The 57,671-nt window shown below is 35.8% G+C and carries 46 protein-coding genes and 1 tRNA gene (1 of these 47 running past the window's edge); 6 read left to right on the top strand and 41 right to left on the bottom strand.

Annotated features, from left to right (window positions below; genetic code table 11):
- From WC614_11395 to WC614_11365, 7 genes are all read right to left on the bottom strand, one after another.
- Window positions 1-948, bottom strand: partial view of a T9SS type A sorting domain-containing protein gene (locus WC614_11395; GenBank protein MFA5033609.1) — the 5' end (the start) only. It extends 2,031 nt beyond the left edge of the window; 948 of the gene's 2,979 nt are visible here — the first part of the coding sequence; the start codon lies at window positions 946-948; its stop codon lies off the left edge, out of view.
- Window positions 949-1,084: 136 nt separating this feature from the next.
- Window positions 1,085-2,443, bottom strand: coding sequence for a hypothetical protein (locus tag WC614_11390; protein ID MFA5033608.1), 1,359 nt, complete (start codon window positions 2,441-2,443; stop codon window positions 1,085-1,087).
- Window positions 2,444-2,463: 20 nt separating this feature from the next.
- Complete coding sequence (locus WC614_11385; protein MFA5033607.1) at window positions 2,464-3,222, bottom strand: glycosyltransferase family 2 protein; 759 nt, start codon at window positions 3,220-3,222, stop codon at window positions 2,464-2,466.
- Window positions 3,223-3,321: 99 nt separating this feature from the next.
- Window positions 3,322-4,434: a glycosyltransferase family 4 protein gene (locus WC614_11380; protein ID MFA5033606.1), complete on the bottom strand. Its 1,113-nt coding sequence runs from the start codon at window positions 4,432-4,434 to the stop codon at window positions 3,322-3,324.
- A 5-nt stretch (window positions 4,435-4,439) separates the two neighbouring features.
- On the bottom strand, window positions 4,440-5,384 hold the full coding sequence (locus WC614_11375; protein ID MFA5033605.1) for a glycosyltransferase family 2 protein: 945 nt from the start codon (window positions 5,382-5,384) through the stop codon (window positions 4,440-4,442).
- Between the two features lie 5 nt (window positions 5,385-5,389).
- A complete protein-coding gene (locus tag WC614_11370) occupies window positions 5,390-6,163 on the bottom strand; it encodes a formyltransferase family protein (GenBank protein MFA5033604.1) in 774 nt (257 codons plus the stop codon).
- Entirely contained in the window at window positions 6,160-7,491 is a 1,332-nt protein-coding gene (locus WC614_11365; protein ID MFA5033603.1) for a hypothetical protein, read from the bottom strand. Before WC614_11365 ends, WC614_11370 begins: the two co-directional genes overlap by 4 nt.
- A gap of 308 nt (window positions 7,492-7,799) precedes the next feature.
- Here WC614_11365 and WC614_11360 point away from each other — a divergent pair, with 308 nt between their 5' ends.
- Window positions 7,800-9,302, top strand: a complete 1,503-nt coding sequence (locus tag WC614_11360; protein MFA5033602.1) for a glycosyltransferase family 39 protein — start codon at window positions 7,800-7,802, stop codon at window positions 9,300-9,302.
- Window positions 9,303-9,359: 57 nt separating this feature from the next.
- Here WC614_11360 and WC614_11355 read toward each other — a convergent pair whose 3' ends face one another.
- A complete protein-coding gene (locus WC614_11355; GenBank protein MFA5033601.1) occupies window positions 9,360-10,565 on the bottom strand; it encodes an ankyrin repeat domain-containing protein in 1,206 nt (401 codons plus the stop codon).
- A gap of 447 nt (window positions 10,566-11,012) precedes the next feature.
- On the opposite strand from WC614_11355, the gene WC614_11350 reads away from it, so the two are divergent.
- Window positions 11,013-11,261 carry a hypothetical protein gene (locus WC614_11350; GenBank protein ID MFA5033600.1) on the top strand — a complete coding sequence of 83 codons (249 nt, stop codon included), beginning with the start codon at window positions 11,013-11,015 and terminating at the stop codon, window positions 11,259-11,261.
- A gap of 160 nt (window positions 11,262-11,421) precedes the next feature.
- Window positions 11,422-11,670, top strand: a complete 249-nt coding sequence (locus tag WC614_11345; GenBank protein ID MFA5033599.1) for a hypothetical protein — start codon at window positions 11,422-11,424, stop codon at window positions 11,668-11,670.
- 358 nt (window positions 11,671-12,028) lie between these two features.
- Here WC614_11345 and WC614_11340 read toward each other — a convergent pair whose 3' ends face one another.
- Window positions 12,029-13,657, bottom strand: coding sequence for an SBBP repeat-containing protein (locus WC614_11340; protein MFA5033598.1), 1,629 nt, complete (start codon window positions 13,655-13,657; stop codon window positions 12,029-12,031).
- A 168-nt stretch (window positions 13,658-13,825) separates the two neighbouring features.
- On the opposite strand from WC614_11340, the gene WC614_11335 reads away from it, so the two are divergent.
- On the top strand, window positions 13,826-16,405 hold the full coding sequence (locus tag WC614_11335; GenBank protein MFA5033597.1) for a valine--tRNA ligase: 2,580 nt from the start codon (window positions 13,826-13,828) through the stop codon (window positions 16,403-16,405).
- A gap of 9 nt (window positions 16,406-16,414) precedes the next feature.
- Entirely contained in the window at window positions 16,415-16,999 is a 585-nt protein-coding gene (gene plsY / locus WC614_11330) for a glycerol-3-phosphate 1-O-acyltransferase PlsY (GenBank protein ID MFA5033596.1), read from the top strand.
- Between the two features lie 464 nt (window positions 17,000-17,463).
- On the opposite strand, the gene mrdA is transcribed toward plsY, so the two are convergent.
- The 4 genes from mrdA to WC614_11310 all read right to left on the bottom strand — a co-directional run bounded on the left by mrdA (window position 17,464) and on the right by WC614_11310 (window position 29,411).
- On the bottom strand, window positions 17,464-19,227 hold the full coding sequence (mrdA, locus tag WC614_11325; protein ID MFA5033595.1) for a penicillin-binding protein 2: 1,764 nt from the start codon (window positions 19,225-19,227) through the stop codon (window positions 17,464-17,466).
- Window positions 19,228-19,533: 306 nt separating this feature from the next.
- Entirely contained in the window at window positions 19,534-25,521 is a 5,988-nt protein-coding gene (locus tag WC614_11320; protein ID MFA5033594.1) for a hypothetical protein, read from the bottom strand.
- Between the two features lie 249 nt (window positions 25,522-25,770).
- Window positions 25,771-26,697 (bottom strand): hypothetical protein, encoded by a 927-nt coding sequence (locus tag WC614_11315; GenBank protein MFA5033593.1) that lies wholly within the window; start codon window positions 26,695-26,697, stop codon window positions 25,771-25,773.
- Window positions 26,698-26,819: 122 nt separating this feature from the next.
- Entirely contained in the window at window positions 26,820-29,411 is a 2,592-nt protein-coding gene (locus WC614_11310; GenBank protein MFA5033592.1) for a DNA translocase FtsK 4TM domain-containing protein, read from the bottom strand.
- 661 nt (window positions 29,412-30,072) lie between these two features.
- On the opposite strand from WC614_11310, the gene WC614_11305 reads away from it, so the two are divergent.
- Window positions 30,073-30,861 carry a hypothetical protein gene (locus WC614_11305; protein ID MFA5033591.1) on the top strand — a complete coding sequence of 263 codons (789 nt, stop codon included), beginning with the start codon at window positions 30,073-30,075 and terminating at the stop codon, window positions 30,859-30,861.
- Window positions 30,862-31,116: 255 nt separating this feature from the next.
- Here WC614_11305 and WC614_11300 read toward each other — a convergent pair whose 3' ends face one another.
- From WC614_11300 to WC614_11165, 28 genes are all read right to left on the bottom strand, one after another.
- A complete protein-coding gene (locus WC614_11300) occupies window positions 31,117-31,854 on the bottom strand; it encodes a hypothetical protein (GenBank protein ID MFA5033590.1) in 738 nt (245 codons plus the stop codon).
- A 184-nt stretch (window positions 31,855-32,038) separates the two neighbouring features.
- Window positions 32,039-32,485: a cyclic nucleotide-binding domain-containing protein gene (locus WC614_11295; protein MFA5033589.1), complete on the bottom strand. Its 447-nt coding sequence runs from the start codon at window positions 32,483-32,485 to the stop codon at window positions 32,039-32,041.
- Between the two features lie 252 nt (window positions 32,486-32,737).
- Entirely contained in the window at window positions 32,738-33,985 is a 1,248-nt protein-coding gene (gene rho / locus WC614_11290) for a transcription termination factor Rho (protein MFA5033588.1), read from the bottom strand.
- Window position 33,986: 1 nt separating this feature from the next.
- A complete protein-coding gene (locus WC614_11285) occupies window positions 33,987-34,904 on the bottom strand; it encodes a thiamine pyrophosphate-dependent enzyme (protein MFA5033587.1) in 918 nt (305 codons plus the stop codon).
- 65 nt (window positions 34,905-34,969) lie between these two features.
- On the bottom strand, window positions 34,970-36,139 hold the full coding sequence (gene porA, locus WC614_11280) for a pyruvate ferredoxin oxidoreductase (protein MFA5033586.1): 1,170 nt from the start codon (window positions 36,137-36,139) through the stop codon (window positions 34,970-34,972).
- Window positions 36,140-36,142: 3 nt separating this feature from the next.
- Window positions 36,143-36,424 (bottom strand): 4Fe-4S binding protein, encoded by a 282-nt coding sequence (locus WC614_11275; protein MFA5033585.1) that lies wholly within the window; start codon window positions 36,422-36,424, stop codon window positions 36,143-36,145.
- Window positions 36,421-37,014 carry a 2-oxoacid:acceptor oxidoreductase family protein gene (locus WC614_11270; GenBank protein ID MFA5033584.1) on the bottom strand — a complete coding sequence of 198 codons (594 nt, stop codon included), beginning with the start codon at window positions 37,012-37,014 and terminating at the stop codon, window positions 36,421-36,423. Before WC614_11270 ends, WC614_11275 begins: the two co-directional genes overlap by 4 nt.
- Window positions 37,015-37,065: 51 nt before the next feature.
- A complete protein-coding gene (locus WC614_11265) occupies window positions 37,066-37,359 on the bottom strand; it encodes a YbaB/EbfC family nucleoid-associated protein (GenBank protein ID MFA5033583.1) in 294 nt (97 codons plus the stop codon).
- Between the two features lie 5 nt (window positions 37,360-37,364).
- Window positions 37,365-38,942 (bottom strand): DNA polymerase III subunit gamma/tau, encoded by a 1,578-nt coding sequence (gene dnaX, locus WC614_11260; protein MFA5033582.1) that lies wholly within the window; start codon window positions 38,940-38,942, stop codon window positions 37,365-37,367.
- 58 nt (window positions 38,943-39,000) lie between these two features.
- Window positions 39,001-39,073: transfer RNA gene (locus WC614_11255), tRNA-Ala, on the bottom strand.
- 110 nt (window positions 39,074-39,183) lie between these two features.
- Window positions 39,184-40,149, bottom strand: a complete 966-nt coding sequence (locus tag WC614_11250) for a hypothetical protein (GenBank protein MFA5033581.1) — start codon at window positions 40,147-40,149, stop codon at window positions 39,184-39,186.
- Window positions 40,150-40,264: 115 nt separating this feature from the next.
- On the bottom strand, window positions 40,265-41,275 hold the full coding sequence (locus WC614_11245) for a hypothetical protein (GenBank protein MFA5033580.1): 1,011 nt from the start codon (window positions 41,273-41,275) through the stop codon (window positions 40,265-40,267).
- A complete protein-coding gene (locus WC614_11240) occupies window positions 41,276-41,740 on the bottom strand; it encodes a biopolymer transporter ExbD (protein MFA5033579.1) in 465 nt (154 codons plus the stop codon).
- Entirely contained in the window at window positions 41,737-42,483 is a 747-nt protein-coding gene (locus WC614_11235) for a MotA/TolQ/ExbB proton channel family protein (GenBank protein MFA5033578.1), read from the bottom strand. The genes WC614_11240 and WC614_11235 overlap by 4 nt, the downstream gene beginning before the upstream one ends.
- A gap of 13 nt (window positions 42,484-42,496) precedes the next feature.
- A complete protein-coding gene (locus WC614_11230) occupies window positions 42,497-42,916 on the bottom strand; it encodes a biopolymer transporter ExbD (protein ID MFA5033577.1) in 420 nt (139 codons plus the stop codon).
- Between the two features lie 40 nt (window positions 42,917-42,956).
- Window positions 42,957-43,592 (bottom strand): MotA/TolQ/ExbB proton channel family protein, encoded by a 636-nt coding sequence (locus WC614_11225; GenBank protein ID MFA5033576.1) that lies wholly within the window; start codon window positions 43,590-43,592, stop codon window positions 42,957-42,959.
- Window positions 43,593-43,934: 342 nt separating this feature from the next.
- Entirely contained in the window at window positions 43,935-44,879 is a 945-nt protein-coding gene (locus WC614_11220) for a GDP-L-fucose synthase (protein MFA5033575.1), read from the bottom strand.
- A 59-nt stretch (window positions 44,880-44,938) separates the two neighbouring features.
- Window positions 44,939-45,982: a GDP-mannose 4,6-dehydratase gene (gmd, locus tag WC614_11215; protein MFA5033574.1), complete on the bottom strand. Its 1,044-nt coding sequence runs from the start codon at window positions 45,980-45,982 to the stop codon at window positions 44,939-44,941.
- A 98-nt stretch (window positions 45,983-46,080) separates the two neighbouring features.
- Entirely contained in the window at window positions 46,081-46,845 is a 765-nt protein-coding gene (locus WC614_11210; GenBank protein MFA5033573.1) for a glycosyltransferase family 2 protein, read from the bottom strand.
- Window positions 46,846-46,980: 135 nt separating this feature from the next.
- Complete coding sequence (locus WC614_11205) at window positions 46,981-48,126, bottom strand: glycosyltransferase family 1 protein (protein ID MFA5033572.1); 1,146 nt, start codon at window positions 48,124-48,126, stop codon at window positions 46,981-46,983.
- 51 nt (window positions 48,127-48,177) lie between these two features.
- Window positions 48,178-49,338: a glycosyltransferase family 4 protein gene (locus tag WC614_11200; protein MFA5033571.1), complete on the bottom strand. Its 1,161-nt coding sequence runs from the start codon at window positions 49,336-49,338 to the stop codon at window positions 48,178-48,180.
- Between the two features lie 22 nt (window positions 49,339-49,360).
- A complete protein-coding gene (locus WC614_11195) occupies window positions 49,361-50,599 on the bottom strand; it encodes a glycosyltransferase family 4 protein (GenBank protein ID MFA5033570.1) in 1,239 nt (412 codons plus the stop codon).
- Window positions 50,600-50,614: 15 nt separating this feature from the next.
- Window positions 50,615-51,961, bottom strand: coding sequence for a hypothetical protein (locus tag WC614_11190; GenBank protein MFA5033569.1), 1,347 nt, complete (start codon window positions 51,959-51,961; stop codon window positions 50,615-50,617).
- A 29-nt stretch (window positions 51,962-51,990) separates the two neighbouring features.
- Complete coding sequence (locus WC614_11185) at window positions 51,991-52,614, bottom strand: acyltransferase (protein MFA5033568.1); 624 nt, start codon at window positions 52,612-52,614, stop codon at window positions 51,991-51,993.
- Between the two features lie 23 nt (window positions 52,615-52,637).
- Window positions 52,638-54,212: a hypothetical protein gene (locus WC614_11180; protein ID MFA5033567.1), complete on the bottom strand. Its 1,575-nt coding sequence runs from the start codon at window positions 54,210-54,212 to the stop codon at window positions 52,638-52,640.
- A gap of 172 nt (window positions 54,213-54,384) precedes the next feature.
- Window positions 54,385-55,881: a CDP-glycerol glycerophosphotransferase family protein gene (locus tag WC614_11175; GenBank protein MFA5033566.1), complete on the bottom strand. Its 1,497-nt coding sequence runs from the start codon at window positions 55,879-55,881 to the stop codon at window positions 54,385-54,387.
- A 34-nt stretch (window positions 55,882-55,915) separates the two neighbouring features.
- Window positions 55,916-57,448 carry an oligosaccharide flippase family protein gene (locus WC614_11170; GenBank protein MFA5033565.1) on the bottom strand — a complete coding sequence of 511 codons (1,533 nt, stop codon included), beginning with the start codon at window positions 57,446-57,448 and terminating at the stop codon, window positions 55,916-55,918.
- Window positions 57,449-57,453: 5 nt separating this feature from the next.
- Window positions 57,454-57,671 (bottom strand): SAF domain-containing protein (locus tag WC614_11165; protein ID MFA5033564.1); only part of this gene is annotated, 218 nt, incomplete at its 5' end.

Below are 57,671 nucleotides of genomic sequence, written 5' to 3'. Positions count from 1 at the left end.
ACCTGCGTAAAGAATGCCAAGAGAATCGCAAATCAACCTGACTTCACGGGCATTTGGGATAGGCGCAGTAGCATCGTGAGTGCCCCAACCGTTTTTAGTTTTAAAGATTTTTCCGCTGTCGCCTGTGGAGGCATAAATCGTGCTGTCCGGTCCCTCGATTAACGAGAAAACGGATTTTTGAGTGGTAGCAAATACGGCAGTCCAGTTAGCTCCGTTATCTACGGATTTTAGAACCAAACCAAGGTTAGTGCCTGAACCGGCATATACATTTCCATCAAGAGATTTGAGTAAAGAAATTATCCTGGTGTCTGCCATAGAAATATTTGACCAGTTTGTACCATTATCCACGGAACGAAGTACATAAGAATTTTCTCCACAACCAACAATTATAGTGTCAGAAAAAGTTATCATAGAATAAGTATATTTAGGACTATTTCCTGATTTAAAACAAGCAGGCCAATTTGTTTTACCGAATTCCGTAATATTTTCTATATAATATTCGTCTCCCCATTTATTAACATAACATCCGCTTAATAGGGATGAAGTAGAGTTATTCCAACATAAGGGATTTATTTTAAGTACGATATCTTCTCCACCATATAAGGAGTACCACCCCAGTTGATATGTCTCTCCATTATCCGAACTCATCCATATATCTATTCCGGTGTTTTCCCCTCCCGCAAAAATTAAATTTGTATCACCTCGAACTCCTTTTGTCATACTCCATACTTTGCTAGTATTTGATAAAGGGGTAGTTTTTGAAGAAGTACCTATAGATAATGAAATACCGGTACTCGTTTCAATGTTATTTGCGGACAGGTATTTTGTGGAATCCGTCCAGATAAGCTGGGAATCGCCATTGTTCCAATCACTTTGAACCCACGAGTTTGCATTGGCATTCAAACAGAAGAAAAACAATATTCCCCCTGCAAATAATTTGTTCCCCATTTTAATTAAATATCCCCTCAATTCCTCTCAATATTATCTTTAACGATAAAGCGCAAATAGTCAAGAATATTTTTCATTACAGTCATTTTGCCTTTAAAACTCAGTATAATCTTTCTCAGGGGCATTGAAGAAGATTCTATTTTTTTATTGTATCGCAACTATAAGAAAGATTCGTTTTTTTGTTGTTTCCTTTTATTGCGGTGACGATGGCTTCTGCTATTATTTTATTTGCTTTATATGTCGGGTGTACATCTTCTATAACGGAATCCTTCCCATTAAAGTACCAGTGCATATATTCTTTATTGTATTCGTTGGGAGACTTCAGCCTGCGGAATAAAAGAGAATCCGCTTCTGCAAAAATAATATTACTATCAGGCAATATAAGGGTGTGAGAATTTTTTGTATATGTAATATCTCCGAGGTTAAGAATAATCATTTTACTGTTATTTTGCTTGCAAACATCATAAATATTGCTGTATGCAAATTGTTCTATATCTTTAATGTTTTTATCCGGTTTTGGGATTTCCCCCAGTATTTTTTTAAAGGCGGTTATAGTTCTGTAGTAAATATCGTGTAAGTATAAAGGTATCGCTATTTCAAACAAAAAGCAAGTATAGTCTCTTATGTTTTTGGGAGTTCCTCTAAACTTTTCTATATTTAAATCAAGCGTTTTTGAATTAAAAGCAATTGGACTTATTACATTTTTCCCGTCTTTAGTTTTAGAGATATAAGGTACCGGTGTTACTGCAATATATGTCGGGGCTCCCATCAATGTAGCTCTTTGGGCTAACCACGGCGAGTATTGTACTACTACAAAATCAGGCTTGTAACGAGGGACTAATTCCCGGGACAATAAAAGCATCTGGGAAAGTCCGCCTGCGCATATTCCGGCATTCATCGAAGAGCCTCTTGTATTCTGGGAAACTATGTATGGGAAACTTTCTTCTGCCGGGCAAGCCATTCCGAAAGTAAATGAGCATCCCAGAAATAGAAACAAAGGTCTTTTAATTGTTGTATCAGTATAGAAAATGGGAACCCTAAATCCATTCCTGTCAAATTTTATTGGCACGTCTTTACTTATAACAAAAGTTTCAAATCCTTTTGCATTCGGTATTGGCCTGGCGCCTAATGTTGTGTCTGACTGCCACAGTTTTCCTTTCCATCCGCAAGACGGCCCCTTTATATGTTTATATAATTTACTTGTTCTATCTAATAATAATAAAGAAGAGTTAAAGAGTATAAAAACAAAGATTAACGTTAAAACCCAGATAATTCGGGAAGTTTTGTTTTTTAAAGTGTTTTTATCCCAGAGTTTATTGTAGGTAATTCCTGATAACCAGAGTGTTATTAAAATCGCCTTAAAAAGAATTAGTATTCCAAATAACAGTTTATTTTCTACCCCTGTTTTTGTTAGTGATAGTTCAATAAAATTAATTAAAGAATATAGGATGATTATGCCAATCGTAAATGCGGAAAAACTAAGTAATTTTTTCATTCTTAATCCGGTTAATCTTGTTATCTATTGTTTATATCTACCTTGTAAATCCTATCAAGGGTGTCTTTAAGAATAAAACATAAGTAGTCAAAAATGTTTTTTACTACAATCATTTTACTTTTGCCTACTCTGTTGTCGCATTTCAATACTGTGGGAATTTCTGCTATCTTTGTATCTTTTAATCTGCTTAATTTTATTAGTATTTCTGTCATAACAATAAACCCTTTTTCTTTTATGAAGTTATTCCCGTAATTTTTATATGCTTTTTTTAAGAGCTTAACGGAATAAGCGCGATAGAAGGAACTGTAAGTTTTTACTTTTAGATGCGGGTACAGTATTCTTAAGAATATATTAGCGGCATAGCTTAAAGCTTTACGGATAAATGTAGTGCCAATTATTTCCCCATCCTTTGCATAACAGGAGGCTATGACTAAATTGTTTCCTTCCAATATTTTTTTTATCATAACCGGTAATATGGAATCATCCCCGGTATTATCAGCTTCTTTAGTTATGATAATGTCTTCTTCTTTTGCTTCTTTTAAAACATAAGAAAAACCTGTTTTAAAAGCTTCCCCGGGACCTTTATTCGTAGAATGAGTAAGAACTTCTACCGGAAGTTTATTTTTGAAAGATGTTGCTATTTCTTCCGTTTTGTCTGAGCTCCCGTCATTAACAATAATTGTCCGGCAACTATAATTTTTAGCAAAACATTCTATCTCTTTTAATAAAGTAGGAATGTTTTTTTCTTCATTGTATGCCGGAATAATAAATATTATCATATATAATAATTCTTAACCTCTAAGAGTTTTTAATGAATATAATTTCACCGGTTTTTTTGTCAACTTTAACTTAGTAATTCTTCTTGGTTTGTCACAAGGTTATTTTTCGTATATCTTGATTATTTTTTCTGCCATATTTTCCCATACAAAATTCTTGGCTTTTTCTCTTGCTCTTGTGCCAATTTCCGATAGTAGATTGTTATCATATGTGAGTTTTTCAACTGCAGAAACAATAGCTTTACTATCCCTTTCATGGACGATAATCCCGTCTATATTATTTTCTATTATATCTATTGCTCCTCCTGCGTTTGTTGTGATTACTGCGAGTCCTGATGCCATAGCTTCCAAAAATACCATACCGAACCCTTCGCAAAGAGTAGGGAAAACAAAAATAGTATAATTCCCGTATATATTAACCAACTCTTCTTCAGGAACTAACGGAATTACCTGAACTTTATTTCTTACGTTTTGTGAAAATTCGGATTTAATTGTTTCTTCCGTTTCTACTCCTCCCACTATAGTCAAACTCAGGTTATCAATTTTATTTGCAAGTATCGAATATGCATCTGCAAGGTATTTTACTCCTTTTCTTGGAATCCACGTCCCGACATACAATAACGAATTTTTGCCGGGATAGGATTTTTTTTGTTTTAGAAAAAACTTTATAGACACTCCGGCAGGTATTACTTTTATTTTTTCTGTTTTTATGGAACAATGCTGAACGATAAAATCTTTATCAACGCTGTTTAAACATATTACCATATCGCTTAATTTCATTGATAATTCTACGCTTCTAAGCCTTACGTTAAATCCTATTTTATGTATTAAAGATAATTTCAGCAATCCGAGTTTTTCATTTTCTTTCCTGACTTTTTCATCCAGGTGTTCAAGTCCTATGGATAAACAAATATATTTGTTATTCAGTTTTAGAACTCTTTTATAAAGCCCCCATATAAAACCGTCTCCCGAAGCAATCTGGACAATATCAAAACCCTTGTATAATTTATAATATTTTCTGACTGCAAAAAATACGGCAAGAGGAGAATTAAAGTATCGTAAATGTTTTGTCGGCAAGGCGGTTTTTAAGTCTTCGCTAAATATATACTTAACAAAGTGTCCCCTTTTTTCTAATTCTTTCCCGAGTTTAATGAGTATTTTGGGCGAACCAAGTTTTTCGTCGCAAGGGAAATTTCCGGCCAGTAAGATTTTCATAAGTCTTATTTTTGAGGGTATGTTATTTTTAAGTATAATTTATGTATGGACATCAGGGGAAACAGGACAATTCTTAACATTTTGAATAAAAGAAATCCACCGATACCATAATGTTTTTTGAAAAAATAAGCAAGGCTTTCCTCGTGTAGTTTTTTTCTGGTATTTTCAAAGTACCCTAATGATTTTGAGCCGTAATGGATTATATAAGCTTTCGGATAATAGTACATTTTCCAACCCTGTTTTTTTATTCGATAACACCAATCCGTTTCTTCAAGAAACATCATATAGTTTTCGTCCATTAAGCCTACTTGTGTTGCTACTTCTTTGCGTACCATCATACATGCCCCGCTTATATGTGCCACTTCGTTTTCCGTGTCAACTGCTTTCGGACCTGCGGTACTGCACCCGGGTTTGTAAATTAGAGGGGAATTGTGGAATATTTTTTGTATCCCGGAATGTCCTACTAAACTGTCCCAGAATTCTCTAAGAGGAGTAAAAGAGTATTTTGAGGATGGCGGAGATGCGGAATCCATTTTTTCTGTCAAATACATTTTACATCCAAGCGCTCCTATGGTTAAGTTTGTATCCATAAATTGTACCATTTTATCAAAGGCAGAATCTAAAATAATAGTATCGTTATTCAGGATAAGCAAATACCGTCCGTTTGCCAGTTTTAATGCTTTGTTATGATTGCTTGCAAATCCTTCTGTCTTATTGTTCCTGATTAAAGTAATTCCGGGGTATTTTTTTTTAATCAATTCCGGTATTTTATCATTTGAACAATTATCTATTACAAATATTTCAAGGGTTACGTTTTTAGTTTCCTTAAATATAGAGTCGAGACATTTTTCTAAAAATTCTTTATTCTTATGATGAACGATAGATATGCTTAAATCAATATGATTTTTTAATACTCCTTTGTCTTTAGGTGTAATAACGGACAGTTTCATAACAATTATATTTTTTTACGGTCAGTTTTTACTGCAATGTTTTTTAATTTATCTTTAACTGTTTTTTCTAATTTTTTAGACATTTTATAGTATTGTTTGCCGGTTTCTTTTTCTTGTTTAGTCCCTTCAATATAAGAAGTTTTTAATCTTTGTAACACATTGGAAAGCAATAAAATGCAGTTATCGTAAAGCATATTTTCAATACAAGCAAAATCTTGGCTGGCAATATCGTTTCTTTTTACGGCAATTATACTTCCCGTATCAACACCTGTATCTACCCAATGGACACTACATCCTATTTTATCAAACTCGTTGTTATAAACAGCCCATTTCCAGCAATCTATACCGCGATAAAACGGTAGAATTCCAGGATGTGCATTCAATGTCCCAAGTTTTGGTATTTCAAGGATTTCCTTTTTAACTATTCCGGTTTGCCCGAGGATTAAAATATCAGGGTTCAGCATCTTAAGGATATTTATTGTTTGTAGAGTATTTGTCCCGTGAGTAAAAAATACCTGTTGTGCTAATTTAGAATAGTCGGTTGTTATTGGTTTTTCATCTCTTGTGTATTTTTCTCCCTGAAACATTTTTTCTATGGAAAAGCATAAAGCATCCCAAATGCCGACTCGTTTTTTTACAGAGTTAAATAATTTCCAGTTATAGTTTGGCGGTTGTTTAATTACGACTACGGCATTAGCTTGGAGGTCGTCAAGGATAAATCTGTTCAATACTTTTTTACCAAAATTGCTATTTTTATTTGTCAAAACGACAATGTTCATCGTGACGCCTCTAACAATTTTTTTTCTCTTTCCAGCCAGTAATTGGCTATTCCCCCGGGGGTATCGCAAAAGAAATCATCATTTTTGCAGACTGCATTTAGCAAATACTTGTAACTATCTCCCCATTCAGGGAAAAGCGTATTATTCAGTGTCCTTGGATGAAAGTCAACAACAAAAACTCCGCTTGAAGACCTGGCATTATTTATAAGCGAATCTATCATATCTTCATATTTTGTAAATTTCGATTCTTTTCTAAAATCAAATAATTGAGCATCCATCAAACTCGGTGGCAATTGTAAAGTATCAACCCGGGAAGAGGTATTTGAATCGTACAAATGAAAAGGGCTGCTTATGCCGTAACGGAACCCGCTGTGTTTTTCGAAACAAATGCTGGAATCGTATACCAGTCCTATTTCATTGTGAATTGCCGATGTCTGTGCTGCATCATCCTGGTTCCAGTGCCAGTAGTGATGACGATTGCCTGTAATGTTTTTGCCCAGGACGGATTCTATTTTTTGTTTTTCGGCTTTGAAAGAATTCACAGATTTGTATGCAAGATAACTTGCATGCATTCCTATTTCAAAGCCATGATTTTTCAGGGTTTCAAACACTTGAGAAAACTTTTTCCCGGAGACATCATAAAACGGGTCCGGTGCGTATAATAAATAGCGTAATAAGTTCCCTTTATATCCGCAAAAGTAAAAAGCAGATTTTAAACAGTAGGTGGTTTCTAACTTCATACATTTTTCAAAGTTCCAGAAAGTTTCTTTTCCGAACAATATATCGAATATTTTAACAGGGTTAATATTCGGTTTATTTTTTGTGCAATATCTTATTGCTTCTATCCATTTTATCATCACCGGGTAATCAATATCGTGGGACAAAGCAACTGCGTATTTTTTACCGTAAGGCCAGGATGGAAGAGGCCGATGACTTTTACTGAAAACATTTAACAATATGTCTGCATATTTATTTACGATTGGCGTGTGCAGCAGGTTATTTTGATAGAGAAACGATTGTTGAATATTGTGCCTGTCTTTTTTATCTCTATTTATAAATTTTTCATTCCAGCCTGTCAGCAAATAGAAAGAAGAAAAAATTATATCGTTTGCCAAAAGCGTTTTATCATTATCCAAATGATAGACTTTATTTTTTAAGCTAATTTCGTCAAAAAAAAGGAATGGGATTTCTTTATCGTAAATTATCTTAATAGGCGTATCTATCATAATAGAGTTTAAGCATAACGGTATAATATGAAGCTTGCAATTTACATTTTTATCGTGTCCATAATAAACATCAACCTCATTGTTTGAATTCTCTTCTTTCACAAATTCCCATGGGAATCCGGCGATGGCAAGCAGTGTTTGAAAAGTATATTTTATTTCGGGCGCTTGTAGCGTAAATGCCGTATCGCTACCTATTAAAATTCTAATTTTTTTCAGTTTTTATCCTTGTTTTGTTTTACAACTTATTGTCAGTAGTCTGAGCATATCCTATGTTTTAATAAATTACTAAAGAATAGCAGTCTGTCAATATTTTCTTCCTGTTTTCTTATTAAGGTTGACAAAAATTTTTAATAAAATTATAGTTTACTGTTTGGTTATAGAAAAAAGTTAACAAGTGGGAGCAGAAGAAAATGACAACTCCGTGTAATAGTTTATTGAAATTTAAAACTTCTCTTTTCTTTCTAATAGCAACGATATATTTGCTGTTTGCGAAGGGGCTGCCGTGGGTTGAAGCGGATTTTCAGTTGGAAATATCCCGGAATTTAGTTCAACGACATTCTCCGTCTCTGGCTAAAGAGACAAATGATACTTTATTAGTCCAGGGGAAAAACGGAGATTGGTATGATTGGCATGGGATTACAAATGTTTTTCTGATGACGCCTATTGCTATGTGTGAACCGATTGTAAGTAAAGTAATACATAAGGATGGGGGCGTTAAACAGGTTACATCTTTTTGGGGAGCATTAACCGGCGTTGTCGTTAATGCATTAGCATGTGTGGTTTTCTTTTCACTGCTTTGTTCCCTTGGAATGTCGCTTAAAGTATCTTTTTACACTACATTATGTTCAGCTTTTTTTACAATTATTTTTCCCTATTCTTCTACGAATTACGAAGGGAATTTAAATATGCTGTTTATAGTGAGCTCATTATATTTTTTATTTGAATTTTTAAGAAAACAGAGATTATGGCATTTAGTTTTTTGTGGAATTTTTGCAGGGTTGACAATCAACACAAGAGACCTCTCGTATGTTTTTCTTTTCTTTGTGTCTGTTTTTATTTTTGGGACTGCTTTAAAAGAAAAAAATCCCAAGATAATATTTGTTTTTTTAATAGGAGTAGCTCCTTTCTTTTTTCTTTGGGGATGGTATAATTGGATAAGGACCGGTGGTTTTTTCATAAGTCCAAGTGCAAAAGCAGTATTAAATAAAGGGTATTACTATATCGACTCTATTGCGATAGGAGTGCAAAAAACAGTTTTTAATAAGAATAAGAACATATTTTTATATTCACCAATTTTAATATTATCGATATTGGGTTGGAATCAATTTTTTAGAGAAAAGAAAAAAGAGTGCATATTAATAGTATCTGTTGTGGCTTTTTATCTTTTCGGAAGCACTTTATTGTGGTCTGATTTTTTTAGTTGGGGACCAAGATATACGCTCGAAATTACTCCATTATTGATTCTGCCTTTAGGATATTGGTTAAAACCCAAATTTTCGCCAAGTAAAAGATTTTTTATTTATAGTTTAGCTGCTTACAGTTTGCTTATTCAATTTGCGGGGACATTGGTTAACTGGCACGGGAGAATCCGCTACTTCTGGGATAAGGATATGGAGTATGTATTTTATTACAGGTATCCGCAATTATGGGATACCGTAAAGATTTTATTTATAAATTTATGGAATTTATTTTTAGGAACATTGCATACTTTTGAAAGCGCCCAATATACGCCCCCGGAGATATCTAATGAGTCTCTTTATGCTTCGAATACGGTATTCACGTGGTGGAACAGGTTAATGTTTATGGGGGTTAATCCTATTTGGATAGGGATTTATTGGGTTGGCAGTTTGTTGGTGGTTTACTGTTCTGTAAGGTATATATTGAGTTTCGTGCGAGGAGAAGAGGGGAAGTAGGGGATTACGGGAACAGATTTTTTTGATACAGGTTTTCCGGATGATTTGTGTTTGGGGTTATAAGTTCCTATGTGCCCCTTTAGCGATAAGCAATCCTGCGATTTCTTTGTAGTCTTTTTCCAATGCCCAGATTAGCGGGGTATTGCCGTACCTGTCTTTTACATTAACATCCGCACCCTTAGCGACAAGCAATTCTACGATTTCTTTGTAACCCTTTTCCGATGCCCGGATTAGCGGAGTGACACCGTTATTATTTTTTACATTAACATCCGCACCCTTAGCGACAAGCAATTCTGCAATTTCTTTGTAACCGTTTCCCAGCGCCCAGACTAGTGCGGTATTGTAATATTTGGTTTCCGCATTAATATCCGCACCCTTAGCGATAAGTATTTCTACGATTTCTTTGTACCCCTTTTCTGATGCCTGGATTAGTGGGGTAACGCCGTTATTGTTTTTTGCATTAACATTCGCACCCTTAGCGATAAGTAATTCTACGATTTCTTTGTACCCCTTTTCTGATGCTCGGATTAGGACGGTATACCCGTATCTGTCTTTAGCGTTAACATCCGCGCCCTTAGTGACAAACAATTCTACGATTTTTTTGTAGCCTTTTTCCAATACCCAGATTAGCGGGTTATTGCCGTATTTGTCTTTCACATTAACATCCGCGTCCTTAGTGACAAGTATTTCTACGATTTCTTTGTAGTCTTTTTCCAATGCCTGGATTAGCGGAGTAACACCGTTATTATTTTTTGCATTAACATCCGCACCTTCAGCGATAAGCAATTCTGAGATTTCTTTGTAGCCGTTTTCTAATGCCTGGATTAGCGGGGTATCGCCGTATCTGTCTTTTACATTAACATCTGCACCTTCAGTGATAAGCAATTCTGCGATTTCTTTGTAGCCTTTTTCCAATGCTTGGGTTAGCGGGGTATTTCCCCATATACTTTCTTTTGCGTTAACATCTGCGCCTTTGGCGATAAGCAATTCTGCGATTTCTTCATAGCCGTACCGCAATGCAAAGTTTAGCGGGGTATCGCCTTGGATGTCTTTCACATTAACATCCGCGCCCTTAGCAATAAGTAATTCTGTAATTTCTTTGTAGCCTTTTTCCAATGCCCAAATTAGTGGGGTATATCCGTACCTGTCTTTTATATTAACATCTGCGTTGCTGGATAAAAGTGAAAATTTAATTGCTTCTTTTACTTTTTCTAAATCACCGGTTTTAATTGCTACAAATAAGGATTCTTCCCGTTTGTTCATATTGTTTTCTTTATTTTTAATTCATATTGCCTTTATAATCTATTGTCAACAGTTTTAAACTTATAGCGTGTTTCGTATGATATGTTTTCCCATATTAAATGGTATAATGTTTTTCGAGAGAAAATCGACTAAAATAGATAATGATAACTTCATCAAAGTATTACTTTTATCTGAATCTCCGGAACTTACTTAAAAGGAATCAGCTTAAAGGGTTTTACTAAGAGGTTTCTTAGGACGGGTAAAGGTTTGCCCTTGCGGGAGGTATTGCATATATAAAAGTTTGGGTAATTCGCCTGAGGCGTACAGACACTCCGTCTGATAAAAAAAGGAAAACTCCAGTAAAAAGTTGACATTTTTTGAAAATACAATATTTTTAGTTAAAATATGAGTTCTATTGCAATTCTTTTAATTAAAGGAAAGAATTAAACAAATAAAAAAGGGGGAAGAATGCTTTTTATGACCACGATGGATGTGATACCGGGGAAGATAGAAGATTTGCTTTATCTTACGAAAAAAGTAAAAGCGCCGGAAAACATAAAGATAAAACAGTTTCTTAAATTACTTGGAGCGCATGATTTTGTAGTTATATATGAAGCTCCGAATGAATCCGAAGCATTAGAATTTGTTTTGAAATTCACAACGGCAGCTTCTACCAGGACTTCTTTGTCGAGTCCGGTTGAAGGATACGAGAAATAGAAAACAGAATAGAGAAAGATCAACCACCCCGCCAAGGCGGGGTAAACTCCGTCCACGGAGAACAGAAAATTGAGGGTTGAAAAAATAACAGATAAGAAAATGGAGATAAGAAAAAGAGAGGGCACAGAGAAAGAAGAGAGTTGAACTAAAAGGGGGAAAAATGCTTTTTATGACTACCTTTGATGTAATACCGGGAAAGTCGGAAGATTTATTTTATCTGACTAAAAAAACCAAGGCACCGGATAATATAAAAATAAAAGAATTTCTAAAATTATTGGGAGCACACGATTTCGTAGTCGTATATGAAGCTCCAAACGAAGCTGAAGCATTGGAGTTTGTCCTGAAATTCACGCCGGCAGCTTCGACAAGAACTTCTTTATGCAGCCCGGTTGAAGGATACGAGAAGTAATTCGTTTTTTAATGTTCTTCTAAGATTTAAACAGTAATGGCAATTCGAAAGAATTGCCATTTGTTTTTGGCGAGGCAGGTTTGCCCTTAATTATTTTCTTCCTGCGGGAAGCATTTCCTGACGATGATTTCCCCCGTAGAATATAATTCAACCTCTCTTTATTGTTAAAATATTTTCAACTATAAGCTTGACAATATAGTGAATTTTAAGTATTAAAATAATCATACTGAACAAAATCTGTGGTTTTTGTTCAGTATGATGTGATTTTATGATAAAAGACATTATTCTTCAACACTTATCTGTCTATTCGTTATACAAACCATTGAAACAACTAAACTCACAAACATTAATACCTTCCTCATTTTACCCCTCCTATCTTTATTATTTTTAACAACTTTTTATTATCATTTATCTTCACAAAATAAACTCCTTTTTTTAAGTCCTCTCCTAGAATATTATTATTCGTTGTTCTTACCAATCGTCCACATATGTCATATATCTGTATTTTAGACTCTTTCAATTTTGAATTTTCTAATTTTATAATTGTAGTCTGTGTAAACGGATTCGGGAATATTTGAATATTTGATATTTGATTTTTCATATTTGATTCTTCCACTCCTACGCACGAGTATTTTATCGTCGTACAGTCATCTCCGGAAGAAGAAAAACCATAACTATCCCCCGTTACATATACATATCCCTTGTTATCTACTGCGATTGAGTATGCATTATCAAAATCATTCCCGGGTCCATTATATCTCTGAACCCACTCTTCGCCTCCTGAACTATTGTATTTTATCGTTACATAGTCAGGATAATAAGTCCCGGTGTCACAACTTCTTCCTGTTACATAAGTATTCCCGATGTTATCCACTGCAATTGAATTCGCCCAATCATAACTGTTACCGGGACCATTATATCTCCTAACCCACATAGTATCCCCTGAATTGTTGTATTTTATTGTTGCATAATCGGGATTATTTCCTGATGCATAACTCTTCCCTGTAACATAAACGTTTCCATTATTATCTATTGCAAGTGCAGTTGCTTCGTCTTTACGAGTACTGTCTGGACCATAATACCTTCGGGTCCAGATTGTATCTCCTACACTGTTATATTTTATCGTTGCATAATCAGTATAGGGGTACACTCCTGTCGTAATACATCCTGTTACATACACATTTCCGTTAATGTCCACTGCTATTCCTGTGCCACCCCCTCCCCATGTAAGTCCTTTTGTTTTAGTATGACCATATTCTTTTAAGTTTTTATAACCCTTTCCTGTTCCACTATAAGTTCTAACCCATACCGTATCCCCGAAACTGTTATATTTTATTGTTGCATAGTCAGTATAGCCACTTTCTCCCGTTACATATACATTTCCATTGTTATCTACTGTTATAGCATGTGCAAAAGGAGTATCACCAGTCCCTGTTCCAGTATAGTGACTAACCCACACACTATCTCCAAAACTGTTATACTTTATCGTTACATAACCATTCGCACGTCCTGTTACGTATACATTTCCGCTGTCATCCACTGCTATTGCACTTGCTTCATCGTCTTTATCCCCCGTTCCGCCTCCCCAATCATATCTTCTAACCCATACTACATCTCCTGCACTGTTGTATTTGATTGTCGCATAATCATAATAAGTCCCAATTCCAACACTCCTTCCCGTCACATATACGTTCCCATTTTTATCAACTGCAATTGCATATGCATTATCGCCATCATTGTCTGGTCCATCATATTTCCTAACCCATACAGTATCTCCCGCACTGTTATATTTTATTGTCAAGTAATCCGGGTAAGCAAAAGTATCCCCGCTCGCTCCGGCTACATACACATTTCCACTATCATCCACTGCAATTGCAAATGCACCATCTCCTTGATGCGCTGAACCATCATACCTCGCTACCCATACCTGTCCAAAAATCTGTAAAGGTACGATAAATCCTATAAATAGAATAAATAATCTTTTCATAATTCCCCCTGTTTTTTTATTATTTTTGTTATAATTTGTTATTAATGCTTTCATTCTTAGTATTTGTCAATAAGTCTTTAGTCATAATTTTATAGGAATATTAATTTTATTGACTATTAAATAAGATAGGTTAAATTACCTAATAATTTAGATTATTAAAACAATATTATGGAATTAGATAAAATATATAACGCGGAAAACGTAGAAAAAAAGTGGTACAAGTATTGGATAGACAATAAACTATTCAATGCCGTTCCTAACCTTGAACGTAAGCCGTTTACGGTTGTTATCCCGCCGCCGAACGTTACTAATATTTTACATCTCGGGCAGGCTTTAAATAACACAATCCAGGATATATTCGTACGTTTTAAAAGAATGCAGGGATACGAAGCGGAATGGATTCCCGGTGTTGACCATGCAGGTATCGCTACCGAAGTTATGGTAATCGCGGAAGTTCTGAAAGGTAAATCCAAAAGCGATATCGGGAAGGAAGAGTTTTTGAAACACGCCACAAATTGGGCGGAAGAAAAAAAATCAATCATACTTGAACAACTCAAATCATTAGGTTGCTCCTGCGATTGGGACCATACAAGATATACGATGGACCCCGGTTTTCAGCTTGCCGTGCAGGAAGCTTTTGTGAGATTATATAAAGACGGGCTGATTTACAAGGGCGATTATATCGTTAACTGGTGTCCTAAATGCGCAACCGCAATATCCGATGAAGAGGTTGACAATGAAGCGAATAAAGGTTCATTGTATTATATAAAATACCCAATAAAAAATGAAGACGAATACGTTGTCGTGGCTACGACAAGACCCGAAACAATGCTTGGAGATACTGCTTGCGCAGTAAATCCTTCGGACGAAAAAAACAAAAAGTTTATCGGCAAAACACTTGTCCTGCCGATTATGAACCGCGAAATACAGGTTGTTTCGGATGATGCAGTTGACCCGAACTTCGGAACGGGTGTTGTGAAAATCACTCCCGCGCACGATGCAATGGACTTTGAAATCGCGGAAAGGCACAACCTGCAGAAGATTCGCATAATGGATAATTACGGCATTCTTAACGAAAACGCCGGGAAGTATCGCGGATTAACCGTGAAAGAAGCGCGCAAAAAAGTTTTAGAACAACTGGAATCGGAAAACTTATTATTAAAAACGGAACCTTACGAAAATACTATCGGGCGTTGTTACCGATGTAAATCAATAATAGAACCGTTGCTTTCGAAGCAATGGTTTGTAAACCAGAGAGAACTTGCCGCGCCTGCCATTAAAGCAGTGGAAACCGGAGAAATAAAATTTTATCCCGACAGGTGGACGGGAGTATACTTAAACTGGATGAACAATGTCAGGGATTGGTGCATTTCAAGGCAAATAACGTGGGGACATCCCATACCCGTGTTTTATTGCAGTAACGGATGTCCGCCAATTGTAGAAGCTTTTACGCCGAAAGTATGTCCTAAATGCGGAGGCACCGACATCCATCAGGATGAAGACGTGCTGGATACGTGGTTTTCAAGCTGGCTCTGGCCGTTTGCCGTATTTGGATGGCCTAAAAGAACACAGGAATTGGGATATTTCTATCCTACTACGTTGCTTTCTACAGCTTCGGAAATAATATTTTTCTGGGTGGCGAGAATGGTGATGGCGGGGTATAAATTTATCGGGAAGCTCCCTTTTACCGATGTTTACGTTCACGGGACAGTGAGAGATTCTATCGGCAGGAAAATGTCCAAGTCCCTGGGAAACGGCATAGACCCGAGAGAAATTATAAAAAAATACGGCACGGATGCGTTACGGTTTTCCTTGATTACTGCCGCCGGAGAAGGGCAGGACCCGCATATACAGGAAAATACTTTCCTTACGGGAAGAGATTTTGCAAATAAAATATGGAACGCTTACAGACTGATAAGTTCTATCCCCGATAACCCGGAAGGATTTGAAGAAGAAGCCGTGGATAAGTGGATAATGACAAGACTTTCCACTCTTATACAGGACGTTACGCGTATGCTTTCAAAGTATAAATTGCAGGAACCCGGCATGCGGATTTACGATTTCTTCTGGCACGATTTTTGTGACTGGTATCTGGAAATAGCTAAGTTACGCAGAAAAAAAGGAGTAGCGGAAAAAGTAATGAGTAATTTTTTGCAGTTGTTGCATCCATTTATGCCTTTCATAACGGAAGAAATATGGAAAAATCTGGAACCTAAAGAAGTATCCATTATGACAAGCAGTTGGCCATGCGTGAAAGCGAAATGGTGTAATGCTTTGGCAGAAGAAGAATTTGAACTTATAAAAAACATTATAACGGTTACGAGAATGATTCGCGCCGAGCTGCATATTTCCCAGACTCAAGCGTTGGACATAAATATAAAATGTGAAAACAAAGATAAAGTAGCAATCGAAAATAATGCGGAATATATAAAGACACTTGCAAAAGTAAATAATATTATTTTTACGGATTCCCTGCCAAAGGGTGTTATAAGACAGTTGAAAGGAGTCGGGCTTTCCATCCCCATAGAAGGTTTGGTAGACGTGAAAGAAGAATTATCAAAAGCAAATGCGGAACTGGAAAAATTAAATCCGATTATCAAAGCAAATGAAAACAAATTGAACTCGCCTGCTTTTTGTTCAAAGGCAAATCCTGATGTGGTTAGCAAAACAAGAGAGACTACGGAAGTGTTGAAGAAAAAGGTAGAAAGTATAAAAGAGGCGATTGAATTATTGTCCGGCAAGGCATAGGGAGAAAATATGAATTTTATAATTTCGGTTGTCTTTGGGTTTTTATGCGGAAGCATTCCTTTTGGATATATTATTGCGAGGATGCGAGGTATAGAAGATATCCGCAAAGTGGGGAGCGGTAATATAGGCGCGACAAACGTGGGTCGGGTATGCGGGAAGAAATACGGTTTTATAGTTTCCATTCTGGATATATTAAAAGGCTTTTTGCCTACGTTTATAATAATGCACTCCCAAAAGTTTGGAGTTAATCTTGCTATTATATGTGGTTTTGCATCAATATTAGGACACGTGTTCTCTCCGTGGCTTAAAGGCAAGGGCGGAAAAGGCGCAGCTACAGGACTCGGAGTTTTTTTGGGACTTGTAACGGTTCAGGCGATTATCGCTTTTGGTGTGTGGGGGCTTTTGGTTTTGGCTTTTGGTTGGGTATCTCTGGCATCTATGAGTGCGGCGTTGGTTCTTGTTATTCTTGTTTTTTTGAAGAATGGGGTAGGGGCATTGTTTTTTATGGTTTCGTTGGGATTTTTGTTAATAGTATTTGCGCATCGGAAAAACATTCAGCGTCTTATTAAGCATCAGGAACCGAAGATAAGGTAATGGAGTAAGAACTGTCCAGCAAAGCTGGATAGAGATCTCTAATCGTCCGCCTAAGTTGGACTCAAGAGCTTTCTATAATAACTGTAACAGATGGTAACTTGTTGTGACAGATGACAGAAGTTTAGCCACTGATTAACACGGATACAGAAAAAAGTAGGAAGTAAGAAGGGACGGAAAGAAATGGAACCGCGAATAAACGCCAATTAACGCGGATAAGGAAATACAGAAAATTCAACCACCCCGCCAGAGCGGGGTAAACTCCAGACACAGAGAAAAAAAGATTCAGGCCAACAGATAACGAAAAACAGACAGAGAACACAGAGAAAAATAGAGTGCACAGAGAGAAAGAGGTTCACAAAACTAAAAAGAGCATAGGACGTAGAGAATGGAAAACAGTTGATAGAAAAGGGAGTTAATATGGGTAAGGTTAAAAGTATATAAAAGAGATGGCGACAAGGGGAAAATTAATTATATTCCGGAGGGGGAGCCGGTTGAGTTTGGGGGTGTTGTTTTGAGAGATATTTTTGGATTATTCTTTTTGCGATAGGGGCGGCTATACTGCCTCCATGTCCACCATTTTCGATAAGAACAACGACACAAATTTCAGGATTTTCATACGGCGCAAAAGCAGTAAACCATGCGTGAGGTGTGCCGTGGGGGTTTTGGGCTGTCCCGGTTTTTCCCGCAACCTGTATCTCCGGGATTATGGCAGCTCTGGCAGTGCCGTTGGGAGCGTTAACTGCGCCTAACATTCCTTCGCGCGCAACGTTAATTGCTTCCTGCGAAAAGGGTAAAGCCCTATAATGAGCGGGAGTCGAATAAATCAATTCCCCCGAAGAATTAACTATTTTAGATACGATTCTGGGAGTGTATATTAGACCTTTTGTTGCGATGCCGGAGATAACAGATAGTATTTGAATTGGAGTAACAAGAATTTCTCCCTGTCCGATAGATAAATTAGCTACAAGTCCTTTCCCCCAAATACCACCGTATTTTTTTTTGTACCATTGTTCGGAAGGGACGAACCCTTTGCTTTCTCTCGGGATGTCGACTCCCGTGACTTTGCCAAAACCAACGTCTCTTGCTTTAGAACAAAGAGGTTCTATACCGAGGTTCATTCCGACCTGATAAAAAAAGACATCACAAGAAACGGTAATAGCTTCTACTGTATTTGTAGAACCGTGAACATCCCAACAATTAAAAGTTCTATTACCTATTAACATAGAACCGTTACAGGATACAAATTGATATGTATCTGCGTGTAATTTTCCTAAATCGATGGCAGCGGCGGCGGTGACCATTTTAAAAACAGAACCGGGAGGATTAGTTCCGAGAACTCTATCGTATAGAGGAGCGGACGGGTCTTCTATGCATTGTCGCCATACGTTGTAAGTTAGACTTGTAGAGAATAAATTAGGGTCAAATGCCGGTCTGGATACCCAGACAAGGATTTCTCCCGTATAAGGATTCATAGCGACGCAACAACCGGAAAAGTTTGAAGCGGTAAATATGGAATCAGCCAGGATTTGCAAATCAAAATCAATATTGAGCCATGTGTCATAACCAGGTTCGGGAGGGTCATAAGAAAGGAGTCCGAGTTCACGTCCGCGCGCATCTACTTCTATGTAACGAGCTCCATTTTTGCCTTTTAAGAATTCTTCGTATTGTTTTTCGAGTCCGGATTTTCCGATGTTCCCGCCTAATCTGTAAGTCTTATCACTACTTTTATCTTTGATGTTTTTAAGTTCTTTTTTAGAAAGTTCTCCTGTGTACCCAATTAAATGAGCGAAAGTTTTGCTGTATAAATATCTGCGGGAGGGTTGAGCTTTTACCTTGAGGTTAGGGAATTGTTCTCTTTGTTCTTCTAATTTACATATAATATTAAGAGGAGCATTTTTAATGGTATCTTTTTTTGAAGAAGGAACGTATCCTTTGGAGTAAAGGGGAGATATTATATCAGTAAGATAAGTTCGTGTAGAAGCAGATAACTTTGAAAGGGAATCAATAATTATTGTATAAGTGGCTATATTGTCAGCAATTATTTTTCCGTCTTTAGTATAAATAACTCCTCTTGGAGCGGATATAATGTCTTCCTTAAGGCAGTTATTGGACGCCTGCCTTTTATATTCTTTGCCGCTCCATAGTTGTAAGAATGCTAATCTTAAGAGGATCAATAAAAAAGCAATTGTTACCACAAAAACTACTATCTTCGTTCTGTCTTCCTGCATTTTATAAGTAAACAGTAAAAAATAAAGAAAACATTTTATTGCCGACTAAACCCCTTCTAACTAATCCTTTTCTAATCTTTATTCTGTTCCTTAAGTTTTGCCCATAAAAAGCCGGACAAAACTGGATAAGTTAGAGTCCAGCGGAGCTGGATAATTATCTCTAAGAACTAAAGTTCTAAGAGCTAACTATAATCCCGCCTTGGCGGGAAACTCCAACTAACCCTTTTCTAATCTTTATTCGATACCTTAAATTTTGCTGCGCAAAATTGGATAAGTTGGACTAAACTCCTTCGGAGTTAAGTCCAACTAAAATGTAAATGTAACAGAAAATTTAAGGCCCACATCTCTTAAGTTGCCTCCATATCCAATTTTTGACCATTGTTGGGTATAGAAAGCAGTGGCACCACCGGTTATACTTTCAGAAAAATTATAATTCAACGCAGGAGATACTTTTATTGATTTAGTATCTATTTTTTTCTCATTAGTAACGGCATTTTCTTTAGTCTCAAAATTAAGGTCGGTCGTAACGCTTGCATCCAGGCTACTTTTAAGTTTTACATTATATAATCCCGGAAATTTTATTCCTTCCGAAGCATTAATAGAACGGTTCACACTAATACTATAACTAATTTTTTGCGAAGCAGTAATGTTACCAGTTTCTGTTTTTAACTCCTCTCGTCCCTTGTTAAAATTAATAGAGGCTCTTGCCCCGGTTTTGTCTTTAAATTCTCCATTAACTTCGTAAGAAGTATTTATATTTTTAGATATGCTTGTAAGGATAGGAGCGCTTGTAAGCGTGGCTTTTGCTCCTGATTCGCTGGTGTTTAATGCGTAAGTGTAACTTGCGTTAAAAGAATTAAATAATTTTTTGAATAAGAAAAACTTTTCTATATTTCCTATATCAACCGAAAAATTAGGATACTGAGTTTGAGAGGAAGTAGTAATATTGCTGCCGGATTTACCGTTATCGCTGAGCGTTTTGCTTGCGCTTCCCCTTAAGGAAATATTTTTCATAGAAATTCCGACTCCGGTAATACCATAAGATTTTGTTTGATTGAAAAAGGAACTGTGGTCAATTGAATCTGAAGCAATTCTTGTATCAGGGTTTTCTTCAAATCCCCATCTATATTTATAGGATGGTCTGTCGATAAGAGAATAAAAGTTATTGCCTTTGCCTATGGAGTAAGAGAGGGAAGGGTTTTGTAATGTGCCTACTAGTTTTTCAATTTGAATTAAGCTCCAGTTAAAACTTAATGGTTTTGCCAGAGAATCCAATTTTTCATTTCGAATTTTTGTTCCTAAGGTAATAATCTTATAGAGATTAACAGGCAATGTATATGTGATGCTATTTGTCGTGCCTACATTTCTTACAGAATCCAACATTTTACTGTGGTCTTCGGCATAAGCTGCACTATAAGATATTCCCGGGGAAATTATGCCAAACAAACTGGGATTAAAGCCAACTCCTATATGTTCATTCATTCCTATTTCTTTGTCTTTTCGGTCAAAGTAAAGGTTTTTTGTATGATTGCTGGAGTAGTTAAGCAGGAGGGGATTAATCGGCTTATACGTAATTCCCCTATTCCATAAAAAAGTTTGAGCTCCCGGGACCGTATATTTATCATATATTGTATCCAATTTTGTGGTGTGAGTGAGAGTATCGATTTTTTCTAGAATAGTATATTTACGAGCTTCGGAATGTGTATAACTTCCTCCTATATTTACTGATTGAGGAAAGTAATTAAAGGCGAGGTTTTTGATTTTTAATGCCGGTAGATTAGGAGAATAGCCGTAACTTGCAGATGAAGTATGAGTAAAAGAAGAATCTATTTGTGTTGGTAGATTTGATGCGTTGTCGCTATAATTGAATGCTCCTTTTAGGTTATCAAGAGTTAATCGTAGGAAGGGATTTTTAGAGCCGGTTTTGCTAATATTGCTTAAGCCAAAATTTCGTTGTTTATTTAAGGAAGTTTGTTTTTTCTGTTCAAGAGAATTAAGCAATATGTCATCTTTATGTACCGGAGTTGATGTTCCATTTGTGATGCCGAAGTTTATGGGAAGAGAGAATCCCCATGCAGCGGGTAAAAATCTATCTGCTTTTAAACTCCCATTAAACCCAATTGTTTTTTGAGAATTTGTTGCCATACGACCTGCTTCCGAAGAAAATGCGGCAAGGCTTTTAAAATAAGGGCTGGTAGAAGTATAGCTAAGATTTAAGGATGCAAAATCTGAAATACCGCAAGTAAGTCCTATTGTGCCGGCGACTCCGACATCTCGCTTTACATTGGAAAGTCTCAATTCGTCAAAATAAACTTCTCCCGAATCAGACTTATTTGAGTCTGCAATAACGCCAAGTTCAATGCGAGAAATATTTGTAATTGTTGGATTGCCGTGTATGATGTAACGATGTCCATCAATACAGGTGTCAACAGTAGAAGTATCTAAGCTGCGGGTTAATTTCAATTGAGCCATAGCTTCAAAATCTATTTGTTTTTCTTCCCAGCTTGTATTGGTGGAGTCGCGGTATTCGTAGAAATTGAAATTATCTCCTATCAGTCTAATAAAAAGTTGAGCATTTCCGGTGCCTCTTGTCCAGAAAGAGAAATTCTTATATTGAATAAAACTTCTTGGAACGGAATAAGTGGTATAACAACTTCCTTCTGTATTTAAAAGATTTTCGTATTTTAACACTAATGATTGTTCCTGTTCTAATCTACCGTAGGAGTCTTTTTCTCGTTTTACCGGAGCCGGGTTAGCGTTATAATCAGGGTCTTCGTTTGTATTTTTTGTAGATATCGTTACATTGTCGCTTCCTTTGTGTTTCCATTTATTGCCTACTACATCTAAAGCGGCTATAGCTACCTCATAGCCCGGGGATATTTGTTCGATCCATAATCGGGAATATCTGATATATTCCCATTGAGGAACTCCAACTTTATTTGTTTCAAAAGCAGTAAGTGGAATGCGGAAAAAATGCCATTCACTCCGTTCATCAATATGATACTGGGAAGATTGAGGGTTTGATAGATCAATGCTGTAAGTGAAAAAATCGGATTGGTCATCAAGGGTGCTGTCTTTGTCGAGGTCTTCTCCGTCAAGGTTCCCATTCCCTTCTGTTCCGTTGATGTGTGAATAATCATCAGGATACTTGGAATCATATGCCCAATCGTCATTCCATTCGTCTCCCGGTATATTTTCTCCGTCCGTTCCTGCAACTCCATCAAGTCCCACATCTTCATCGGATCCTCTTAACTGGTCACCATTTTTGTCTTCTGTATCCAATGTTCCCCTGCCCATTAATTGTCCGTTTGAATTTCGTCGCATAGCATCTTCAGGTATGTAACTTCCAATATCAAGGTGGAGTTTTCCTGAGTTGCCTTTTACCCATATTTCAACGTATTGTTCTTCTGCAAAGCTCATTCCTCGTTCTGACAAACAGGTTTGTAGAGTAGTCCAGCAAGAATCAGTCATATTTCCGTATCTCCAACTATCCGTTGGTGTTCGTAAAACCAAATAAGTTCGCGTATCTTTTCTTTTTTGGTCTGATAGATTAGGATAAAGAATTGTATCAGGCAGATTGTCATGAGGGTTATACCATTGTGGGTGTGCAAAATTATTATCCTCTGTTCCGGTTGGCTTACTTCCAAAAATCCAATCGCTTCTTGTTACGCCTAAAGATGTGGAAGACTTTGCTCCTTCCATATCGTCTATATATACATCTCCTTTAGTATTCGCATTGGGCAATGATGTCCCTACATTTCCTTGAATCGTAAAAGAAGATGGGGCAGATGCATTAACCAAGGGTAACCCATCGGCAAGTTTTGTTAAGAAGTCAGGTTTATAGGAGGCGCTGCCTACTAATTCACCCAATAGAATTTTTGTTGGCTCTGAGCCTAAACGAGGTCTTGTATCAAATGAGCTCGTTGAATAATATATAAAAGCCGAAGATAATTGTGCATTTTCTCCTATTTTTGTTTCACCTCTCATACCAAGTAAATTTTTACTAGCCGCCTGAAAAAATGGAACATACTGAAAATTAGCGCTTATTTTTGCATTGGGATTATCTACCAGAGGTGTTTTAAATGTTATATGTCCGATATCATAATCTATGTCATAATCTTCACCACTTTTCAATGTGATATCTCCTACTTTTATTACTTCACTGCCCGGCATTATATTCATCATTCCGAGAGAATAATCTCTGGTTGTTCCTTTATATTGCACCCATATATAATATTTAGGTTGGACTTTATCAGGCGATAAATCCGGTTTATTATAGATGGAATCTTTATCTGTTAATACGGTGTCAATAAATGGAAAATTTTGGGGGAACACTATCAAACCATACCTCGTATCCAGTCTTCCATTTACCAAGTTCCTAAGCGTATCTTTTATTCCTAATAGAGTTATATAGGGTTTATTGTTGTGTGTCGGGTCTATTTCTTCATCTACTCCTCCACCGTAACTGTGTTTATATATTTTTATATCAAAATTAGTTAAATCAAGGCTATCGGAACCTAATGAGTATATATTTTTGAGTTCATACCACCAGCTTGCATAGGCGGTATCGGCCGGTCCCAGATGCCTGTCTTTTTTGATTACCTGTGTGTTTTGAATTGAAATTGTTTGTGTAGAATCATATGTTCCTACGGTAACTGTTTCCCCTAATCTGTTTACATAAGCCCACCTTATCGCTAACAAATCTCCGGAATATAAAGAGTAGTTTAACTGCAGTATGGGAAGTCTTGGAGTACTTCCTCCTATTCCAGCCGTATCAAGCAAAAAGAAACTATTTTCTAATTCCTGAACGAATCGATATTGGAGAGATGTGTCCGGAATAGTGGGATTGATTGCAATATCAAATGCTGTCCCTGCTCTTGTCTGGTCTTGTGCAGTTGGCTCTTCTTTACTTCTGTAAACTTTAAAATCTAATATTTGTCGGGGCAATAAATTAACATTCCCGGAATATATATCATGTCTATCTGCCAGACTTTTAACGTACTCGGGAGGCAATAGCGCGAAAAACCGGGATTTCACAAAATCAATGTCTTCTATTTTTATTTCCTGACTTGTTTTCCCTCCTCCTGCCCATGTCGTGCTCTGGTTTTCTGTTGCTTCTCTGGAAGCAATAGTTGTTAAGTTTAGGGGGCCTATTTTTGCCTGACTTTTTATTCCGAACAATCCTTTATGTGGAGTTGACCCTCCTATTAACAGTACCCCGGGCAACGAAAGTTCCGTATTGCCGGCATTAATTGACTGTATTATCTCATCTTCGTCTCCTTTGTATTCAAGTTTTATTGTATTATCAAGTTCAAATTCACGCTCGGAGTCATGATTAATATATACATTTACTTTTTCTCCTATAGTTCCTTTTAAGTCTACAGTAAGATGTTGTTTCATTTGAAGATTGGGGAACCAACTTTCGTGTGTTTGTTCAGTTGGCTTATAATCAAAATTTTTTGGTTTACTCCCGCCAAGTTCTACTCTTTGACTGCCGGATACATCAAGTTTTCCTCCTTGTCCTATTATCCCCGCTATGGGTTTTGGAAAATTTATTGGCAATTCTATGTCTTTAATAAGTCCGGTTCCTCTACTTTTTTGTGCCCCTGCAATGAATATTTCCGAATATGTTGACTTAAAGCCTGACAACATCATATTGTTATATAACTCTGATAATGGAGTAGCTTTTAATCTAACTAATATGCTGTCTTTTGTCTCATAGTTAACAATAAAACTTTCACCGCCAGGGCGGGACGTTTTGTTTGAAAACGAAATCTCCGATTCTGTTTCAAAGCCGGAAACTTCTTTAAGTAGTATATCGGAAGCTTTTAATAGTGGAATAGTATCAGGAAAAACAGGAGTGGTCGTATCCTTATAAACAGTGTCTGAAAAAGCAAGAGAGTTTGTATCGTTAGAAAGAGAGTCCGGTAAAATAATCGTATCGTTAGAAAGGGTATCCGGTAAAACCTGCCTGTTCGGCAGGCGGGCAAGAGCACTCGTATCTTTTTTAAGACTCTTATCTGTTGTATCGCTTGTTATTGTAGGTATAACAAGGGTGTCTTGCGCTAACGGGGATTGTAAACTATCTGTTGAAATAACACTACCTGCCTGGTGCGAAGCCTCCGTGTTATCGGATTCGGTAGGCAAGCTATCTTTTTGAGAAACTGAATCCGTTCTGCCAAGTTCGGATGTCGCAGGCCCCGTGGTATCTGAAAGAGCCTTTAAGCTACTTGCCTGTATACCAAACAGGGAAGTAATATTAGACTGGATTAAAATAAAAAATAGAACAAACATTAACCTTTATGCTTCATATAATAGGATATAGAGTATCTTTTTTACTCGTAATTGTCAAGAGGTAAAATCCATTTTTTTAGGTAGAGTTTGCAATAGATAAACGTTACTTTAATTACGTTGGATTTGCCTACCTGAACCCCGGTTTATCCAACTCTCCCGTAAAAGATTCGGGACTATAGTAGTTGTTGTAACGGAAGAGGACGGAGGGGGCGGGGAAGAGGAATCAAAAACGAGAGTTGTTTTATTTGCCTAATGTTTGTATTTCTTTAATACCCTTAATACTCTTAATGTATTCCATCTGCTTTCTTTGCCTATTGCTTCCATCTCAAAATGTACTCTTCCCGCATATTTCTGTTGCACGGGCCAATGATTATTTATTAACTTCTTTCCCAGTATGATTTCTAATGCTTCTTCCATTCTCTCATCATATTTTTGACAAGAGGACCCAAAATAATCCATACATCTTAGAATATCATATTTCCACCGGACAGGATAGGATAACATTGTCATCTTTTTGTCAATTATTTCATCGGTTTTGTCGGATTTATATAGTTTATGCATTAAGATGAATTCATGAGCTTTTTTTATGGAGGGAATAATTTCTTTATTTTTATAGGAGTATTTATTGTCCAGGTATTCTTTTAATCCTTCCAATATATTGATTGTCGTATGAAGGGAGCTGTGATTTTTATCGAATTCCCATCTGCAGTTCCAACCTCCGTCAGGGAATTGTTTTTCCAGAATAAAATCAATAATTTCATTTATTTTTGGCGAAGAGATTTTCGCATAACAACATATATTTAATATCATTCCACATACACATAAATCCCCATGTCTTTCCTTCTTTTTTTGGGGTATTTTCCAAAGTGTATTAATTAGTATTTTACTGCTTTCTATATATTCTTTTGTTTCGGGAGGTATTGCAATATTTTTCAGGTCAAGCAGTGTATAAGTAGTTGAAATCCATTTAGGCGAATAAATTCCATTTCCCCATAATCCCGTCTCATTATTACGTCTATCAAGGAATTTTTTGCCCCAGCCACTTTTTGCAATAGCTTTTCTTAAGTGGTTTAATTTTTCTATATCGGTATTTAGTAAATCACGGTTTGTTTGATAAATAATTGAAGGGTCACCGGCAAGCAGCCATTTTATTACACTATTTGTATTATCTTCCATTAAGAAAAAAAGAGAAAGTTATTAGTTGGCGGATATCCTTCTTTAATCCTTAAGCGATACCTTAAATTTTGCTTCGCAAAATTGGATAAGTTAGACTAAGCTCCTGACGGAGCAAAGTCTAACTAAAGTATTACTTCTCTGGATTTACTTCCAACATAAGGTCCGACAACTCCTGCTTTTTCTAATTCATCTATTAATCTTCCTGCCCGCGCATAGCCTATTTTGAATTGCCTTTGTAATAGCGATACTGAAGCAACTCTATGACGGATTACAAGTTCTTTCGCTTCATTAAATAGTTCGTCTGTTTCGTTATTATTTGCTTTCCCGCCTTGAACCATAGACTCTTCCGACTTTGGTGAAGACGTGGATTCATATTCTCCCTGGCGGGTATCTAAAGGTCTTGTGTCTAATATGTGGTTTCTTTCGGGAAGTTCGGGATAGTAATCAAGAGACAATAACAAATCGGATACTCCGCTTAAACCATATTTCGATTCCGTAGCTTTCGCGAACATTTCTATACGTTCGGCGGAACCGGGGAGCGTATCTATACTGACCAGTGATTCTACCAAATCCTGCCGAACTATGTCATCTGCGATTTGCGAGGAGTTATCTATGTTATCTTTTAATAATTCTTTAAGCCATTTTAATGACCATAAATCCGTTATGTGTTTGGATTCTTGTGTTGAAATGTATGCACTGTGTACTCTTTTGGTTACTCCTTCGCCGGGCGGCAAAAATAACATATCTCCTTTGCCTAATAATTTTTCTGCGCCGTTCATATCAAGAATCGTTCTCGAGTCGGTTTTCGATGCTACCTGGAATGCTATTCTCGCAGGGAAATTTGCTTTTATTAAACCCGTGATTATGTCTACGCTCGGGCGTTGTGTGGCAATAACAAGATGAATTCCGACTGCGCGCGACATTTGCGCAAGACGGGTTAAAATTATTTCTATGTCTCGCGGCGCGGTAAGCATCAAATCGGCAAGTTCATCTATCAATATAACAATATAAGGTTTCGGAACGGCAGCTTTTTGATTATAACCGGCAATATCCCTGACTCCGGCAATGGCGAATTCTTTATAACGGATTTCCATCCAGCTAAGAGCTTCCTTTAATGCTCCGAGAGATTCTTTCGCATCCGAAATTACGGGTCTGACGAGATGGGGTATTCCGTTATAAAGGCGCAATTCAAGCCGTTTTGGGTCTATCATCAGAAAACGAACATCTGCAGGGGATGCGCGATATAATATGCTTGCGATGATTGTGTTTATGAATACGCTTTTTCCTGAACCCGTAGTTCCCGCAACTAACAAGTGTGGAAATTCTGCGGCATCCGCATAAACGGGTTCGCCTGCAATGTCTTTACCAAGAGCCGTGCATAATGTTGCAGGGTCGGAATCAAACTCCTTTGAGCTTAAAAGTTCTCGTATGTAAACACTTTGCCTGTGCTGGTTTGGGACTTCTATTCCGATTGCGGCTTTTCCGGGAATAGGAGCTTCTATTCTTATTCTTGCGGATTTCATTGACAGCGCGATATCATCGGCTAAAGAGGCAACCTGGGAAACTTTTATACCGGGGTCAAGTTCAAGTTCATAACGAGTAATTACAGGACCCGGAGCGGCATTAGTTATTCTTCCTTTAACGCCAAACTCTGCAAACTTAGATTCCAGAAGATTTGCATTGTTCTTTAATACCTGTTCATCCTCAACGGGAGTAGCGTTATTATCAGGTAGTTTTAATTTTTCAAGATACATCTCTTTGAATTTTTTGGTGTCTTTGAGTGCTGCATCTAAAGGATTTTCAGGACGAGATGGAACGTTTGCAGGCAAAGACTGTGTGTCGACTTCCTGGACAGGCATATCCGTTTGAGTGTCAGTTTTTAATTCTTCCTGCCTATCGGGCAGGCAGGCCGGAATTGTTTCCGTTTGTTCGGGAGTTTCCACAGGAGCTGTTTCACCTTGAATTAAAGATTTGGATTCGTCCGTTACGGGAATTTCTATATTCTCTTTTGTTTCGACCGGAACGCTTTCCGGCGCTGTATCAGGCAACGTTGCCGAATATTCTGCTTCCGATTCTAGTAGAGTTTTATGGCGTCTGAAAATGCGATTGAAAAGGTTGGCGAAGAAACTAAAAACAGCATTGCGGAAAACATCAAACGTTAAAGCCATTCCGAACAAGATGGCAAATATAACAAACCATTTGCCGACTCCAAAATATTTATCCAGGAATATTTTAAGATTATTGCCTAAAAGACCACCGTCTGTATTAAGCTGGGGAAAGCTGGAAAAAGATAAACATAATAATAAAGTTACACCGATGATAAAAAGAGTTTTTAACGGTAGAATTGCCCAGTATCTATAAGGCATTAATCCCCATAATAGTAGTAAAAACGGAATCAACCATGCGCAGATTCCAAAAATTGATTTGAACCATAAGCTTGTTATTGCGCCTACAATGCCGCATTTATTCAAAACGATTGGCTGAATGTGGAAATAAAAAGGATTTAATTGGGAGTAATCATAAGAGTTAAAAGTGAGGATGCTGGTAATTATAAGAGCGGCAGAGGTTAAGAAGAATATACGGATTGTTTGTATCTGGCGAACGGTAGATAATTTGAGAAAGGATTTGATTAAAGCAATAATTATAACGGAAATCGCAAATAGGGATAACGCTCCCATAATTATATAGAGGGTAGTTTTTAAAACAGTTTCCATCCAATAGCTCATATTTCAATTCCCGTTCCTTTTGAAGCGGACGGGATGTCCCATTTTTCTAATATGAAATACCGTAATTGTCAATTTTTTTGTATGGCAGGGGGGAAATAGAAACAGAAATACAAAATGCAACCACGAGATTCCACCCTCCAAACAAACGGCGGGCAGGCACGATTGACACGAGAAAAGAGGAATAAACGATAAAAAGAATTTGTAGCCATGGATAGAGTATATCAGAGGATCCATGCCTTCGGCAGGCAGGCAGTAGGCAGAATATCAGAGTATCAGAAAATCAGATTACAGAAACAGACGCAAGGCTTCCGCCCCTCCTAAGGCGGGCAGGCAAAGCGGGATAAATTCCGCCTTGCCCTACGAATAGACAGACAGGAATGTCTGTCCTACCCTGCAAATAAATTAGGAGGATTCGTTAATCGTTAATAGGGGAAAGGGAGTAAGAAAAAAATAAGTCATATAGGACGGATAGGACAGATAAGCAAAGCAAAAGAAAAAGCGTTATTCGTGTAATAGTATATTAGTTATTCGGGACAAAGAATAGGACGGAATAACAAAAATCAGAATTTTAAAATTGACAAAAAAATGTAACTTTATATCATAGGCTATATTGATTAAATAGTAGATAGTTAAAAATAAGGAGGGAAAGATGGGATTAAATTTATTATTTCTAATAGGCCTAAGTTTTTCGGGAATTATGGGTGGACCTAAGGATAGGCCAATGTTATTCAGACTTGGAGGAGTTGGTGGTATGGTTGCTCTGGAAGATTACTGGACAAAAATATTTGAAGAGAATAGTGCGCCAACGTTGGAATTCGATATGCCTACGGGAGCTTATTTCAGATTGGATTGGGTAGTATCGAGATTCATACCTAAGGAAGGTTACCAATATGCAGAGACGGAAAAATTAAGAAGAGCAATTGTGTTGACACAGAAGTTTCTTGCGCCAAAAGCTTTTTATACGGGGTTTAACGTGGGAATGTATTCCTTGCCGACCAAAGATAATGCTTTTGGGAAGTTTAGCATACCAACATTATACCCTATGGGAGTTAGTTTAGGATTAATTAACGGGATGTCTCCGTGGCATACTTACTGGTCTGCTGGCGGAGGATTTCTTATGGGAACAGAAGAATGGGATCTTACTAAGTCTTTGCCAACAATAGACCCCACTGATTCCACACAAAAATCTTCTACAGATGTTACAGGATGGTATGGAATGATAGAGTTGGGATTAATAAGACAACTCAGGGGACCTTTTGCGCTGGATTTATTTGTTGGGGCAAATTATTTTAATGTTAATTATACTGTAGGGGATTATGGAAAGATTCCTGCATTACCAAGCGCTCCGGATAAAAAAGCAGAAGGAATTCTGGTAATTGAAGGGGGCATTGGAGTCCTATTCGCATTGCCGTATTACCAGGAAGAAACAATCTGGTAGGCAGAAAATCTTTTGGACGCAGATTTTCGCAGATTAACAGGATACAAACACAGAGAGACACGGAGAAGGGGAGAGATTTATACCAAACCGCTATCAAAATGGTTCCACAGCAAAGCGGGATAACAATCTCTAAGGACTTCGTTCAATAGCTTCGTCTAATTCCAAGTAAGCTAACCAAACAGATTGTTAGCAACTTGGTATTAGAATAGAAACGAAAACCAGATTAGCAATGAATAAATAGAGTGTTTATTTTTCTTATTGTATATTAAATCTGGCAGCCAGTCCGAATGTTGGGTACATCCAGTTTGTTTCCCTGTAAGCTTTATACCATGGAATATATGCATAGTTGAGTTCCGGGATAATATCCAATCCTTTTGTGCACTTTATTTCGCTCCCGAGACAAACAGCGCATCCCCCAGGGTATCTTTCTATTTCATTCGTAGCAACTGCTGTAAATCCCATCTCTTCGAATAAAGAAATACGTAAATAAGGATTAATTTTATTATTTGAAAAGTTTTTACTAATTATTCCGGAGAACATTACGGAAAATATGGGAGGGAATGCTATGCCATACATTAAAACAAAAGCAAGTTTTCCATTATTAATAGGGAATCCTATTTTCAAATATTGCAACAAATCAGAATAAGCATCTTCGGTAAAGGAATCGTCTTTGCTTTGCTCAACTCTCGTATAATCTATAGATGAAAACATTCCCAATACATGTGGGTCTTTACGGTGAGGATAAAAAAGATACATTTCCATACCAAGTTCTGTTTTAATTTCCGGAGGAAAAACTTCTTGTCCGCGAATTCGTAGCGTGCAAGGCATATTGGCATTGAACATCAGGCAACTTGATTTAACAATATCCAGTTTGTTTTCTCCTTTGAGAATACCTCCTGTATGTTCAACATAATCCTGAAATTGGTAGTTTCCTGTTTCTGTTCCCACCACAAAACACCCCTTTTCCATTGTTGTAGTTTGAAAATTAGACATTGGGATAGGCCTGCAACACCCAAACAGAGTTGCAATAAGAAAAAAACAGATTACTCGTATATTCATTTGATATAGCATTAGAATTGATTTTGAAAAAGTCAAATAAAAAAGAGAAGAGCCAAGGGGAATATTATTCTACTATTGGGTATTTGGTATATTAGAATAAAAGAGAATACAAAAAAGATTATGTTAATTCTTCGTTTGTGACTCTTAGCCTTTGGGCTAACATCTGGCAGAAGTTTTTATAGAGTTTCAACTTTAGAGTTATGTTCGTTGAGGAAAGAATATTTTCATTTACTATCATAAGTAAAGTATCTGTGAGTGCCTTTGCGCTTGCTGTGCGGGGCGCATCGTGCTGGATAATACCCATCTCACCAAAATAGTTATTGGTTCCTAATTCGGCAAGTTCTCTTTCTCCTTTGTATATACTGACGGAACCATAAACAATGATATACATTTCCTGTCCTTGTTCTCCTTCCCTGAAGATAACCTCGCCCGGTTTTATTTTCTTTGTAGTGCTGACCTTTAGCATATCCACAAGCTCATACGGTTCAAAGTTGGAAAAGAATTCCACACTCTTGCGTATTTTTTCAATTACTCCCAACATTTCTTTTTCGTTCAGTTCACTCATTATTTCTCCTTCAATCCTATGTTCGAGTCAGACAAGAATGTCCGACCTACCACTACCAATTCACCCATCAATTACTCCTTCAATCCTGTATTTCAGTACACAAACAATTATATTATATGTAACAAAAATACCGAAATTGTCAAGCCCTTATTTTATAAATGCTATAGGGTGCACAACAATAAAATAAAACATTAACAAAATACCAAAACGCAGGCTAAAGCCTGCGGCTACCCCGATAGGTCTAAGAGTCTGCTACCCGTTGCTGTTCATTGATTCGAGAAAATCCTGGTTTGTCTTAGTCCTGCTCATCCTATCCCGCATTAGCTCCATTGCTTCTATCTGGTTCATTTCCAACAGTACCCTTTTCAATATATGAATTCTATGTAAATCTTTTTCCGGGAGTAGAAGTTCAATCTTTCTTGTTCCCGATTTATTAAGATTAATAGCCGGGTATATTCCTCTATTTGAGAGTTCCCTATCCAGAACGAGTTCCATATTTCCTGTGCCTTTGAATTCTTCAAATATTACTTCATCCATTCTTGAACCGGTTTCAACAAGGGCAGTGGCGACGATTGTTAATGAGCCACCTTCTTCAACGTTTCTTGCGGCTCCGAAGAATTTTTTGGGTTCACGTAAAGCTTCGGCATCTACTCCTCCTGACAATGTTCGCCCGGAATGAGGTATGATTGTATTATGCGCTCGCGCTAATCTTGTTATGGAGTCCAGCAATATAACTACGTCCCTTTTGTTTTCTACGAGCCGTTTTGCCTTTTCCATAACCATTTTAGCAACTTGCACGTGCCTGTCGGATGGTTCATCAAAAGTAGAAGAAAGAACTTCTGCTTTTACGTGTCTTCTTGTATCGGTGACTTCTTCCGGCCTTTCGTCTATAAGCAGTATAAGTTGTACGACTTCAGGATGATTTTCCGTAATCGAATTCGCTATTTTCTGAAGCAATATAGTTTTTCCTGCTCTCGGAGGCGATACGATTAGTCCTCTCTGTCCTTTTCCTATAGGGCAGACAAGGTCCAGGATTCGCATTGACAGATCTCCATCAGCTCTTTCGAGTTTTAATCGTTCAGTCGGATGATAAGGCGTAAGAGCATCAAAAGGAACTCTTTGTTTACAGCCTTCCGGGGATTCCATATTAACGGCTTCTATTTTTAGAAGCGCAGGATATCTTTCGGAATCTTTTGGTGGTCTGACTCTTCCTATAACCATATCTCCCGTTCTCAGGTCAAATCTTTTTATTTGAGTATGAGAAACGTAAATGTCTTCCGGGGAAGGGAGGTAAGAGTTACGAGAAGAACGTAAAAACCCATGTTCGGACAGGATTTCAAGTAACCCCTGTCCGAACATGCTTCCTTCTTCTTTTGCCTGAGCTTCAAGAATTTTATACGTCAATTGCTCTTTATTGCCTTCAGGATTTTCCATTCCTAATTTTTGCGCCATTTTTTTCAATAGCGGCTCTTCTTTTGTAAGTAATTCTGTTATTTCCATATCATTCACATTTTTTTAACAATGTCTCCCATTTTGTATCTACATCCTTTTGAATATTGGTAAGTAATTCTTTATTGCCTTCTTTGAACAGGTGGGAAAATCTTTTCTGCAGTTTCATCCATTCTTCGACTTTCATTTCTTTTTTGGGTTTGTATGTAAGCGTATATTTTCCGTTTTCCACTTCATACATTGGCCAGAATTTACATTCCGCTGCCAGTTTCCCTATTTCAATCGTCTTGTTTGGTGCGAATCCCCAACCTAAGGGGCAAGGCGCTAAAACGTTTATAAAAGATGGTCCGTCTGTTTTCAAAGCTTTTTCAACTTTTTTTGTAAAGTCCATCCAGTAAGCCGGGTTTGCTTGTGCTACATAAGGCGTATCATGAGCGGCAATGATTTCCGTCAGATTTTTTCGTCTCTGAACTTTTCCCTGTATTTTAGTCCCTGCAGGAGATGTTGTGGTGTTTGCGCCTGTGGGTGTTGCAGAGCTTCTCTGGATACCGGTATTCATATAAGCCTGGTTATCATAGCATATATAAAGGAATTTATGACCTCTTTCAATTGCTCCGGATAAGGCTTGTAAACCTATATCATAGGTGCCGCCGTCTCCGCCGAAAGCGATAAAATTCCAGTCTTCTTTTACCTGTCCTTTTTGTTTAAGGGCTTTGTATGTGGCTTCAACGCCTGATACGATGGCTGCCGAATTTTCAAATCCTAAGTGTGCATAAGGCACACCCCAAGCCGTATAAGGATATATAGTGCTTACAACTTCCATACATCCGGTTGCGAAACAGACTACGGTATTTTTACCTGCGGTGCATAACGCTTGATTTATTACGACAGTTCCTCCGCATCCAGCGCAAGCTCTGTGCCCTCCCGTGAACAATCCTGCATTTTTGGAGAGTTCCTTTAAGTTTGGCATCTTACTCCTCCTTTTATCAAATCAAAAATCAAATATCAAAAGTATAAAAATAAATACTAACATTTTTATTCTCTTAATCCTATATAATCCAAAGGTTTTTCGACTTTACCCTGGAGTTTCATCTTTTCACCTTTTTCTATTACGGTTGCTATTTCTTCAATATCAATATCCCTGCCACCCAAGCCGTATATATAATCGGCAAAAAGTATTTTTGGCATCTGGTCGTAAAGAGCGGCTCTGGTTTCGACGAAAATCGGTCCACCCATACTGCTTGCCGTATCGGAACGGTCAAGAACCGTAACGAATTTGGCTTTTGAGAGAGCTTTTTTAAGTTGTTCGTGTGGAAACGGTCTGAAAACGTGAATTTTTATAAGTCCAACTTTGACACCTTTTGCTCTCATTTTATCGATTGCAACTTTTGCAGTTCCGCAAGTAGAGCCCATAGCCATTACTATATGGTCGGCATCTTCGGTTTTGTATTCTTCGATTATGTCATAACCTCTTCCGAATTTCTGCTTGAATTCCTTATTTACTGCGTCAAGTGTAGTCAACGAAGTATTCATTGCTTCCATTAGTTGTCTTCTGTGTTCAAAATAATAATCCTGTAAATCTAACGGACCAACGGTTATAGGAGCTCCACCGAAAAGAGAATAAGCCGAACGATGGGGTCCTATAAAATCCTGGACTTGTTTATCTTCAAGGATTTCTACGCCCTGCATACAATGGGAAATTATGAATCCGTCTGTTGAAACCATAGTGGGTAAAAATACCGTTTCTGCAATTCTAATAGCCTGAATCACTGAATCATAAGCATCCTGAGAATCTTCTGCATATATTTGTATCCATCCTGCTTCTTTTGAGCCCATAGTATCCGAGTGGTCGCAATGAATATTTATTGGTGCGGACAAAGAGCGGTTCACTTCGCATATAACGATTGGCGCTCTTAAGCCTGCAGCCTGATATAATACTTCATGCATTAAAGCTAATCCTTGAGATGATGTTCCTGTCATAACTCTAGCGCCTGCAGCAGATGCGCCTACACATGCGGAAATTGCGGAATGTTCCGATTCCGTAGGTATAAATTGAGTAGTTACTAAACCATCCGATACAAAGCTAGCAAATATTTGAACTATTTCAGTTGCAGGGGTTATTGGGTAAGCAGCGACGACATCAGGATTTATCTGTCTCATAGCCTCTGCCATAGCTTCGTTTCCTGTTAAAGCACGCCTTGGCATTTTTTACCTCCTCTCCATTTCCATTTTTATAACTTTTACGGGGCATTCTTTTGCACATATTCCACAACCTTTACAATGGTCATAGTCTATTCCGGTCATTTTTCCGTCTTTAACCTGAATAGAAGAATCCGGACAATATATAAAACACATAAGACAAGAGGTGCATTTTTCTTTATCCCAAATTGGTTTTTCTGAACGCCAATCTCCGGTTTTAAAATCAAGAGCACTTCCGGCTTTTGTTATTATACCTCCGGTTGGAAGGTCTTTCCAGCCTTTCTTTGTCATTTTCCACCTCCATCGGTTACTTTTACTTCATCGTAAGCCCTTCTAATTGAATCTATATTTCCTTTAATGACTTCGGGCTTTCCTCTGAATTTCTTTCCCAGCGTTTTTTCTACGAATTTTATTAAGTCGTCAATTCCTATAACATCTGTAACACGGACAAGGGCTCCAAGCATAGGAGTGTTGGGAAGTTCTTTGCCCAGCAATTCACGTGAAATCCCGGATGCATCTACCGTGCATATTTTTTGATTTGTCAGTTTTAGTTTCTGGCGAAGACTGTCTGCGGAAGCATTAGTGTTTACAAGTATAATTCCGTCGGCTTTAAGTCCCTCGGTTACAGGCTGCGTTTCCATTAGAGTTGGGTCTAATATTACGACTACTCTGGGTTCTTTGATCCCACAATGCATTGTAATCGGCTCGGCAGAAGACCTGTTAAATGCCTGAACCGGAGCACCCATTCTTTCAGGACCATATTCCGGGAAAGCCTGGAAATATTTTCCTGTCGACATAATTGCATCTCCAAATAACAGAGCCGCTGTTTTTGCACCCTGTCCTCCGCGGCCATGCCATCTTACTTCAAAGATATCGCTCATCAAATCCTCCTTTTGTTTCAATAATATTATATTTTTGTGTTTAATTATATGCTATTTTTTCTGCATTAACCCCATCATCATTTTTTGCGATGCTACGGACGCTTTTTGTAAAGCCTGGTTAAATGCCGATTTTATAAGGTCTTCCAGAACTTTGTTGTCCTTTGCAAGAGAACTGCTGTCTATATGAACTTCTACGACTTCCTGAATGCCGTTAATTACAATCTTAACCATTCCTCCGCCTGCAACACCTTCAAATTTTTCCACCTTTAATTTTGATTGAAGTCCGCCGAGCATCGTGTTCATTTCTTTCGCATTGCCTAACATTTGTTTTAAATTATCAAACATTTTTATTACCTCCCACCGATTGCCTCTGCATTTAATATCTTTATGGCAGACTTAACAATCGGATCTTCTAATATGGCGTTTTGTCTCTTGCCGGAGGGTTGTTCGGATTTTATGGATTCAAAAGAAATACGCATTGGCTGTCCGGCAACATCGGATAAAAATTTTTCTATATTAGTTTTTTTGGATTCTGCCTGCGTTCTATGAAAATCGTTTTTATAAGAAACAAATAATTTATCTCCTTCTAATTTGGTTGGAAATCCTTCACTTAAAAAACTGCTGAGAGAAATAGGCGCTTTCTCTATAAGTGCTTTCCATAAACTATTAGCCGTGACTTTATCGTGGGGAATAGGGGGCTCTTCATCAGGAATATCTAATGGAGTGCTCTTTTTTTCGACTTCTATTTCTTTTGTTTGTAGCGCCCTCTTATCTATCGGTTTGTTTATAATAGGTTGAATAGTCGTATCAGTGTTTGCAAATTCAGATTGTCCTATAGTTAATAGCTTATCTATTTCTATTTGCGTAGAAATAGCCATTCTTATCAATATTTGTTCAAGGTAAATTTCCTGAGAAAGTGCAAATTTTAATTCTTTTTGTGCATCAAATAAAAACTCTAAAAGCCGTAATATATGAGTTGGTTGTAAACTATCTACTTGAGTTTTATAAGATGGATTATCTGTGGTTTCTACTTTTGTTTTAATTAGGAATAGTTTGTGTAAGTGTTCAACGATTGCTTCGATTAGTTCTTCGGGGGATAATCCCTCATTTAATACATTGTGCAATATTTCAATTATGCCGTTTGGATTTCTTTGTATTATGTAGTCTGTTAGTTTTAAAATTATTGTTTCATTTGGCATTCCAAGTAGTTGTTCAATATGCCCTGCCGTTATTTTACCGCCTGCATAAGAAACTAATTGTTCTAAAAGAGAAATGGCATCGCGCATTGCTCCGTCTACTTTCTGTGCAATTAGTGTTATTGCGGAATCTTCTATTTCTATTGATTCTGTTTTTGCAATGTTTTTAATCCGAATTTCTATTTCTTTTGTGCTTACTTTTCTAAAATTAAATCTTTGACATCTCGAACTAATTGTAACCGGAATTTTATGCGGAGAAGTCGTTGCCAATACAAACAATACACGGGAAGGTGGCTCCTCAAGTGTTTTTAATAGAGCATTAAAAGCAGGTTCTGTAAGCATGTGTGCTTCATCTATTACATATATTTTATATTTACCTTTTGTCGGTGCATATTTTACTCTTTCTCTTAACTCTCTTATTTCATCTATTCCTCTATTGGAAGCCCCATCTATTTCAAGGACATCTATGGAATTTCCAAATTGAATTTCTTTGCAAGAATCACATTCGTTACATGGTTCAGATCCGGTTCTGTTTTCACAATTTAAATATCTGCCTAATAACCTTGCCGTAGTCGTTTTCCCGGTTCCATGGTGTCCTGTAAAAAGGTACGCATTGGCAAGTTTATCATTTTGTATTTCATTTATTAAAGTTTTTATTATGTGTTCTTGCCCAACAAGGTCTTCAAATTTTTTAGGTCTATATTTAATAGTTAATCCTTGGTAAGAGCTCATAATATTTGCCGTCCGGCGAGTTTAAAAATTATAAAAACATAATATCTTAATCTTTTTTTGGAGGCGAACGGATTTGAACCGTCGACCTCAGACTTGCGAAGCCTGCGCTCTCCCTATTGAGCTACGCCCCCATAGAAATTTAAGGGATTAATAACCAAAATTCTTCGGATTTTTAATATTTGAATTTCCTAATTCACTTATATATTATTTACAACTCTATTTAGTAGGCCAAAATGAGTTTCTAAAGTATGATTTTGATGTATGAGCTATTATATACCTCATCCACAAAACCTTGGACGTGAGTAACAGTATAAGGAGGAACAATTACATTATTAAGGAAATAATTCATTACTATCTGCGCTCTTGTTCTGGATAAAACATCATTTCTTGAATAAACTTGTACAGTTAATTTTTTAGTATATTTTTCTTTTATGATATCTGCAGCTTCTCTTAATAACAAGAAACCATCTTGAGTTATAGATGTGGAATTTTCACCGGCCCATACCCTGTCTCCCCTTAAAGTAGTAACCCATTCACCCATTTCATTATAAAGAACACCTTTTAAAACAAGTTTACGTCCTATGATTTTTGCTACATTCCCAAGTGCATCGCTTGCTTCAGCTGAATAATAGTAAGTAATACCCGGGTTTATCATACTGCCATCTATACCTCTACCATCCCAGAAAATGTTTTGAGGAGGTTGTCCTTCCCCACTCCATGTTTTAAATATACCACCGCGTTCGTCTCTTAAGAAAACTTCCCATTTTGATACATCTGAACCATACACAGGATTGAATAATGCTATTTCTTTCCTTACAATTCCTGATAACCATGGTTTTATTACCTGTTCGGATGCAAATATAGGATATAAAGTGGTAGCCAATTCATTATTTAATGCTAATTGCTTGTCATAAATATACTCGCCTCTTTGAATATATGCGGTGAGAGCATCAAAGGGATCAAAATATAACTTTAGAGGTATTTTCTTTTCCTCTATTTTACCTGTAAATTTCCCCTTTACTTCTACCTGTTCGGATTTCATATCTCCGGTGGCACCTGTGGCACCTGCAGCAGCTTTTTTTACGGTAGTGTCCTGAGCTATTGCCTGTTGTTTTGTTTGCTGTGGAGCTATACCTTTTTGTGTTTGTGCAATACTCATCATTGGAACAAAAATAAACAACCCTGTTATTAGAATAAATCGTTTCATATAAATCCCCCTTGTTTAAAACATTTAATTTAATTTCATTAGTGAATTATAGCCTAAAATAACGAATATTCTTTTTTTGTCAACAAGAATTTCCTTGATACTATAATAAAGAAGTTTATTGTCCAATTGTAAATCTGATTGTTATGCAACCCGGAGTTTCTCCCGATGGTATTTTTACCCATCTCCATTGGTCTTTAAGCCATTTTATTACGCCATTATCCCAATCAGGATATCCTGTAGGTGATATTACTATTGTAGACCCTGTTATTTTGCCTTCCGCATCTACCTTTAATGAAACCGAAAATACGGCGGCTAATCCTTGTTGTTGGGCCCAACCAGGATAAGGTGGTGGTCCCCCCGCGATTCTTGCTCTATCTGCAAGCGCTCCCGATATCTCTATCTGAACGGGTCCACTGCTTTTTGTATCAATTTGTTTATTTTCGTTTTTATTAGTTACTAAACTCTTTCTGGAACTCTCTTCTAATTTCGCAGGACCATTTGTTATCTCTATCCCACCTTCTCCGGGACCTACTCCTGAAAAACCCGGTCTTGCAATAAGCCCTACCTGTGCGGGTAATGCTCTCGCTTCTAATGGCATCATAACCTGATCACGAGCCAATATATCATCCATAGATACGCCTTTCCCGATTCTTATGGTAGGTGCATCAAGATCCAAATCCGCATCAAACGCATCCAAGTCAAGTTCTACCTGGTCCTTATTCATATCAAGCATTTTATCTATGTCTATTTTCATATCTACTAATTGGTTATCCATTGGACGAGCAATGTTTTCTAATTTTTTCAACATATTTTCATCTATCTTGTCTTTTAATTGTTGTATCTGGAACAAATCTTTCGGCGTTATAATTGCTGTTTGTGGTGTCGGCGCTTTTGGTGGTTCAGGCTTTTTTTCTTCTTCCTTCTTTTCTTCTTTTTTCTTTTCTTCTTTTTTCTTTTCGTCCTCATATTCTACTGCCAACAACCTATTCTTTCTAATTTCTTCCATTTTTTGCTGCAGGAAAAAAGAGAATAGTAATAATAAATGAAGGAAAACTGAAACAGAGATACAAATAGCAAATTTTCTGTTACTACTGAATTCTTTGCCTAATTTTTTAATTTTTTTCATTTATTCTGTTGTTGCCGCCGCTCCAGCGCCTTTTCGTTTTAATATACAGAGAGTCACTGCTCCTTTTTTTCTCGCTAAATCCAGAAGCCAAACTACTTTTCCATGCTTGACATTTGGGTCAGCGCTTATGGTAACAGTCCTATTTAAACTTCTTAATAAAAGTTGTTCTATAAGATATGGTAAGTTTTTCTCATCAATTTCTTTTTCGTTCAAAATAATTTTACCATCCCCTTTAAGATATACGCCTACTTTTAATTCCGTTGGGTCATATTGTTCCTGATTTTTTGAAGCTTTTGCTCTTGTAACGGTTATTCCTGACAAATACATTAATGGAGCGAAAACAAGAAATATAATAACCAAAACCAAACATATATCTACCAGTGGTGTAACGTTTATATCCGTGATAGGAGGCGCGAAAGCCTCAGCATGCTTTTTAAATCTTCGTTCCCTCAACGCTACTTTCATTTAACTTTTCCTTTTCCCAGAGATGTTTTCTTTACAACTCTCGGTTTGGTTATTTTGGAAATCAGTTTAGATAATATTCTTTTTTTAGGTTCTTTAACAATTTCTATTTCCGGAGGTTCAACTCCTGTTATTTTAGGTACCATAGTTATGAATTCTTTACTTGCGATTTCCATTTCTATAAAAACTCTTTTTACTTTGTCAGAAAAATAATTAAAAAGAATAACACATGGAACTGCCACAAACAATCCCATAGCTGTCGTAATTAAAGCTTCAGCAATACCAACCATAATTGCCATTGGACCGGCTGATCCACTTGTTTCCAACAACTTAAAAGATCTTATAATGCCGACAACCGTCCCTAATAAACCAATAAATGGAGCCGTGTTTCCAAGGGTTCCAAGGATGGGCAAAAATCTTTCCAACGCTTCTCTTTCCGATAATTTTTGAGCTTCCATAAGTTTACTAATATTTTTTCTCCCCTTTTTTATATTTAATGCACCAACTCTAAGCATCTTTGGGAGAGGCTTATTCTCATCATCACATAGTTTTACTACTTCATCATATTTCCTGTTTGCCATTAACTCCCTAGTTTTTTCCATAAAAGCGTTTAAATTCATATTCAAATAATGGAAAGTCCATAATCTCTCTAAGGCCACACCTAATGCCAATGCCGAGCATGCATAAAGAAGATCAAACACCGGACTAATCTTCATTATTTCAAAAAGATTTATGCCTGCAATCATTTTATTTTATCCTTTATTTTTTTTGCTGTGTCGTAGAAACTGATATTCTGGTACAGCCTAATTTTTTAGCTATATCCATTATTAATAAAACTCTATCATGATTAACTTCTTTGTCGGCTTTAATTATTAACATTTTATCTGTCCCTTTTGCATCTACGGCTTCTTTCATAAATTCGGGTAATTGCATAATTGTGCACAATTTGGTGTCAACAGCAACGCTGTCTGAGGGATTTATGGCAACCGTGACATTAACATCTTCTCTTGCTTCCATTGTGTCTGCCTGAGGTAATTTAACCTCTATAGGAGAAGACGTCATCATAATGGGAACTGTTACCATAAATATAATGACCAACACAAGACAAATATCTACAAGAGGCGTTACATTAATATCGGTAATAGGATCTTCCGCACCATGACCACCACCCATTCCCATAGTATCCCCCTGTAAAAAATTAGTTCTTTACTATTGTATATTACGCTTTCTTTTTAATCGGAATTGTACCCATCTCTGCCAAAAGTTCCTTACTTACGACTTCCATTTCAGTATACCAATTTTTCACTTTTCCCATAAAAGCATTAAATACCATAACGCAAGGAATAGCTACAAACAACCCCATAGCAGTTGTAATAAGAGCTTCTGCGATACCGACCATGATAACGGTCGGGTCACCGGCTGAATGTTCAAGTAACTTAAATGCTCTGATAATACCGATAACTGTTCCTAATAGACCAATAAATGGAGCTGTGTTCCCAAGAGTTCCAAGAACGCCAAGAGATTTTTCAAGTTTAACTCTTTCTTCCATACGAGATGCTTCCATTAATTCGGCTATGTCTTCCGGGCTTTTATCTCTGTTTGTTAAAGCTACGCTGACCATTCTTGGTAATGGTTTATTTTCCTGCGCGCTATAGTGAATGGCTTCATCATATCTACTCGTTGCTACGGCTTCTTTAATCTTTTTCATAAAAGAATTTTTATCCATAGATAAACGTTTATATGTCAAAGCTCTCTCTATCCCGACAATTATTGCTCCTATAAGGCATATAAGCAAGATATCAAATACCGGACTAATTTTCATTATTTCGCCTAAGCTAATTCCCGCAACGTTCATTTAATCCCCCTTTATTTATTTTTTAACGAATAAAAACTTAAACATTATGATTGTATAGTTAAACAATTTTATTTTATTGTCAACAAAAATTTTTAACATTAATTTTTTTTATTCTTATTTTTTAGTATAATTTATATTTTCAGGCAGTAAAACGTATTATAAAATATAATAACATTCAGCATCAAGTATAGTTAAATAAATGAATAAATAAATTTCCATGTTTTTTTGATATATTAAAATTAAGGTAATATTTAATATAATTATTTGGACAGAAATAAACCAAATTTATAATGTAAAATGTAAAAAATGTAAAACAATATTATTCTTTAATATAAATATAATTTAAAGGTGTAATTGTTTTTTATACCATTCAATGGTTCTTTTTAATCCATCTTCAAAAGATATTTTTGCTCTAAATCCAAATTCCTGTTCTGCGTTACTAGTGTCCAAACATCTTCGAGGTTGTCCATCAGGCTTTGATGTATTCCATATTATTTTTCCCTTAAAACCAGTTAATGTTATGATTAAATTTACGAGGTCTTTAATTGTTATTTCAAATCCTGCTCCAATATTAACAGGTTCAGGTTTGTTATATTTTTCGGCGGCTAAAATTATACCTTCCGCGGCATCCTCAACATATAAGAATTCTCTTGAAGCTTTTCCCGTTCCCCATATTTCTATGGTGTCGTCATTTTTCTCTATCGCATCTATGCACTTCTTGATCAAAGCAGGTATTACGTGAGAACTACTCGGATTGAAATTATCTCCCGGGCCATAAAGATTAACAAGTAACGGGCAAATAGCATTAAATCCATATTGTTGTCTATATGCTTGAGATTGAACGAGTAGCATTTTTTTTGCAAGTCCATAGGGGGCATTTGTTTCTTCCGGATATCCATTCCATATATTTTCTTCCTTAAAAGGCACCGGTGTAAATTTAGGATATGCGCAAATAGTTCCCAAAGTAACAATTTTTTCTATTTTCCTAAGATAAGCTTCATTTATTAATTGAATCCCCATAATAGCATTATCATAGAAAAATCTTCCGGGATTCTCCTGGTTTGCGCCTATTCCTCCAACAACGGCAGCTAAATGAATGATAATATCCGGAACTTGTGAATCAAACATTCTTTTGATGTCTTCTATATTTCTCAAGTCATATTCAGGCAAATCAGCAATATAAATGTTTTTGCAATTTCTTTCCTCTTTTAATTTCCGTACTAAATGAGTCCCGAGAAATCCTTTTCCGCCTGTTACCGTTACTTTTTTATTAGTCCAGAATGACATAGTTACCTCCAAAGTGTAAAGAGCAAAGTAGCTCTTAGCTCATAGTTCTTGGCTGTTAATTAATCTACTTTCCACCATTTTTGCGAAAACTTATCTTTAAGGATTTTTGCCCCTTCCCCCGGGGATTCTATTCCTGCTTTATGTAAATCAGCGTCTATCATTATTCTTACAAGTTCTTTAAATCTTATCCTGGGAGTCCAGTTCAATTTTTCTTTTGCTTTTTTTGTATCTGCAATTAACTCATCCACTTCTGTAGGTCTAAAATAATTTTCATCCTTTTCAACATACTCTTCCCACTTCAAGCCAACATACCCAAATGCTTCTTCCAGAAATTCCCTTATGGAATGATTTTCTCCTGTCCCTATAACATAATCATCAGGCATATTTTGCTGTAACATAAGCCACATAGACTCTACATATTCAGGCGCAAACCCCCAATCTCTTTTGGCTTCAAGGTTTCCCATAAATAATTTTTTTTGTTTATTCGCTAAAATATTGGCAATCCCTCTGGTAATTTTTCTTGTAACGAAGGTTTCCCCTCTTCTTGGAGATTCGTGGTTAAAAAGTATTCCATTGCAATTAAACATATTATACCCTTCCCTATAATTTACTGTCATCCAGTAAGCATAAACCTTGGCGCAAGCATAAGGACTTCTCGGTTGAAAAAGTGTGTTTTCCGATTGAGGAGGGGGCGTTTTGCCAAACATCTCACTGCTTGATGCCTGATAGAACTTTATTTTATTATTACTCTTTCTTATTGCTTCAAGTATTCTTGTTGTGCTGAGCGCTGTAATGTTCCCGCTATATTCCGGTATGTCGAAACTTACCCTGACATGGCTTTGGGCGCCAAGGTGATAAACCTCATCAGGTTTTGTATTGTATATAATGTTACAAATTTGTTCCGAATCAGAAATATCCCCGTAATGAAGAAAGAGTCTTGTGTTGCTTTCATGCGGGTCAGTATAGATATGGTCTATCCTGGAAGTGTTAAAAGTGCTTGTCCTTCGTATAATGCCGTGAACCTCATATCCTTTAGACAATAACAATTCGGCAAGATAAGATCCATCCTGTCCTGTAATTCCTGTAATAAGTGCCTTTTTCATAATTCCTCCTAGTATCAACTGAACAACCAAAGCATTTTATCTGCCCAAGGCAGTTAAGCAAGTCTTATAGATATTGTAAAACTGTTACGTAAAATTCACTAATCATATTTTTTATTAAAAACCGGAAATTGTAAAACTTTTAACAATGGTTTAATAAAAAACACTATAGGATTTATTTGCAATTCGTTTATTTTCCATGCATTATAACATTCAATATTTGCCTTGATTATATTCTTTATATTTTTATTACTCTTTCCGCCTATTCTCATTTTTACCAAAACTTTGGGAATATAGCAAGATTTTATTTTATATTTTTCTAAAAATCTAAGCATTATCTCATAATCAGCAGATGTTCTAAAATCTAAATTGAAGTACCCATATTTCTCGTATATCTGTTTTTTAACAAAAAATGTAGGATGTGGAGGCATCCAACCTTTTCCAAAATTGTTTTTACTATATTGGGAGGATTTCCAATTTCTTACGATTTTAGAAGTGTTTTCCTTATCTACATAGAACAAATCTCCCCAGCAAGAATCTGCATTTTCATTCTTTATATTTTTAACGACTGTTTCGATTACGAAATTATCTGCATAAAAATCATCAGAATTAAGGATGCCTATTATATCACCGGTTGCCATTTTCAAACCTTTATTCATAGCATCGTAAATTCCATTATCCTGTTCTGAAATAAATTTTGCAATTTTATCCTTATGTTTTTTAATTATATTTATTGTCCCGTCTATTGACCCGCCATCTATAATTATATATTCTATATTCTTATAGGTTTGGGACAAAACTGTATTTATGGCGTGTTCAATAAACTTTTCACTATTAAAAGCAACTGTAATTATTGATACTTTCATAAAAAAATCCTATAATTTCTGTCTGTTTCCCTGCCACAGGCATTACGTTTCCCACTGTTAAAATCAACTGATCACAGTCAGAATTGAAACAACAGCAAGTTCTACATTTTTTTCATAAATCTTTGAACCAGAGGGTTAGAAAGACATTACCTTGTTTTTATGCTCGATATATGCTTCTTGAAAAATGCGTATCATATCTCTTGCGGATTCTTCCCAAGAAAATCTCTTAATATTTTGAAATCCATTATTAATAAGTTGTTTTCTTAAAGAATCATTTTTGAGAACATCTCTAATCTTATTATGAATATCAATTGCATCTAATGGATTAAAATATAATGCACCATCTTTTCCTATTTCAGGCAAGCAAGTACTTATTGAAGATACTACGGGACATCCAAAATTTTGGGCCTCTACTAAGGGAAATCCAAACCCTTCAAAAAGGGAAGGGAAAGCATATGCCGTGGCTTCTTTATATAGCACAGGCAATTCACACGCGTTAACATATCCTAATAATTTAATATTATTCTCTATTTTTAATTCTTTAATTAATTTTGAACATTTTTTGTTTTTACTTCCTTTACCTACTAATAGTAGTTCTAAATTAGGAAATTCTTTAATAGTCAAACTAAATGCTTTTAATAGGGTATATAAATTTTTATGTGGAAGCATTGTTGCGACGCTTAATAGGTAAGGCTTAGCGAGATTGTATTTGATCTTTGTTTTTTCAATAGAATCCTTATCGAATTTATAGCCCATCCATTTATCTCTAACGGCGGGATAAACCATTCTATATTTACTTGAATATTTAGGGAAGAATTTTTTTAATTCTTTTAATGAATTATTGGATATTGTTACAACTCTTTCACATCTTTTTATAGAACGGGGAATCGTTATCTCCCAAAAGAATCGTTTAAATAGAGACAAATAATGAGAATAATGTTTATACTGTAAATCAGGTATTGTTACCACAGTTGCACATCGAATATTTATTGGGGAGGTGTATCCCGGTGAAAATAAAACATCAATATCATATTTTTTACATAACTTCGGGATAGTGTGTTGTTCATGAAATACACGTATAAACTTATTTCGTGCAGAATACTTTATCATTTTTTTTTGTATGGTTGGTGAATCCAAAAAGATATCATGATTTAATGAATTAGTAAATAGTATAAAATTATGTTTTAAGGCTAGTATTTTCCTTAATAGCTCTACGGAGTAAGTTTCTGTTCCTCCAACTTCATTTGGAAGAAGAAACAAAAGATTAATCCCTATTTTCATAAACGTTCCTTTCTTTAAAATATATTTCTTTTCAATAATCTTTAGCTGTCTTTAGAATATCAAAGAATCGTAACAATTTTGTTTGTCATTGTTTTTTAGTACAAAGTTAATGGTTTCTATTATAACTTTAGCCGCATTTTCTGGCGTATAGTCATTAATAATCTCCAATGACTTTTCTCCCATTTTTCTTAAGTCGTATTCTCCTTTAACGATATCTCTCATCAGAATAAAAAACTTATTATTGTCAACAGGGTCAAAAGAATACCCGTTTTCTCCATCCTTAATAATATCGGGATAACATCCACATTTTCTTGATACCAATACCGGCAATCCTGTTGCCATTGCTTCATTAACTACAAGTCCCCACGGTTCATAAGTGCTTGGAAGAATAAAAACATCACTTATTGCAAAAAAAGTAGGGATTTCTTCTTTCTGTTTAAATCCCGGTAGAAAAACATTTTTTATTGAATTTTCTTCTATATATTTTTCTATTTCTTCTCTTTGTGGACCGTTGCCTACTAAAATCAATCCCCAGTTATTATCGTTTAACCTTTTGTAAGCATTCAATAGAAATAAAAGATTTTTTTCCTTAGAAAATCTTCCAATATAAAGGAAATTATGAAAAGGAACCTTTAATTGTTTACATAAAATTTCTTTTTTCTTTCTCAAGTTTATTGTTTGAGTATAATAAAAATAATTATTTGTAACATTCCCTGTAATAAAAATCTTATTTTCTTTTAATCCAAGGTGCGCTAAATAATCTTTGCTTCTTTTCCCATAAACATTTGCGGCATTACAATTTTTGACAAAAGAACTTTTAAATTTTTCTTTTAAAAATAATCTATTTTTATCTTCTTCATTGGAAGCCGACCAAAGTATTATCTTTTTTTTATTTACTTTTACCCAGAAAAAGCATATCCAATAAGTGATATAGCTATATCCGCCTATTATAATAACCTTTGGATTAAGGGTGTTTAATCTCTCCCATGTTTTGATAATGAGTCTCAAAGAATTTACATTGTCTAAAGCTCCTTTAAACATAATTTCAAAAGGAAACTGCAATTCATCTTTGTTAATATTCCATTCTCTATTTTTCTCAGTCTCTGCCATATATAATACCGTTATTTTATCATACAATTTATATAATTCGTTAAACAATAATGTTTTATATGGAGAAATTATATTATGCAGTATAAGAACTTTATTATCCATTGTTTTAATTGATTCCCATTAGTTATTTTAGATTTATTTTTTTAAGTATTCCATAAATATATCTATATCGTTGAATTATATTATTAAAAGTAAATTTCGAACCAATATAAGGTTTGCGATGGAAGCACATAAGATTAGGCGGTGGAAACGGCAATGCTTTTTCAAGACGTTTGTTCCTGGGAGTTTGGCATAATTCTATAAGTTTTTTACCATATATATTGATATGTAAATCAGCATAAAAAAACTCTTTAGCCCGTTTAGCGTTCTCTTCCCAGGAAAGTCCATTTACTGCGCCTCTTATCGCTTCAGCTAATGCATTGTAATTATTTCTTTTTATTATAACACCACAATTTGCATTTGCAACAATTTCTTTCATTGCGCTATTACAATCTGAAACTATTGGCACAACTCCTAAAGACATAGCTTCTAAAAGAAGCATTGGGCAAGCTTCTATTCGTGAAGGCATAATTAAATAGTGACATTTTGCTAAAACACCCATCAAATCTTTACGATTCATTTTTCCTAAGAGTTCAATACTCTCAAACTTATCAAGCCCTTTTTTGGAAAACGGCCCTTTCTCGGGTAGGCTCCCGGCCCAAAAGAGTTTTAATTTGGATACTTTATCTAAATTCAGTTTTTTAAAAGCATTAAAAAGAATATCTGCTCCTTTCTCTTGCTTCCGTCCTCCTGCGAAAAGTATTTTTATCTCTTTATCGTTGTTGCGTATTTTGTAAGGGATAAATAATTCTTCAAACGGATAAATTCCATTATATAAAAACTTTAATTGATTTTTTATGAATCTAAAACGGTTATTCATTCCTAAATACATATAATTTGAAATCGTAACAATCCAATCAATATAAGAATGGTTATAAATCGCAGCAACATTAATGATTTTATGGGCATCCCAACCAAAATGCTCTCTGTAGCCATGCACGACACTTATTCTAACACATTTTGAATCAAGAGTAGGAAAGAGATTTGAAAGATAGATATTATCATTATTAATTACGACATCCGGTTGAAAGCTCATAATTTTTTCATATAGTTCCTTGATTGAAAGAAATTCTTCTTTATCTGAATTCATAACTTGTGTGAATAAAATAGGGTATGGATATTTGGAAACGTTCATTTGTATAACAGAGGCGCAACATACTAAAACTTCATGATTTTGGGAAATTAACCATTTAGCAATTTCATCAACATAACTACCAATACCTCCATCTGCTCCTAACCCCGACGTTCCTATAATTATACGCATCTAATATCCTTTTGATTATAAATTATCTATTTTTAATTGGGTCCTGCTGCCATTTTTTAATTCTGAATTTTTTTCGTCTATTGGCTCTTTCAATAGTAAGAAACCAAAACCTACGCCTAAAATAGCCCAGGTTATTTTAATCCATATAACACTAAGAGAACAACTGAAAATAAAAAGACCTACTAATAGAATAAAGAAAAATGAAGATTCTCCTTTTATTTCTCCTTGTCCATTTTTATATATTTTCCACAAGTTTGAGAAAGCAATAATCCAAACTAACAAATAAAGAAGAAAAAAAGGTAATCCTCCGATAATAAATGCATCAGGGAACGAATTATGAGGCCAACGAATCGCAAATGCGCCGCCAGGCAAACTATGGCCTATCTCTTGGTAGTATTGCCCGTATCCAAAACCAACAAGTTGCACTCCGGATAAAAGTTTAGAAAACAACCATTTATACATCATAACCCTATGACTTATTGAATCATCTGCATATTCCATGCTATATTGCCACCGTGCTGTAAGCCCGGTTTTCAAAAACTTAGTTGTTGAAACAGCAGAAAGGATAAATAAAGAAGCTATTAAAATGAATACTAAAAAAACAATTTTTCTTTTGGAATTATTTGGAATGTTATGCCAGGACATTGAAAAAGACAAAAATAGCATACACACCGTAACAATTTGTCCCGACCTGGAACCCGTTGAAGCCACAAAGAGGATTAAGACAATGCTTAGTATGTAAGCCAATAACATTTGATTTCGTATTTTATTGGTATAATATATATATGAAATAAAAGCTCCGGTGCTTAAAACATATATTACAGACTGATTGGGGTCTCCTCCTAATTTTCCTACTCGGAGTATGTCAACATGTAATCCCTTAAGTGTGCTAATTGCTCCTTCGGGAAGAATTCCGAATATAGTGGTAAACTGAAAAGCTATTCCAAACGTAGCGCCTAATAATAATCCATATATTATCATCTTGCGATTTTGAGATATTTCACTATTAAGCATATAAAAGAAAAAAATAAGAACGGCATTTAAGCCTGCTTTAACAAGACTAAATCGTGACATTTCTTCCGGGACATTTGCATCATTGCCGGAAACATAAAATATTATTAAAGGTAGCGCTAACAGAATAGCCCATTTTAATACTTTTGGTCTGAAATATCTACTTGGATTCAAGCAGAAATCAAGTAATATTAAAAATGGAAAAACCATCCAGTTTAAAGAAAAACGCATATCCTTGCCACTCAGTAAACTTAAAAGATATTCCATCGACAAACTAAGACTTCCAACAAACATTAAAAGTGCTCTTAAGTTTGTAGTGTTGATTCTTAGGTGTTGAATATCTCTTAGCATAGAATTTTTTTATATCATCAAATATGTTTTTATTCTCGAAAACCTGCTATTTTCGCAGGTCTACCTCCTGCAATAGCATACTCAGGTATATTAGTTGTTACGATAGAACCTGCCGCAATAACGGCACCGTCTCCTATAGATATAGAAGAATTAGGTAATATCATCACGCCTGCACCTATCCATACATTCTTGCCGATTATGACGTCCCAAGTCGTAAACCCTTGTTTTACAATGGGAATATCTTTTTTCTTGTATTTATATTGTCCTCCTATAATAGATACAAATTGCGCAATTAATGTTCCGCTCCCGATTTCAATTTTTTTATTGCAACGAATATTTGAAAAACTGCCAATCGATACGTTATCGCCAATATAACAGCTTGCTGTTTCATCAACAATTATTTCACACCCTCTTCCAATAAGGCTTCCTTTTCCAATGTGAAGCGTTGCCCTTCTTCTTACGTCTATAAATGCGTATCTCAATATACGTGCTCCACGTGCTAAAATCAAACGCGCATGTGCTCCAATATATAAACTCGAGGAAAAACTTACCCGTGTGTGTGTAATCAAAGTGAACACTGTAGTGTAAAACATAAATAAAAATCCTTTACTGCATTTTATTAAATGTTGAAACATATTATTTAAAAATAGCATCCTGCTCCTTGACAAAATTTTAGTTAATTATTTTCTTTAAATTTATAACCACTTATGATAGTATCACAAATATTGTCTAACCATTTGTCTTTGCCTGGAGATAATTCATCTGCAGATGTAAGCTTTAGTTTAACTTGATTATCAATATTACCCATTTCCTTTTCTTCTACAAAACTAAAAGGTATAGAGCCATTGAAAAAAAGTCTATAGGCATAACGGCGTGCCAATTCAATACGCTCTTTTATTAGAGTTTCGGATTCAACATTTTTCAAGAGAGAATCCAAAAATTCAATATATTTTTTAAGGGATTCCGGATCATAAGTAAAACCTTTATTTCTATAGTGAGGATTCCCTGCAACAATAACAGGTTTTCCTTTAATTGCCATTTCAAGTCCGGTAGTTGAGGTATAAACTAAACCGATATCTGCTATACCCATTAAGGTGTAGGAATTTATATTACTGGTAGGTTCTATAATTTTTATATTAGATGGCAAGTGTTGAAAAGAAGCTCTTAATTTATCGCCAACCGAATCACGAGAAGCTACTTTGCTTACTACTTCGCCCGGGTGAAGCCTAATTAAGAGTTGGGATTGGGGGTTTTTAATAAAATATTCCATAGTTTTTTTTAGCCAATCTATCATATCAGAAAAACCTATATCAAGTTTCCACAATGTTGAGTCCCATGCAATACTTGCAAATGCAACTACTGTTTTTTTCCCTTGTTCCAGTCCAAGGGAAGTTTTTAATAGTTTTGCATCCTGGGGGATTAATTTATATACTGCCCAACCTAAGTCTCCCGATTCTCTTGTGTTCAAATAATGGTCTAAAGTGTTATTTTGCTCTGGCTCTAAAGGAGTTGTACAATAATGCTTCCAGATAGCATCTATTTCATATTTTATTGGTTCATTTTCGCAAAAATATAATGTATTACTACGAAATCCATTTTCATAAGTCATTACTTTTATGTTTTTTTGACGAGTCATTTCTAACATAACCCGTTCTGTAATAAACCATCCGTTAAGCATAATAACAATATCGGGGTTGTAGTGATTAAGAATTTTTTCACATATGTCTACCATAGCTATACCACCACAAATAAAGTCGTGATATACATGGCGAGATTCATTATCTAATCCGATTACTCCTTCACGAAGGAAATGCACTGTCGAGCTTTCTGCTAGTCTACCAATAGGTAGATTTTTATAACAAAAACTTTCATAATCGTTACTGTTAATATTTTTAATTATTGTTTCTGCTTTTTCCCAAATTTCAGTTATAGCAAAATCACTTAACCAATTTGTAAAAATGGGGGATATTTTATAAAGCTGTTTTGCATATAGTTTACATAAAGAACAGTTATTTCTTTTCATATCAGGATATTGCCCACTATTGCATGCTTTTCTGATAAATCCATCACATGCAACATTTTTAACTGAATGCCCTCTTATCATTAAAGCCATAGCTAAGACACTATTCCATGCTAAATGTGGTGGATCCTGGCGCATGGTAAAAAATAATATATTTTTCTGTTTGTTTCTCATAGAATGACTCTTTGTTTTACTGCTTATTTCTTGAGTAATTTGACGTATTTGTTTCATAAGGGTAGTATTTAAAAAAGGAATCCGATGTCGTAAGTTCCATTTAACAAATAAAAAGCTCATACGTAAATAGTTTTTGAAAACAGGACCGTTGTTTCTTCTTGATTTTATAGAGTAGCTCATTTGTCGTTTTTCCTATTTATTTTTTTTATATAACATACAATTATAATTTCTAACTAAGCTTTTGTGATAAACGAAACTTATTTTTTATAAATGTCGTAATCTCTTCATCTATATGTCCAACAAGTTCTTCGGATTGTTTTGATGGATTGCCAATAGCATTTTTACATTCCATAATTCGTTTTCCCTGCCTTTCCGCACGAGTAATTATATGATTTATATTTGATTTAAATATCTTTTTTGAAATACTTAACACAAATAACCAGAGTGATTTTGCTATGCTCGCAATAAACATTTCTCGAATACAATAAGCGCGATAACCGTATCTAAAAGAATTATGAAATTGTTCCCAGTCTCTATTAAGAGAGTAATAAGAATCCGTAACTTTTTCGATTGCTTGCCATGTCCGTTCACTTGATTTTCCATCTAATGGACCTAAATATTCCTTAAAAGCATCCATTCGTTTTTTTAATATTTCTTTGTTCATTTGGAGATGGCTGTCTTGTAAGAGTGCCTGTTTAAGTTCACTGGGGGAATTTACGCATTCCATTATTTTAGAATAATCATAAAAAGGAAGGATAAATTTTTTAACTTTTTCTATTTTTTGTCCTTGTCCCCAATATGTATAAAGGACTCTTTTCCCGGATATCAAAGATTCTAAGAGGGCTGTGCTTTGGAAGGCTATAACAATATCACTGTTAACTATTAATTGTCGGGCATCCATTTTACGGTCAGCTACAAATATGGATTTCTTCCATACAGAACCACATAAAGATTGCAATCTTGAGGAAAAGAATTCTATGTCTTCAAGGTTGTGCTGAGGATGTGGTTTGATAATTATATTAAAAAGGTTATTTTTTGCAAGATCAGCAAGTATTTTTTCTGTATCCGTTCTTAAATCTTCCCATATTTTTTGTCCATCCGGGGAATAAGCATCTAACTCATAAGTAAAAAAGAGAATCGTTTTTAATTTAGGATTCAAAGAGATACCTAATTGATCCAGTAATAACCATTTTTTTTGGTTTTTATAGAAATCAAATCTTGGTTGCCCTGTAACTTCAATTTTATCATCAGATGCACCGGATTTAAGCCAAAACTCTTTATGTCTTTCACTGCAAACTGTCATATAATCCGAAATAAATGGACAAAACATTCCGACTTCTTTTGAATGGGTTCTCATTGTTCCGGGGGCAATGGTTGTTTCCTTTTGTGCTACAATAAACGGAATTCTCCATTTTTTACTTGCAGTTATAAGATCTCTAATATAGAAAAAACTATCGGAAGGTGCAATTACAATGTCAAAAGGATAAATCTTGTAAAGTTCCCTGAAAAGTTTAAAAGCTTTCTGGCGCCATTTATATCGTGCTAATCTATATTTTGGCTTACAATATTCTTCCAACCCATTAAACACAATATCGGGGAAAATTTTTCTCGCTTTTAATGCAAAATAATTTGCAGAGACATATCTGAATTCATGGATTACATTGCGTTCAAACATTAGCGCTTCCATGTCTTGCTCAAAATAATGCTCAATAAATAAGACTTTCATAGCTTAATTTTCAGGCATCACTTCTAAACTCTTTTTATTTTTTTAGTGAGTGTTTAATAGAGCTAATTTGTAAACGAACATTATCTATTACGAAATTTCGCTCTATTTTATCTAATCCTAAAATTATAAATATAGAAAAAAATATAATTTCAAACCCTGCAAAATACATTCCAACTTCTATTATAGAATGAGGAGGCGCAATCTTTGAAAAAATCAATAACAATCCTGCCGATAAAAAAGAAGCAGGATAAACTTTTAATGTAGTGCCTTGCAGAAAAAGAGTCCATTTTAATTTGAATGTTTTTAAGGCAATAGATAAATAAGGGATGATTGCAAAAGATGTGCCAATAATAGTGCCCCATATTACTCCGGTTATCCCAATTTTATATGTAATAAATATACTAATTAATAAATTAATAAGCGTAGAAATTATTTGAATTCGTAATAGGGCACCTATTTTCCCGATACCTATAAGCATATTATATGCAACCGGCACTATAGAGTAGACCAAAAGATATGAAAGAAATAATCGAGCCATTCTATATATATATACGTATTCCTGCCCTATCCAGTAATAAATCAGTGGTTTGGCTAAAATCATAAGAGCTAAAGTTAGTGGAACACAAAGAGCCATAGTATATTTTGTTGCTCTTATAAAGGTTTGTTGAAGTTTAGGTATGTCTTTTAGGGCAAATAACATTGATGCCGTGGGGACCAGGACCAGACTTACTAATGACATTGCCGTATTTCCCAACGATTGAATGCGTTGAGCAATAGCATAATTTGTTAATGCTCCAACTCCTATAATAGTGCTGATAATGACTTTATCCATTCCATTATAAACAATAGCATTTATGCGAATAGCAAATATTTTGCTGCTAAATATTGCCATATTACGGATTATTTCATAAGGGACTTTTATTATCAGTCTCCATGGAGGAAACAAATGTTTCACTGTTATTATACAACTAATAAGATTGAAAATGCTTATTCCTAGAAGTAGCATACCTAATTCAACCAATCCCTTTCCTGAAAATAATAGGATTACCGTTGCAATTGCTTGTAAAGTATCCCTGAGAATTTCTAAAGAACGCCATATATCATATCTTTGAAACCCTTCTAAAGCAGATGATATAGCTTGTGTCGGGAAATCTATTATTGCTTTTAATGCCATCATATACAAAAGTATATTTGTGGGTCTTATAAATTCTTTAGGTATTTTAAATAGTTTAAAGAAAGCAATATCCTTAAAAATTAATAATCCTATTGCGGATAGAATACCAAGCCCAAAATAAAAAATTAATGCGGCACTGATTGTTTGATTAATTTTATCTGTTCTTTTAAGCGCAATATGTTCAGCAACAAATTTTATAACTGATGTACCAATGCCAAATTCAACGATATTTAAGTAACCGAATATTGTGAAAGATACTACCAGTACCCATACTCCATATCCATCCTGGTGCAAGTTCTTTACCATTAACGGCATTATCACAAATCCTATAAGCATTCGCCATATAACGGATATTGTATTAACTATAACATTTTTGGAAAGTTGTTTTTTCATTACTTTTACTTTTGAATTATTAATTTATAACTTAACGGAGTCCCTTTTTTTATATCTTTTTTAGCTTTTCTTCCTATAATATCTTTCAAATACTTCGGATGAAGTCCGTAACCGGGCCTTATTGAACGAATATTTTTTTCCGTGAATACTTCTCCTGCCTTTATATCTCTTACAACAAATAAAGATCGCGAAAACTCTCTGCTCTTCTTTATCTTTTCCGTTA

Source organism: bacterium (assembly GCA_041649255.1).
Classification (GTDB): domain Bacteria; phylum Hydrothermota; class UBA3073; order JACQXS01; family JAQTXJ01; genus JAQTXJ01.
This window is presented reverse-complemented; position numbering and strand designations above follow the sequence as displayed.

Excerpts from the sequence above, each read along its gene's own strand:
- WC614_11390 (MFA5033608.1), bottom strand. The coding sequence starts at position 2,443 with ATGAAAAAATTACTTAGTTTTTCCGCATTTACGATTGGCATAATCATC.
- WC614_11385 (MFA5033607.1), bottom strand. The coding sequence starts at position 3,222 with ATGATAATATTTATTATTCCGGCATACAATGAAGAAAAAAACATTCCT.
- WC614_11380 (MFA5033606.1), bottom strand. The coding sequence starts at position 4,434 with ATGAAAATCTTACTGGCCGGAAATTTCCCTTGCGACGAAAAACTTGGT.
- WC614_11375 (MFA5033605.1), bottom strand. The coding sequence starts at position 5,384 with ATGAAACTGTCCGTTATTACACCTAAAGACAAAGGAGTATTAAAAAAT.
- WC614_11370 (MFA5033604.1), bottom strand. The coding sequence starts at position 6,163 with ATGAACATTGTCGTTTTGACAAATAAAAATAGCAATTTTGGTAAAAAA.
- WC614_11360 (MFA5033602.1), top strand. The coding sequence starts at position 7,800 with ATGACAACTCCGTGTAATAGTTTATTGAAATTTAAAACTTCTCTTTTC.
- WC614_11355 (MFA5033601.1), bottom strand. The coding sequence starts at position 10,565 with ATGAACAAACGGGAAGAATCCTTATTTGTAGCAATTAAAACCGGTGAT.
- WC614_11350 (MFA5033600.1), top strand. The coding sequence starts at position 11,013 with ATGCTTTTTATGACCACGATGGATGTGATACCGGGGAAGATAGAAGAT.
- WC614_11345 (MFA5033599.1), top strand. The coding sequence starts at position 11,422 with ATGCTTTTTATGACTACCTTTGATGTAATACCGGGAAAGTCGGAAGAT.
- WC614_11340 (MFA5033598.1), bottom strand. The coding sequence starts at position 13,657 with ATGAAAAGATTATTTATTCTATTTATAGGATTTATCGTACCTTTACAG.
- WC614_11335 (MFA5033597.1), top strand. The coding sequence starts at position 13,826 with ATGGAATTAGATAAAATATATAACGCGGAAAACGTAGAAAAAAAGTGG.
- plsY (MFA5033596.1), top strand. The coding sequence starts at position 16,415 with ATGAATTTTATAATTTCGGTTGTCTTTGGGTTTTTATGCGGAAGCATT.
- mrdA (MFA5033595.1), bottom strand. The coding sequence starts at position 19,227 with ATGCAGGAAGACAGAACGAAGATAGTAGTTTTTGTGGTAACAATTGCT.
- WC614_11320 (MFA5033594.1), bottom strand. The coding sequence starts at position 25,521 with ATGTTTGTTCTATTTTTTATTTTAATCCAGTCTAATATTACTTCCCTG.
- WC614_11315 (MFA5033593.1), bottom strand. The coding sequence starts at position 26,697 with ATGGAAGATAATACAAATAGTGTAATAAAATGGCTGCTTGCCGGTGAC.
- WC614_11310 (MFA5033592.1), bottom strand. The coding sequence starts at position 29,411 with ATGGAAACTGTTTTAAAAACTACCCTCTATATAATTATGGGAGCGTTA.
- WC614_11305 (MFA5033591.1), top strand. The coding sequence starts at position 30,073 with ATGGGATTAAATTTATTATTTCTAATAGGCCTAAGTTTTTCGGGAATT.
- WC614_11300 (MFA5033590.1), bottom strand. The coding sequence starts at position 31,854 with ATGTCTAATTTTCAAACTACAACAATGGAAAAGGGGTGTTTTGTGGTG.
- WC614_11295 (MFA5033589.1), bottom strand. The coding sequence starts at position 32,485 with ATGAGTGAACTGAACGAAAAAGAAATGTTGGGAGTAATTGAAAAAATA.
- rho (MFA5033588.1), bottom strand. The coding sequence starts at position 33,985 with ATGGAAATAACAGAATTACTTACAAAAGAAGAGCCGCTATTGAAAAAA.
- WC614_11285 (MFA5033587.1), bottom strand. The coding sequence starts at position 34,904 with ATGCCAAACTTAAAGGAACTCTCCAAAAATGCAGGATTGTTCACGGGA.
- porA (MFA5033586.1), bottom strand. The coding sequence starts at position 36,139 with ATGCCAAGGCGTGCTTTAACAGGAAACGAAGCTATGGCAGAGGCTATG.
- WC614_11275 (MFA5033585.1), bottom strand. The coding sequence starts at position 36,424 with ATGACAAAGAAAGGCTGGAAAGACCTTCCAACCGGAGGTATAATAACA.
- WC614_11270 (MFA5033584.1), bottom strand. The coding sequence starts at position 37,014 with ATGAGCGATATCTTTGAAGTAAGATGGCATGGCCGCGGAGGACAGGGT.
- WC614_11265 (MFA5033583.1), bottom strand. The coding sequence starts at position 37,359 with ATGTTTGATAATTTAAAACAAATGTTAGGCAATGCGAAAGAAATGAAC.
- dnaX (MFA5033582.1), bottom strand. The coding sequence starts at position 38,942 with ATGAGCTCTTACCAAGGATTAACTATTAAATATAGACCTAAAAAATTT.
- WC614_11250 (MFA5033581.1), bottom strand. The coding sequence starts at position 40,149 with ATGAAACGATTTATTCTAATAACAGGGTTGTTTATTTTTGTTCCAATG.
- WC614_11245 (MFA5033580.1), bottom strand. The coding sequence starts at position 41,275 with ATGAAAAAAATTAAAAAATTAGGCAAAGAATTCAGTAGTAACAGAAAA.
- WC614_11240 (MFA5033579.1), bottom strand. The coding sequence starts at position 41,740 with ATGAAAGTAGCGTTGAGGGAACGAAGATTTAAAAAGCATGCTGAGGCT.
- WC614_11235 (MFA5033578.1), bottom strand. The coding sequence starts at position 42,483 with ATGATTGCAGGCATAAATCTTTTTGAAATAATGAAGATTAGTCCGGTG.
- WC614_11230 (MFA5033577.1), bottom strand. The coding sequence starts at position 42,916 with ATGGGAATGGGTGGTGGTCATGGTGCGGAAGATCCTATTACCGATATT.
- WC614_11225 (MFA5033576.1), bottom strand. The coding sequence starts at position 43,592 with ATGAACGTTGCGGGAATTAGCTTAGGCGAAATAATGAAAATTAGTCCG.
- WC614_11220 (MFA5033575.1), bottom strand. The coding sequence starts at position 44,879 with ATGTCATTCTGGACTAATAAAAAAGTAACGGTAACAGGCGGAAAAGGA.
- gmd (MFA5033574.1), bottom strand. The coding sequence starts at position 45,982 with ATGAAAAAGGCACTTATTACAGGAATTACAGGACAGGATGGATCTTAT.
- WC614_11210 (MFA5033573.1), bottom strand. The coding sequence starts at position 46,845 with ATGAAAGTATCAATAATTACAGTTGCTTTTAATAGTGAAAAGTTTATT.
- WC614_11205 (MFA5033572.1), bottom strand. The coding sequence starts at position 48,126 with ATGAAAATAGGGATTAATCTTTTGTTTCTTCTTCCAAATGAAGTTGGA.
- WC614_11200 (MFA5033571.1), bottom strand. The coding sequence starts at position 49,338 with ATGGATAATAAAGTTCTTATACTGCATAATATAATTTCTCCATATAAA.
- WC614_11195 (MFA5033570.1), bottom strand. The coding sequence starts at position 50,599 with ATGCGTATAATTATAGGAACGTCGGGGTTAGGAGCAGATGGAGGTATT.
- WC614_11190 (MFA5033569.1), bottom strand. The coding sequence starts at position 51,961 with ATGCTAAGAGATATTCAACACCTAAGAATCAACACTACAAACTTAAGA.
- WC614_11185 (MFA5033568.1), bottom strand. The coding sequence starts at position 52,614 with ATGCTATTTTTAAATAATATGTTTCAACATTTAATAAAATGCAGTAAA.
- WC614_11180 (MFA5033567.1), bottom strand. The coding sequence starts at position 54,212 with ATGAAACAAATACGTCAAATTACTCAAGAAATAAGCAGTAAAACAAAG.
- WC614_11175 (MFA5033566.1), bottom strand. The coding sequence starts at position 55,881 with ATGAAAGTCTTATTTATTGAGCATTATTTTGAGCAAGACATGGAAGCG.
- WC614_11170 (MFA5033565.1), bottom strand. The coding sequence starts at position 57,448 with ATGAAAAAACAACTTTCCAAAAATGTTATAGTTAATACAATATCCGTT.